At 69.8% G+C, this 56,970-nt stretch carries 52 protein-coding genes and 1 riboswitch (1 of these 53 only partly in view); of the genes, 34 read left to right on the forward strand and 18 right to left on the reverse strand.

The annotated features are described in order from the left end of the window. Nucleotides 1-42: 42 nt before the first annotated feature. Complete coding sequence (locus tag A2790_RS00935; protein ID WP_293386832.1) at nt 43-552, reverse strand: hemerythrin domain-containing protein; 510 nt, start codon at nt 550-552, stop codon at nt 43-45. A 291-nt stretch (nt 553-843) separates the two neighbouring features. On the opposite strand from A2790_RS00935, the gene A2790_RS00940 reads away from it, so the two are divergent. The 7 genes from A2790_RS00940 to A2790_RS00970 all read left to right on the forward strand — a co-directional run bounded on the left by A2790_RS00940 (nt 844) and on the right by A2790_RS00970 (nt 6,685). Beyond that, entirely contained in the window at nt 844-1,263 is a 420-nt protein-coding gene (locus tag A2790_RS00940) for an SCP2 sterol-binding domain-containing protein (RefSeq protein WP_293386833.1), read from the forward strand. Nucleotides 1,264-1,306: 43 nt separating this feature from the next. Then, the gene (locus A2790_RS00945; protein WP_293386834.1) at nt 1,307-2,257 is read left to right on the forward strand and encodes a peptidase U32 family protein; all 951 of its coding nucleotides are present in this window, start codon (nt 1,307-1,309) and stop codon (nt 2,255-2,257) included. Next, entirely contained in the window at nt 2,254-3,177 is a 924-nt protein-coding gene (locus tag A2790_RS00950) for a U32 family peptidase (RefSeq protein ID WP_293386835.1), read from the forward strand. Before A2790_RS00945 ends, A2790_RS00950 begins: the two co-directional genes overlap by 4 nt. Beyond that, entirely contained in the window at nt 3,174-4,556 is a 1,383-nt protein-coding gene (locus A2790_RS00955; protein WP_293386836.1) for an FAD-binding oxidoreductase, read from the forward strand. The genes A2790_RS00950 and A2790_RS00955 overlap by 4 nt, the downstream gene beginning before the upstream one ends. A gap of 70 nt (nt 4,557-4,626) precedes the next feature. Then, nucleotides 4,627-4,929, forward strand: a complete 303-nt coding sequence (locus A2790_RS00960) for a MoaD/ThiS family protein (RefSeq protein WP_293386837.1) — start codon at nt 4,627-4,629, stop codon at nt 4,927-4,929. Between the two features lie 2 nt (nt 4,930-4,931). Then, nucleotides 4,932-5,501, forward strand: coding sequence for a molybdenum cofactor biosynthesis protein B (gene moaB, locus A2790_RS00965; protein ID WP_293386838.1), 570 nt, complete (start codon nt 4,932-4,934; stop codon nt 5,499-5,501). After that, the gene (locus A2790_RS00970) at nt 5,498-6,685 is read left to right on the forward strand and encodes a molybdopterin molybdotransferase MoeA (protein WP_293386839.1); all 1,188 of its coding nucleotides are present in this window, start codon (nt 5,498-5,500) and stop codon (nt 6,683-6,685) included. The genes moaB and A2790_RS00970 overlap by 4 nt, the downstream gene beginning before the upstream one ends. A 27-nt stretch (nt 6,686-6,712) precedes the next feature. Here A2790_RS00970 and A2790_RS00975 read toward each other — a convergent pair whose 3' ends face one another. After that, the gene (locus tag A2790_RS00975; protein ID WP_293386840.1) at nt 6,713-7,249 is read right to left on the reverse strand and encodes a hemerythrin domain-containing protein; all 537 of its coding nucleotides are present in this window, start codon (nt 7,247-7,249) and stop codon (nt 6,713-6,715) included. A gap of 188 nt (nt 7,250-7,437) precedes the next feature. Between A2790_RS00975 and A2790_RS00980 the strand changes: the two genes are divergently transcribed. Next, complete coding sequence (locus A2790_RS00980) at nt 7,438-9,663, forward strand: adenosylcobalamin-dependent ribonucleoside-diphosphate reductase (RefSeq protein ID WP_293386841.1); 2,226 nt, start codon at nt 7,438-7,440, stop codon at nt 9,661-9,663. A gap of 66 nt (nt 9,664-9,729) precedes the next feature. After that, nucleotides 9,730-9,870, forward strand: a riboswitch (molybdenum cofactor riboswitch). Further along, nucleotides 9,861-10,838: a GTP 3',8-cyclase MoaA gene (moaA, locus tag A2790_RS00985; protein WP_293386842.1), complete on the forward strand. Its 978-nt coding sequence runs from the start codon at nt 9,861-9,863 to the stop codon at nt 10,836-10,838. Its footprint overlaps the riboswitch before it by 10 nt. Nucleotides 10,839-10,841: 3 nt before the next feature. Here moaA and A2790_RS00990 read toward each other — a convergent pair whose 3' ends face one another. Beyond that, a complete protein-coding gene (locus A2790_RS00990; RefSeq protein WP_293386843.1) occupies nt 10,842-11,609 on the reverse strand; it encodes a cyclic nucleotide-binding domain-containing protein in 768 nt (255 codons plus the stop codon). Between the two features lie 352 nt (nt 11,610-11,961). On the opposite strand from A2790_RS00990, the gene A2790_RS00995 reads away from it, so the two are divergent. From A2790_RS00995 to A2790_RS01050, 12 genes are all read left to right on the forward strand, one after another. Then, on the forward strand, nt 11,962-13,263 hold the full coding sequence (locus A2790_RS00995; RefSeq protein ID WP_293386844.1) for a nitrate/nitrite transporter: 1,302 nt from the start codon (nt 11,962-11,964) through the stop codon (nt 13,261-13,263). A 23-nt stretch (nt 13,264-13,286) separates the two neighbouring features. Next, nucleotides 13,287-14,702, forward strand: a complete 1,416-nt coding sequence (locus A2790_RS01000; RefSeq protein WP_293386845.1) for an MFS transporter — start codon at nt 13,287-13,289, stop codon at nt 14,700-14,702. Then, complete coding sequence (locus tag A2790_RS01005) at nt 14,699-18,430, forward strand: nitrate reductase subunit alpha (protein WP_293386846.1); 3,732 nt, start codon at nt 14,699-14,701, stop codon at nt 18,428-18,430. Before A2790_RS01000 ends, A2790_RS01005 begins: the two co-directional genes overlap by 4 nt. Beyond that, entirely contained in the window at nt 18,427-19,953 is a 1,527-nt protein-coding gene (narH, locus tag A2790_RS01010; RefSeq protein WP_293386847.1) for a nitrate reductase subunit beta, read from the forward strand. The genes A2790_RS01005 and narH overlap by 4 nt, the downstream gene beginning before the upstream one ends. After that, complete coding sequence (gene narJ, locus A2790_RS01015) at nt 19,953-20,660, forward strand: nitrate reductase molybdenum cofactor assembly chaperone (protein ID WP_293386848.1); 708 nt, start codon at nt 19,953-19,955, stop codon at nt 20,658-20,660. Before narH ends, narJ begins: the two co-directional genes overlap by 1 nt. Nucleotides 20,661-20,671: 11 nt before the next feature. Continuing rightward, a complete protein-coding gene (gene narI / locus A2790_RS01020; RefSeq protein ID WP_293386849.1) occupies nt 20,672-21,448 on the forward strand; it encodes a respiratory nitrate reductase subunit gamma in 777 nt (258 codons plus the stop codon). A gap of 1 nt (nt 21,449) precedes the next feature. Then, a complete protein-coding gene (locus A2790_RS01025) occupies nt 21,450-22,559 on the forward strand; it encodes a peptidylprolyl isomerase (protein ID WP_293386850.1) in 1,110 nt (369 codons plus the stop codon). Then, the gene (locus A2790_RS01030; RefSeq protein WP_293386851.1) at nt 22,559-23,761 is read left to right on the forward strand and encodes a hypothetical protein; all 1,203 of its coding nucleotides are present in this window, start codon (nt 22,559-22,561) and stop codon (nt 23,759-23,761) included. The genes A2790_RS01025 and A2790_RS01030 overlap by 1 nt, the downstream gene beginning before the upstream one ends. 26 nt (nt 23,762-23,787) lie before the next feature. Further along, entirely contained in the window at nt 23,788-24,345 is a 558-nt protein-coding gene (locus A2790_RS01035; RefSeq protein ID WP_293386852.1) for a hemerythrin domain-containing protein, read from the forward strand. Next, nucleotides 24,342-25,028 (forward strand): carbonic anhydrase, encoded by a 687-nt coding sequence (locus A2790_RS01040; RefSeq protein WP_293386853.1) that lies wholly within the window; start codon nt 24,342-24,344, stop codon nt 25,026-25,028. The genes A2790_RS01035 and A2790_RS01040 overlap by 4 nt, the downstream gene beginning before the upstream one ends. Further along, entirely contained in the window at nt 25,025-25,627 is a 603-nt protein-coding gene (locus tag A2790_RS01045; protein WP_293386854.1) for an NTP transferase domain-containing protein, read from the forward strand. The genes A2790_RS01040 and A2790_RS01045 overlap by 4 nt, the downstream gene beginning before the upstream one ends. 127 nt (nt 25,628-25,754) lie before the next feature. Beyond that, entirely contained in the window at nt 25,755-27,062 is a 1,308-nt protein-coding gene (locus A2790_RS01050) for a PQQ-binding-like beta-propeller repeat protein (protein WP_293386855.1), read from the forward strand. Nucleotides 27,063-27,078: 16 nt separating this feature from the next. Here the strand turns inward: A2790_RS01050 and A2790_RS01055 are convergent, their stop codons facing one another. Then, on the reverse strand, nt 27,079-27,432 hold the full coding sequence (locus tag A2790_RS01055; RefSeq protein ID WP_293386856.1) for a helix-turn-helix domain-containing protein: 354 nt from the start codon (nt 27,430-27,432) through the stop codon (nt 27,079-27,081). A 77-nt stretch (nt 27,433-27,509) separates the two neighbouring features. Here A2790_RS01055 and A2790_RS01060 point away from each other — a divergent pair, with 77 nt between their 5' ends. From A2790_RS01060 to A2790_RS01080, 5 genes are all read left to right on the forward strand, one after another. Further along, nucleotides 27,510-28,460 carry an alpha/beta hydrolase gene (locus A2790_RS01060; protein ID WP_293386857.1) on the forward strand — a complete coding sequence of 317 codons (951 nt, stop codon included), beginning with the start codon at nt 27,510-27,512 and terminating at the stop codon, nt 28,458-28,460. A 23-nt stretch (nt 28,461-28,483) separates the two neighbouring features. Beyond that, nucleotides 28,484-28,876: a VOC family protein gene (locus A2790_RS01065; protein ID WP_293386858.1), complete on the forward strand. Its 393-nt coding sequence runs from the start codon at nt 28,484-28,486 to the stop codon at nt 28,874-28,876. 213 nt (nt 28,877-29,089) lie between these two features. After that, the gene (locus A2790_RS01070) at nt 29,090-29,509 is read left to right on the forward strand and encodes a RidA family protein (protein ID WP_293386859.1); all 420 of its coding nucleotides are present in this window, start codon (nt 29,090-29,092) and stop codon (nt 29,507-29,509) included. Beyond that, the gene (locus tag A2790_RS01075) at nt 29,506-29,832 is read left to right on the forward strand and encodes a putative quinol monooxygenase (RefSeq protein WP_293386860.1); all 327 of its coding nucleotides are present in this window, start codon (nt 29,506-29,508) and stop codon (nt 29,830-29,832) included. The genes A2790_RS01070 and A2790_RS01075 overlap by 4 nt, the downstream gene beginning before the upstream one ends. Nucleotides 29,833-29,839: 7 nt before the next feature. Beyond that, the gene (locus A2790_RS01080) at nt 29,840-30,775 is read left to right on the forward strand and encodes a LysR family transcriptional regulator (protein WP_293386861.1); all 936 of its coding nucleotides are present in this window, start codon (nt 29,840-29,842) and stop codon (nt 30,773-30,775) included. A 4-nt stretch (nt 30,776-30,779) separates the two neighbouring features. On the opposite strand, the gene A2790_RS01085 is transcribed toward A2790_RS01080, so the two are convergent. The 3 genes from A2790_RS01085 to A2790_RS01095 form a co-directional block, all read right to left on the reverse strand. Next, nucleotides 30,780-31,292 (reverse strand): class I SAM-dependent methyltransferase, encoded by a 513-nt coding sequence (locus A2790_RS01085; protein ID WP_293386862.1) that lies wholly within the window; start codon nt 31,290-31,292, stop codon nt 30,780-30,782. Nucleotides 31,293-31,358: 66 nt separating this feature from the next. Further along, nucleotides 31,359-31,601, reverse strand: coding sequence for a hypothetical protein (locus A2790_RS01090; protein WP_293386863.1), 243 nt, complete (start codon nt 31,599-31,601; stop codon nt 31,359-31,361). A gap of 5 nt (nt 31,602-31,606) precedes the next feature. After that, nucleotides 31,607-32,074: a pyridoxamine 5'-phosphate oxidase family protein gene (locus A2790_RS01095; RefSeq protein ID WP_293386864.1), complete on the reverse strand. Its 468-nt coding sequence runs from the start codon at nt 32,072-32,074 to the stop codon at nt 31,607-31,609. 190 nt (nt 32,075-32,264) lie between these two features. Here A2790_RS01095 and A2790_RS01100 point away from each other — a divergent pair, with 190 nt between their 5' ends. Next, nucleotides 32,265-33,482 (forward strand): amino acid aminotransferase, encoded by a 1,218-nt coding sequence (locus tag A2790_RS01100; protein WP_293386865.1) that lies wholly within the window; start codon nt 32,265-32,267, stop codon nt 33,480-33,482. Here the strand turns inward: A2790_RS01100 and A2790_RS01105 are convergent. From A2790_RS01105 to A2790_RS01115, 3 genes are read right to left on the reverse strand one after another with little or no spacing between them, the layout of a single operon-like run. Next, nucleotides 33,449-34,741, reverse strand: coding sequence for an amino acid permease (locus A2790_RS01105; RefSeq protein WP_293386866.1), 1,293 nt, complete (start codon nt 34,739-34,741; stop codon nt 33,449-33,451). The two genes, A2790_RS01100 and A2790_RS01105, sit on opposite strands and share 34 nt — an antisense overlap. Nucleotides 34,742-34,751: 10 nt before the next feature. Further along, nucleotides 34,752-36,251, reverse strand: a complete 1,500-nt coding sequence (locus A2790_RS01110) for a hypothetical protein (protein WP_293386867.1) — start codon at nt 36,249-36,251, stop codon at nt 34,752-34,754. Between the two features lie 8 nt (nt 36,252-36,259). Continuing rightward, the gene (locus A2790_RS01115; protein ID WP_293386868.1) at nt 36,260-38,281 is read right to left on the reverse strand and encodes an amidohydrolase family protein; all 2,022 of its coding nucleotides are present in this window, start codon (nt 38,279-38,281) and stop codon (nt 36,260-36,262) included. Nucleotides 38,282-38,496: 215 nt separating this feature from the next. Between A2790_RS01115 and A2790_RS01120 the strand changes: the two genes are divergently transcribed. Beyond that, nucleotides 38,497-39,972: a hypothetical protein gene (locus A2790_RS01120; protein WP_293386869.1), complete on the forward strand. Its 1,476-nt coding sequence runs from the start codon at nt 38,497-38,499 to the stop codon at nt 39,970-39,972. Here the strand turns inward: A2790_RS01120 and A2790_RS01125 are convergent. From A2790_RS01125 to A2790_RS01135, 3 genes are all read right to left on the reverse strand, one after another. After that, nucleotides 39,969-41,663, reverse strand: a complete 1,695-nt coding sequence (locus tag A2790_RS01125; RefSeq protein ID WP_293386870.1) for a hypothetical protein — start codon at nt 41,661-41,663, stop codon at nt 39,969-39,971. The genes A2790_RS01120 and A2790_RS01125 overlap by 4 nt on opposite strands. Then, nucleotides 41,663-42,604: an ornithine cyclodeaminase family protein gene (locus A2790_RS01130; protein WP_293386871.1), complete on the reverse strand. Its 942-nt coding sequence runs from the start codon at nt 42,602-42,604 to the stop codon at nt 41,663-41,665. The genes A2790_RS01125 and A2790_RS01130 overlap by 1 nt, the downstream gene beginning before the upstream one ends. Nucleotides 42,605-42,706: 102 nt before the next feature. Next, nucleotides 42,707-45,697: a TonB-dependent receptor gene (locus A2790_RS01135; RefSeq protein ID WP_293386872.1), complete on the reverse strand. Its 2,991-nt coding sequence runs from the start codon at nt 45,695-45,697 to the stop codon at nt 42,707-42,709. Nucleotides 45,698-45,985: 288 nt separating this feature from the next. Between A2790_RS01135 and A2790_RS01140 the strand changes: the two genes are divergently transcribed. From A2790_RS01140 to A2790_RS01150, 3 genes are all read left to right on the forward strand, one after another. Then, nucleotides 45,986-46,468, forward strand: a complete 483-nt coding sequence (locus tag A2790_RS01140; protein WP_068876012.1) for an Lrp/AsnC family transcriptional regulator — start codon at nt 45,986-45,988, stop codon at nt 46,466-46,468. A gap of 100 nt (nt 46,469-46,568) precedes the next feature. Further along, nucleotides 46,569-47,816, forward strand: coding sequence for an aminotransferase class V-fold PLP-dependent enzyme (locus tag A2790_RS01145; protein WP_293386873.1), 1,248 nt, complete (start codon nt 46,569-46,571; stop codon nt 47,814-47,816). Next, nucleotides 47,813-49,390, forward strand: coding sequence for a peptidase S10 (locus tag A2790_RS01150; RefSeq protein WP_293386874.1), 1,578 nt, complete (start codon nt 47,813-47,815; stop codon nt 49,388-49,390). Before A2790_RS01145 ends, A2790_RS01150 begins: the two co-directional genes overlap by 4 nt. Here A2790_RS01150 and A2790_RS01155 read toward each other — a convergent pair. Next, on the reverse strand, nt 49,387-50,889 hold the full coding sequence (locus tag A2790_RS01155; protein WP_293386875.1) for a peptidase S10: 1,503 nt from the start codon (nt 50,887-50,889) through the stop codon (nt 49,387-49,389). The genes A2790_RS01150 and A2790_RS01155 overlap by 4 nt on opposite strands. A gap of 252 nt (nt 50,890-51,141) precedes the next feature. Here A2790_RS01155 and A2790_RS01160 point away from each other — a divergent pair, with 252 nt between their 5' ends. Beyond that, the gene (locus A2790_RS01160) at nt 51,142-52,329 is read left to right on the forward strand and encodes a pyridoxal phosphate-dependent aminotransferase (RefSeq protein WP_293386876.1); all 1,188 of its coding nucleotides are present in this window, start codon (nt 51,142-51,144) and stop codon (nt 52,327-52,329) included. Here the strand turns inward: A2790_RS01160 and A2790_RS01165 are convergent. Continuing rightward, the gene (locus tag A2790_RS01165) at nt 52,326-53,120 is read right to left on the reverse strand and encodes an SDR family oxidoreductase (RefSeq protein ID WP_293386877.1); all 795 of its coding nucleotides are present in this window, start codon (nt 53,118-53,120) and stop codon (nt 52,326-52,328) included. The genes A2790_RS01160 and A2790_RS01165 overlap by 4 nt on opposite strands. Nucleotides 53,121-53,217: 97 nt before the next feature. Beyond that, nucleotides 53,218-54,021: a potassium channel family protein gene (locus A2790_RS01170; RefSeq protein ID WP_293386878.1), complete on the reverse strand. Its 804-nt coding sequence runs from the start codon at nt 54,019-54,021 to the stop codon at nt 53,218-53,220. 92 nt (nt 54,022-54,113) lie between these two features. Here A2790_RS01170 and A2790_RS01175 point away from each other — a divergent pair, with 92 nt between their 5' ends. Next, nucleotides 54,114-54,296, forward strand: coding sequence for a DUF3008 family protein (locus tag A2790_RS01175; RefSeq protein WP_293386879.1), 183 nt, complete (start codon nt 54,114-54,116; stop codon nt 54,294-54,296). A 12-nt stretch (nt 54,297-54,308) separates the two neighbouring features. Here the strand turns inward: A2790_RS01175 and A2790_RS01180 are convergent, their stop codons facing one another. Beyond that, nucleotides 54,309-55,382 (reverse strand): acyl-CoA dehydrogenase family protein, encoded by a 1,074-nt coding sequence (locus tag A2790_RS01180; protein WP_293386880.1) that lies wholly within the window; start codon nt 55,380-55,382, stop codon nt 54,309-54,311. Continuing rightward, nucleotides 55,383-56,549, reverse strand: coding sequence for an acyl-CoA dehydrogenase family protein (locus A2790_RS01185; protein WP_293386881.1), 1,167 nt, complete (start codon nt 56,547-56,549; stop codon nt 55,383-55,385). Nucleotides 56,550-56,686: 137 nt separating this feature from the next. On the opposite strand from A2790_RS01185, the gene A2790_RS01190 reads away from it, so the two are divergent. After that, a protein-coding gene (locus A2790_RS01190; protein WP_293386882.1) for a sorbosone dehydrogenase family protein crosses the window boundary here: on the forward strand, nt 56,687-56,970 show its beginning. The gene runs 1,075 nt beyond the window's last position; the window shows 284 of its 1,359 coding nt (coding positions 1-284); its start codon is at nt 56,687-56,689; the stop codon falls past the right edge of the window.

Below are 56,970 nucleotides of genomic sequence, written 5' to 3' on the forward strand. Positions count from 1 at the left end.
CGGCGCGCGAAGCGGCGATCCGCGCCTTGCGCCGCCCGCCCATCACGCGGCCAATCCCGGGCGGCCGGAGAAGCGCGCGAAGACGATGCTTTCCTCCAGTTCGACGTGCTCGCGGAACTCGCGCTCGTATTCGCGGCAAAGCGCATATAGCGCGCGCCAGTCGGAGCAGGCCTGCGCCGGCGCGTCGTATCCGCCTGTCAGGTCTGTGAGGCGCCGGATGTCCGCCTCTGCCGAAGCGTGCTCGCTCTGCAACTGACGGAGCGTCGGCCACGGCGCGCCGCCCAGCCGCACGCGCGGCATCATCAGATGCCCCTCCCGCGCCTGATGGGCCGCCATCTCGGCCAGCATTCGCGCGAGGTGATCCGCGAGCGCGGACGGAAAGCCTTCCGCCTCGCGCCCCTCGACCGCGCGGGCCAACGCCAGGGCGGCGCCAAGGCGCCGAAGGTGAGCCTGGTGATAGGCGAGGATCAGGCGGACGAGATCGATGTAGCCGAGGCGCGAGCGAAGGTCGGTATCCGTAGATCCGCAAAGTGTGGGCGAGGTCTTCGACATCAGCTCCGATCCGGCAGCGTGATGGTTACGTCATCGGCCATCCACCTCCGCAGAACACACCCTACGACGCCAGGGCGCGCGGGTGATTGGCCGACCTCAAGTCGCGGCTTGATCGCGCTCAAGCGCGTCGCGCGCACCACCGTCTAGGTATTCGGCGGCAGCAATGAGGATCCCATGCGACGACCAGCGGGCCGGACCGACGGCCATAGGAAAGGGGCGGCGCCACGCCCTCCCCGGCGCTCTGCGCTCGCGGGGCCCCTCGACGCTGTCCTAGGGGCCACGCTGCGCCGGGTGGCGCGGGAGAACCCGGCGGCCTTCGATCGACTGGGCGCCTATCGCGACGCGGCGTTTCTCATCATCCCCAATGGCGCGCCGGTTGCGTTCCGGCTGGAACCCGCGGGGCGGCAGGGCCGGGTGACCGTGGTCCAGCCGGACGATCGGCAGCCGGTCGCAGCATGTGTGCGCGGTCCGCTGGTCGATCTCATCGCTCTGTTTGCCGGCGTCTATGACGCGGACGCGGCCTTCTTTGCGCGGCGCATTGAGGTCGACGGCGACACCAGCGCGATCATGGCGCTGCACAATGCGCTGGAGGCGGCGGACCTCGGGGTCGGCGATCTCATCGGCGCTCCCCGCCATTTCCGCCCCCGGCTGAACGCGAGCCTTGCGGCCCTGCTTACCCTGGCACGGGCGCGGACCGCTCTCGGCGCATAGGATGGGGTCGCTCGAACTCGTGTGCCCTGCCGGCTCCCCGGCCATGCTGCGGGCGGCGGTCACCTCGGGCGCGGACGCCGTCTATTGCGGGCTGCGTGATGAAACCAACGCTCGCAACTTCCCCGGTCTCAACTTCTCGCCCGAGGAGCTCGCGGACGCCGTGGAGTGGGCGCATGGCCACGGGGCGCGGGTGCTCGTCGCGATCAACACCTTCGCCCGCGCGGGCCACGTCGAGGCGTGGCGGGCCGCCGTCGACACGGCCGTAGCGGCCGGCGCCGATGCGATCATCGCTGCCGACATCGGCGTGTTGTCCTACCTGCGCGACAGCCATCCTGGCCAGCGGGTGCATCTGAGCGTTCAGGCCGCGGCTGGCTCACCCGAGGCGATCGCGTTCTATGCGGACGCCTACGGCGTCCGCCGCGTGGTGCTGCCGCGGGTGCTTTCCGCACCGGAGATCGCCACTCTCACCTCCAGCGTGCCGGTCGAGATCGAGGCCTTCGTCTTCGGCGGCCTTTGCGTCATGGCCGAGGGGCGGTGCGCACTGTCCTCCTACGCCACTGGCCGTTCGCCCAACCTCTCCGGCGTATGCTCTCCGCCAGAAGCCGTGACCTTCGAGCGCTCGTCATCGGCCTTGACGCCGCGGTTGGCGGGCCTCGCCATCGATCGCTTCGCCCCGGGCGAACCGGCGGGATACCCCACCTTGTGCAAGGGTCGCTTCGAGACGGCAGGCGAAACAGCCTATCTGTTCGAGGAGCCGGTCAGCCTCAACGCCATGGGACTGCTCAAAGCGCTGCGCGACGCCGGCGTCAGGGCTGTGAAGGTCGAGGGGCGGCAGCGGGGCAAGGCCTACGTCTCCCGGGTCGCGTCGGCCTTCCGCGATGCCATCGATGCGCTGGACCGGGGGGAGACGCTCGACGGGTACGAACGCCGACTGTCAGACTTGGCCGAGGGGGGCCGGGAGACCGCGGGCGCCTATCGGAAGCGTTGGCGGTGACGGCCCATCGCATCGAACTGACGCTCGGACCGCTGCTGTTCCATTGGCCCGAGGCTCGCGTCCGCGACCTGTACGCTCGGATCGCCGACGAGGCGCCCATCGACCGTGTCTATCTCGGCGAGGTGGTCTGCGGAAAGCGGGGGCCACGGGTCGCGACAGCGCTTGCGGAGGCCGCCGAGCGCTTGGACGCGGCGGGCAAGGCCGTCGTCTGGTCGACCCTGGCGTTGCCGGCGACGGCTCGGGAGTTGCGCGCTTCCGGTGAGCTGGCTTGTGCACCGGAGATGGTGGAACTGAACGATGCCTCCGGCCTCGCCCAGCGCCAGCCCGGAGCCCCTTTTGTCGCGGGCCCTTTCCTCAACGTCTACAACGAGGCTGCGGCGGCGGAGCTTGCGCGGCGCGGCTGCGTCCGGTTGTGCGGGAACGTGGAACTGTCCCTGGACGCCCTGGCCGTGATCGGCGCGAACTGCCCGGCCCTCGAGCTTGAGCTCTTCGCCTATGGCCGCCTGCCTCTCGCCCTCTCCAGCCGTTGCTATCACGCCCGCCACCACGGCCGGCACAAGGACGCCTGCCAGTTCGTCTGCGAGCAGGATCCAGATGGACTGGACGTGCGCACGATCGACGGCGAGCCGTTCCTGGCGGTCAACGGGATACAGACCCTCTCCTACGGTGTGCATCTGGCCGACGCGCCCGTGAACCGACTGCGTGAGGCCCGTGTCCAGGCCTTGCGCCTGTCGCCTCAGACTGGCGACATGGTGGAGATCGCCAAGGCGTTCCGACGCTTTGCGGACGAGGCAATCGACCCCGAGGGCCTGCGGCGCGCGGTGCTCGACGCGACGCCCCCGGCGCGGTTGGTGAACGGCTATCTGACTGGAGCGCCCGGCCTGCGCGCCGTCGCCATTCCGAGGGAGAGCCAACCATGACCACGCTGCTGGCGACGCTGGAGGCTATTCTCGGGCCTGGGGGCCTGCTCACCGGCGAGGCGGCGGCGGAGCGGGCGTTCAGCCCCTGGACGCGGGCCGCAACCCCGCTGGCGATCGCGCGTCCACGATCGGCCCCCGAGGTCGCCCAGGTGCTGCGGACCGTGGCCGCCGCCGGCGGGTCCATCGTTCCCTGGGGTGGGCGGACCGGCCTGGTGGAGGGCACGGCGGCCGAGGGCGCAGTCGCCCTGTCGCTCGATCGCATGGCCGCCGTGGAAGACATCGACCCTGTCGGGCAGACGATGACCGTCCAGGCGGGCTGCGTGCTCGCCACCGCCTGCGAGGCCGCCGCGGCCCAGGGACTCTTCCTGCCGCTGGACCTGGGCTCGCGGGGCTCGGCGACCATCGGCGGGACGATCTCGACCAACGCCGGCGGCAACCGGGTGCTGCGCTACGGCATGATGCGGGACATGGTGCTGGGTCTCGAGGTCGTCCTCGCGGACGGAACGATCGTCACGGGCCTGAACCGGCTCATCAAGAACAACGCCGGCTACGACCTGAAGCAGCTCTTCATCGGCTCGGAGGGCACCCTGGGCATCGTCACGCGGGCGGTCCTGCGCCTCAGGCCGACGCCGCCCGCGCAAGGAACGGCCCTGCTCGCGGTCGATACGTTCGAGGCCCTGCCCCGACTGTTGCGGGCCCTTGAAGCGGGGCTGCCCGGCCTCTCCGCCTTCGAGGTCATGTGGCCGGAATTCTACCGGCTGGTCACCACCGAGCCCGCCAGAGGCCGCCCCATCCTCCCCGACGGTCACGGCTACTACGTCCTGGTGGAGACCCTAGGGCCGGAAGACGGCGGCGCGTTGCTGGAGGCGCGGCTGGAGGCGGCCCTGGCGGACGGACTCGTGACCGACGCGGTGATCGCCAAGTCCCAGGCCGAGCGCGACCGCATGTGGGCCCTGCGCGACGACGTTGCACAGGTGGCCCGCAACGGCCCCGTGGCCACCTTCGACGTGAGCCTGCCGATCACGGCCATGCCGGACTATGTCGCGGGCCTGCGCGCCGCGGTCGCCGGCCGTTGGCCAGGCGCGAGCGTGGTCGTGTTCGGTCACCTCGGCGACGGCAACCTGCACGTCATCGTCGGCCTTGCCGACGACGCCACGGCCCGCCCCGAGGTGGAGGCGCTGGTCTACGGTCCGCTCGCCACCTGCGACGGATCGATCTCGGCCGAGCATGGGGTCGGGCTCTCCAAGCGCGGCCACCTTGGCCTCTCCCGTTCGCCGGAGGAGTTGGACCTGATGCGCCGGCTGAAAGCCGCGCTCGATCCGGCGCAATTGCTCAATCCCGGCAAGGTCTTGCCGCCGGCGGATGGGTCCCACGGTTGATCTTGGACAAATGCCCGACGCCTCCGGCAGGCTAGATGGAGAGGCCCATGTCCATGGAAGCCTTTCCCTCATGACCACCACCGCTTGCGCCCCGCCGCGCCCCGCCGGCCTGCCGTCGGCCGCGCTGCACGTTCTGTTCTTCGGCAAGGTCGCCGACCAGTTCGGGCGGTCCCTCCATCTGGTGATACCGCCGCAGGGTTGCCCGCTCTCGGCCGTCAAGTCGGCATTAGCGGACCTGGTCGACGGCGGGGCCCAGGCGTTGTCCGCGTCCGGGGTCCGCGCCGCCGTCGCCCAGGAGCTCGTGCTAGACGACACCGCCTGGGTCCGCCCTGGCCAGGAGGTCGCCTTCTTCTCCGCCTTCTCGGGAGGCTGACCATGGACGCCGCCACGCCTCCCAAGGCCGCGCGCAGGCCGGGCGTCGACGCGACGCTGCCGTTCTACCCGCTCAACATCGCGGTGCTGACCGTCTCCGACACGCGCACGTTCGAGACCGACACCTCCGGCGGGCTGCTCGCCGACCGGCTGGTCGCCGCCGGGCATCGCCTCGCCCAACGCGCCATCGTGCCCGACGAGGTCGACGCCATCCGACTCCAGGTGCGAGCCTGGACCGAAGCCCAGGACATCGACGTGATCCTGGCCACCGGCGGCACCGGCTTCGCCCCGAGGGATGTGACGCCGGAGGCGGTGCGCCCCCTGCTTCGCCGCGAGATGGACGGGTTCGCGGCGGTCTTCCACCGCGCCAGCTACGGTACGGTGGGCGTCTCCACCCTCCAGTCCCGCGCCATCGCCGGCCAGATCGACGAGACGTTCATCTTCTGCGTGCCCGGCTCCACCGGCGCCTGCCGCGACGCTTGGGACCTGGTGCTGGCGGAGGAGCTGGACAGCCGTTTCAGGCCCTGCTCGCTCGTGGGTCAGGTGCCGAGGTATCGCGGTATCTGCCCGTGATCGGGTTCGACGAGGCCTGCGGCTGCGTCGCCACCGCCGCGCGTCCCCTGGGCGTCGAGACCGTGTCCCTCGACGAGGCCTGGAACCGCGTGCTGGCCGAGGCCGTGGTGGCCGACCGCGCCGCGCCGGAGGCCGCCGTGTCGGCCATGGACGGATATGCCGTGCGCGACGCCGATCTTCGCGACGGGCTGGCGCGGCTGAAGGTCGTGGGCGAGGCGTTCGCCGGCCAGCTGGCGTATGATCGGCCGCTCGAACCTGGCGACTGCGTGCGCATCTTCACCGGCGCCCGAATCCCGCCCGGGGCCGACCGCGTGGTGATCCAGGAGCACGTTCGCGCCGAGGCCGGCGAGGCCTGGTTCGAAGGCCCTCTCGCCGCCGCGCGCCACATCCGGGCCGCGGGCTCCGACTTCAGACAGGGCGACGAGCTGCTGCCCGCGGGCGTCTTGCTGACGCCCCAGGCCCTGGTCACGGCAGCGGCCGCCGGCCGCGCGAGCCTCGAGGTCTATCGGAAGCCGCGGGTCTTCATCCTGAGCACCGGGGACGAACTGGTGGAGCCCGGCGCGGCCGCAGCGCCCGGGGCGATCTTCGAGAGCGTCTCCTTCGGCGTCGCGGCCCTCGCCCGCGCTTGGGGCGCGGAGGTTGTCGGCCGGGTGCGCGTGGGCGATGACCTCGACGCGCTACGGCAAGCCGCGGCGGCGGCGCTCGAGACCGCGGACGTGGTCGTCGCCACAGGTGGCGCGTCGGTCGGCGCGCGGGACTTCTCCTACGCCATGTTCGAGCCGTTCGGCGTGGAGCCGCTGTTCCGGAAAGTGGCCATCAAGCCCGGGAAGCCGGTGTGGCTGGGCCGCGTCGGCAGCCGCTTCGCCGTCGGGCTGCCCGGGAATCCGGCCGCCGCCATGGTGACGGCGCGGCTGTTCCTCGCCCCGCTCCTGGCTGGCCTGGGCGGCCGGCGGCCCGAGACGGCGCTGGAATGGGAGTCTCATCGCGCAGCCGTGGCGGCGGCCGCTGGCTGCGACCGCGACGGCTTTCTGCGTGCGAGCGGCGGCGGGCATGGCGCAAGGGCTCTGGGCGCCCAGGATTCAAGCGGCCAGGCCGAACTCGGAATGGCCGACCTGCTCATTCGGCGGCGCCCGCAGGCTCCCGCCCTCGCGGCGGGCGATCCCGTCGAGGCGCTGCGGTTCTGAAGACGGGCCAGGCGTCGCCGCCCGGCGTCAGTCCAGATAGGGCGCGAAGAGGACCTCGTTTTCGAGACGCATGTGCTCGCGGAGGTCGCAGTCCAGCTTGCGGCACGCGGTGGCGAGGGCGCGCCAGGTCCCGCAGGCGTCCGGCCTCACCTCATAGCCGCGCATCAGCTCGTGGAGGCGGCGCAGCTGGTCTTCGACATCCACATGCTCCTCCATCATCCGGCGCACGGGAAACCGGATCATCGGGCTGCCGCCACCGAGGATCATGGGAAACAGCACCTCTTCCTCCCGATGCTGATGGCTCTCCAGATCGTCGGCCATCATCGCCAGGTGATCCGCCAGCCCGTGCGGGCAGTCCGGTGCGTCCGCATGGACCGCCTCGACCTTCCTGGCCAGCCGGATGGCGACGGGAAATTCGGCCCGGTGCACCGCGTGATACCGGGTGAGGATCAGCTCGATCAGGCCCGCGACATCCGGATCGGGCCGCGCGCCCGGGGAGGGCTTCATGAGCGCGCAGGAGAGCGGGGCGCGGCTAACCTCGGCGGATCCGGTTTCGTTCAGCAAGGCGGGACTCCTTTGCCGCGAGACTAGGACGATAGGCCGCTCCGCGCCTTGAACCCCGCGGAGGGCTGGCTTGATGTTCGACAGGCCCGCGCCTGACGGTTTTCGCACCCTGCGACAGCGCCGCGCCGCGCCGGACGCCGCAGGGAATCGCCGAGCCTGCGTCTCCCCTATTCCTCTGGAGGCCGCCCATGGCGTTCGACAATCCGCTGGCTGGCGAGATCTGGGCCAGCAAGTACAGGTTCAGCCCGTCGTCGGGCGCCGGCGACGATACGGTGGAAGCCACCTGGGATCGCGTGGCCACGGCCCTGGCAGGCGCCGAGGCGCCCGAGCTGCAGGCCGCCACCCGGCTGCGCTTCCTCGACGCCCTGGCCGAGCACCGCTTCCTGCCGGCGGGCCGAATCCTGGCGGGGGCCGGCACGGCGCGAAACGTCACCCTGTTCAACTGCTTCGTCATGGGACGGGTGCCGGACGACCTTGGCGGGATCTTCGCCCATGTGCGCGAGGCCGCCGTCACGCTGCAGCAGGGCGGCGGCGTGGGCATGGACTTCTCCACCATCCGCCCCGCCGGCGCCGCCGTGCTGGGCGTCGGCGCCGATGCGTCCGGCCCGCTCAGCTTCATGGATGTCTGGGACGCCATGTGCCGCACCATCCTTTCGGCCGGCCAGCGGCGCGGCGCGATGATGGGCTGCCTGCGCATCGACCACCCGGACATCGAAGCCTTCATCGACGCCAAGCGGGACCCGGCGCGGTTCAGGAACTTCAACCTCTCAGTCCTCGTGCCGGACGCCTTCATGGCCGCGCTCGCCGCCGGCGCGGACTGGCCGCTGGAGTTCGACGGCCGCGTCGCTCGCACCGTTCCGGCCACCGACCTGTGGCGTCGGCTGATGCAGGCCACCTACGACGCCGCGGAGCCCGGCGTGATCTTCATCGACCGGGTCAACGCCCGCAACAATCTCGCCTATTGCGAGACCATCACCGCCAGCAATCCGTGCGGCGAGCAGATGCTGCCGCCCTACGGGGCCTGCCTGCTCGGCTCGATCAATCTGGCGCGGCTGGTGTCCGCGCCGTTCCAGCCGGACGCAACCCTCGACGAGGACGAACTGGTCCGGCTGACCCACACCGCGGTTCGGATGCTCGACAACGTCATCGACCTCTCGCGCTATCCGCTCGAGGCTCAGGAGGTCGAGGCCAAGGCCAAGCGGCGGATCGGGCTGGGCGTGACGGGCCTCGCGGACGCCCTGGTGTTTTGCGGCGCGCCCTATGGTTCGGAGCGGGCGGTGGCGCTGACCCAGCGCTGGCTGGGCGCCCTGCAACGAGAGGCCTATCGCGCCTCTGCCGACCTCGCAGCCGAGAAGGGCGCGTTCCCGCTGTATGACCCGGCCATCCTGGACCGCCCGAACCTGCTGGCCCTGGATGAGGAGACCCGCGAGCGCATCGCCAAGCACGGCCTGCGGAACGGCTGCCTGACCTCCATCGCCCCGACTGGGACGACCTCCCTGTTGGCCGGCAATGTGTCCTCAGGAATCGAGCCGGTCTTCGCGTACGCCTACACGCGAAAGGTCCGCCAGCCGGACGGATCGACGCGCGAGGAGGCTGTGGAGGACTATGCGCTCGCGGTCTGGAAACGCCTGCGGGGAGACGAGCCACCCCCGGCCGACATCTTCGTGAGCGCCCAGACGCTCAGTCCTGCCGACCACGTCCACATGCAGGCCGCTGCCCAGGCCCACGTCGACAGCTCGATCTCCAAGACGATCAACTGTCCGGAAGATATCGCGTTCGATGACTTCCAGGACGTCTACCGCGACGCCTACGAGCGCGGCTGCAAGGGCCTGACCACCTACCGGCCGAACGCGGTGACCGGCTCGGTCCTGTCCGTACAACCCGCCCCGCCCCCGGCCGAGCCGGCGCCGGCCGAACTCAGACTCGCGCCTCGGCCCGAGAGCCTAGCGGGCGCCACCTACAAGATCGCCTGGCCGGACAGCGCGCATGCGACCTACGTGACCATCAACGACCTGGTCGACGCGGCGGGCCAGCGCCCCTTCGAGATCTTCGTCAATTCCAAGAACATGGAGCATTACGCCTGGACGCTGGGGCTCACGCGAATGATCTCCGCCGTCTTCCGGCGCGGCGGCGACGTGAGCTTCGTGGCCGAGGAACTCAAGGCCGTCTTCGATCCGCGCGGGGGAGCTTGGCTCGGCGGGCGCTATGTGCCGTCCCTGCTCGCGGCGATCGGCGGTGTCCTCGAACGGCATCTGGGCGGCCACGCGCCAGCGGCGACCACTTTCGCGCCGGAGGCCGCCCGGCCGGAGGCGGTCCGCCCTCCGGCAGCCTGTCCGAAGTGCGGCGGCTTCGAACTGCAACGCAAGGAAGGCTGCGACACCTGCCTGTCCTGCGGCCATTCCAAGTGCGGCTGAGGGGGCTTGATACGCGTCAAGGCGGGGCGCGGGCTGCCGTCCTAGAGTGATCGAACGCCAAGCTGTTTGGCGACATTGCTCCGAGCGTCTCGTCCTAAAGCGCCGTCAGGCGCCAGGGCCGACCGCCGCGCCGGCGCCCGCCGGCAAGGGTTGCGGGGGAAACCCCGCCGCCTCCCGCGCTTGGAAAGGAGCCCGCGTTGGGACGTCTCGTCGACGGCTTCGGCCGCCGATTCCGCTATCTGCGGCTTTCGGTCACCGAGGTCTGCAACTTCCGCTGCACCTACTGTCTCCCCGACGGCTACAAGAAGACGGGATCGCACGCCTTCATCTCGCCGTCCGAGGCCGAGAAGGTGGTCCGCGCATTCGCCGAGCTGGGCGTCGGAAAGGTCCGGCTGACCGGCGGCGAGCCCAGCGTGAGGCGCGACCTGCCGGAGATCATCGGCCGCGTCTCGACCACCCCTGGGATCGACAAGGTCTGCATCACAACGAACGGCTGGAACCTGGAGCGCCAGATCGACGGCTGGCGCGACGCCGGCCTGACGAACCTCAACGTCAGCATCGACTCGCTCGATCGCGAGGCCTTCCACCGCATCACCGGGCACGACCGCCTCGGCTCCGTCGTCGCGGGCCTCGACCGCGCGCTGGAGCTGGGCGTGCCCGCTGTGAAAGTGAACGGCGTGCTGCTGCGCGAGACCGCCCAGGCGGGGTTCGACCACTTCGCGGCCTTCGTGCGCGACCGGCCCGTGGCGGTGCGGTTCATCGAACTCATGCGCACGGGCGACAACGCCGAGTTCTTCGCGACGAACCATGTGTCCGGCACGGTGCTGACAGATTGGCTCGCGGCCCGCGGATGGGCCCGTCGCGAGCGCGGACTGGACGATGGTCCGGCGGTGGAGTTCTCCCATCCCGACTACGCTGGACGGATCGGCCTGATCGCACCCTACGCGCCCGGCTTCTGCGACAGCTGCAACCGCTTGCGCGTGACGGCTCGCGGCCAACTGCGGCTCTGCCTGTTCGGCGAACTGGGCGTAGACCTCAGGGACCTGCTGCAGGCGGACGAGCCGGAACGGCTGCGGGCCCGGATCGAAGCCGCCCTCGCCGGAAAGCCCGCCGGGCACCGGCTGCATGAGGCCAACAGCGGCGACACGCGCCAATTGGCCCAGTTCGGCGGATAGGGGCTAAGCGACCTTGGTCGGTCGCGGCCAGCGCTCGCGCTGCGCCTTGCCGGTCAGCACCTCGGTCACGGGCTGGTGGTTGTCGATCAGGGGATCCGGCTTGGCCAAGCGTTCCAGCACCACGGGCCGCGCGATCGTGACCCGCGGCCCGTTCACCTCGACGCCATAGTCCGCAAGGGTCGCAAAGGCCCGCGACAGGTTCTCGGGCGTCATGCCGAGCAGCGAGGCGACGACCCGCTTCTCGTGCGGCAGGGTGAACGTGGGGTCGCCGCCCTGGCGCAGCCGTTGGGTGATCAGGTAGTTCGCCAGGCGCTCGATCCCCCCGCGCAGCTTCTGGTTCTTCAGCGTGCGCACCAGCCCGCGGTAGCAGCCCGCCAGCTCCTGGGCGACGGCGGTCGCGAACGTGGCGTCCGCCTGCATGGCCCGGCGGATGGCCTCCCCCGACAGCATGAGGATGTCCGAGCGTTCGAGGGTGCGGGCGCTCATCAGTCCATCGGCTTCCAGCACCACGGCGGCCAGGATGAAGGTGGAGACCGGCTTCAGGATGGAGAGCGTGGTCTCCTTGTCGTTCCAGGTGCCTTCCAGCTCCACGATCCCGTCGAGCAGCACATAGAGAAAGTCGACCTGGTCGCCCTCGAGCAAAAGGGTCGTGCCGGCTGGGAAGCGTTGCAGGAACGCCCCGGCCGTGACCGCGTCGAAGGTCTGGGGCGAACAGTCTGAGAAGAGCGGCAACGCCCTGACCCGTTGCAGGTCTCCATCCCTCATCGGCATCTCGTGCGCCTCCGCAGCCCGGGACCCTTGGTGCCTGCCCTGGCGGTACTGCGCGTTGATCTTCGTCAATTCGCGCTGAAGATCGCGGGAGATCGGCTTGACCGACATCAAGCGATCAACTGACCGATGTTTAGCTGACAATAGACGCGCGGCAATTCGCCCCCGCTTCTCCTTAGCGGGAGGCGACAATTCACGCTCTCTCCCCCGCCCGATTGATGTTCGTCAAAGTTGTCGGGGCGCAAGTACAGCAAAACCATGCCGAACGTAGGGACAAGGTCCCTTCAAAGGCCTGAGGGGCGTCATGACGGCCAAGTCCACATCCGCTGCGCCAGGCGCGAATGCCGCCCTTGGCATGAGCACCTTCGCCTTCACGGCGTGCTTCGCGGTCTGGACGATCTTCTCGATCATCGGCGTCCGCATCAAACAGGACCTGGGCCTGAGCGAAGCCGAGTTCGGCCTGCTGGCCGGCACGCCGATCCTGACCGGCTCGCTCATCCGGGTCCCGCTCGGAATCTGGACCGACCAGATCGGCGGGCGCCTGGTGAGCCTTCTGGTGATGCTGTCGGCGGCGCTCGCCACCTTCCTGCTGTCCTACGCCGAGACCTATCCGCAGTTCCTGGTCGCGGCCCTGGGCGTCGGCCTCGCGGGCGGCTGCTTCTCGGTCGGCGTCGCCTATGTCTCCAAGTTCTTCTCGAAGCAGGCGCAGGGCACCGCCCTGGGCATCTTTGGCGCGGGCAACGTCGGCGCCGCGGTCACCAAGTTCGCTGCGCCGTTCGTCATGCTGGCTTTGGGCTGGCAGGCGGTGGCCCAGATCTGGGCGGGAGCCCTGGCGCTGATCGCGGTCGTCGCCTTCCTCGTGACGAAGGACGACCCTGAACTGTTGGAGCGGCGCCGGACCGGCGCCAAGGCGACACCCGCGCTCATGCAGCTCTCGCCGCTGAAGAAGCTGCAGGTCTGGCGCTTCGCGCTGTACTACTTCTTCGTCTTCGGCGCCTTCGTGGCGCTGGCCCTGTGGCTGCCCCACTACCTGGTCGCAGTCTACCACCTCGACATCGTCGCGGCCGGCATGCTGGCCGCCGCCTACTCGATCCCCGGGTCGCTGTTCCGGGTGGTCGGCGGCTGGCTGTCGGACCGGATCGGAGCCCGCAAGGTGATGTACATCACCTTCGGCGTCAGCGTGGTCTGCACCTTCCTGCTGGCCTACCCCGCCACCACCTATGTGGTCGACGGCATCGAGGGCCCGATCACCTTCCGGCTCGCCACCGGCCTCGTTCCCTTCGTGGCCATCCTGTTCTGCCTCGGCTTTGCGATGAGCCTCGGCAAGGCGGCCGTCTACAAGCACATCCCCGTCTACTACCCCGAGCATATCGGGTCCGTGGGCGGCCTGGTCGGCATGATCGGCGGCCTCGGCGGCTTCATCCTGCCCATCGCCTTCGGCGCCCTGAACGACCTCACCCACGTCTGGACCAGCTGCTTCATGCTGCTGTTCGCCCTGGTGACCACGGCCCTCGCCTGGATGCACTTCGCCATCCGCCGGATGGAGCGCGAACGGACGCCGTCCCTGCGCGACCTGCCGGAGCTGCCCGAAATGGCCGGCCTGCAACCCAACCCCGCGCCTCTGCGCGCCTCGGCCGCCGCGCAGGCTGCCGAATGACCCCTCAACGGAGATCACCCGCCATGGCCAGATCTGGTCACGTGCTCGGCGACTGGCGCCCGGAGGATCCGGCATTCTGGGCGGAGGCCGGCAAATCCATCGCGAGCCGCAACCTGTGGATTTCGGTGCCCAACCTGCTGCTGGCCTTCTCGGTCTGGATGGTCTGGTCCATGGTGGTGGCCAAGCTGAAGCTGATCGGCTTTGCGTTCACCACCGAGCAGCTCTTCTGGCTGACCGCCCTGCCGGCGCTGTCCGGCGCGACCCTGCGGATCTTTTACAGCTTCCTGGTCCCCATCGTCGGCGGCCGGCTGTGGACGACGATCTCCACCCTGTCGCTGCTGGTCCCGGCGATCGGCATCGGAATCGCCGTCCAGCGGCCGGAGACGCCCTACTGGGTGTTCGTGGCCCTCTCGCTGGCCTGCGGCCTGGGCGGCGGCAACTTCGCCTCCTCCATGTCGAATATCTCGTTCTTCTTCCCCAAGGCCGAGAAGGGCAACGCCCTGGCGGTCAACGCCGGCTTCGGGAACCTTGGCGTCAGCGTCATGCAATTCCTGGTGCCCGTGGTGATCACCCTGGGCGCCTTCGCCCCGGTGGTCGGCGCGCCGCAGACCGTCGTTGACAAGGGCGTCGAGAGCCAGGTCTGGCTGCAGAACGCCGGCTTCGTTTGGATCCCGTTCATCATCGCGGCCGCGGCCGCGGCCTGGTTCGGCATGAACGATATCGCCTCCGCCCGCGCCTCGTTCGCCGAGCAATCGGTCGTCTTCAAGCGCAAGCATAACTGGGTCATCTGCTGGCTGTACCTCGGCACCTTCGGCTCGTTCATCGGGTTCTCGGCGGCCTTCCCGCTGCTGATGAAGACCCTGTTCCCCAGCGCGCCCGCCATGCAGCTTGTGTTCCTCGGCCCGCTCGTCGGCGCCGCCTCCCGCGCGTTGACCGGCTGGATCTCCGACCGTTTCGGCGGTGAGAAGGTCACCCACTGGGTGTTCCTGGCCCTGGCGGCCGGCGTCATGGGCGTCCTGCAGAGCGTCGGCGCTTTCGGGGCCGCGCCCTCCTTCGCCCTCTTCTTCGCCAGCTTCATGTGGCTGTTCTTCTGGACCGGCGTCGGCAACGCTTCGACCTTCCAGATGATCCCCGCGATCGTCCGGGCCGACATGCCGAGGCTCATGCCGCGGGCCGAGCCCCCGGCGCGGCTCAAGGCGGCGGAGATGGAGGCGGCGGCTATCGTCGGCTTCAGCTCGGCGATCGGGGCCTTCGGCGGCTTCTTCATCCCGCTGGCCTTCGGCAACTCGATGAAGGCGACGGGCGGGCCGGGTACGGCGCTGTTCGTCTTCCTCGGCTTTTACCTCAGCTGCGTCGCGGTGAACTGGGCCTTCTACGGCCGCAAGACCTCGCTGCTGCACGCGCCCCCCAAAACCCCCGGCATGGAATTCGCGGCATGAGCAACACCCTCGACCGCCTGGCCTTCTTCACCCGCAAGACCGAGCTCTTCTCTGACGGCCACGGCGTCATGAACGATGAGGACCGTGGGTGGGAAGAGGCCTACCGCTCGCGCTGGCGCCACGACAAGATCGTCCGCTCAACCCACGGCGTGAACTGCACCGGCTCGTGCTCCTGGAAGATCTACGTCAAGGGCGGGATCGTCACCTGGGAGACCCAGCAGACCGACTACCCGCGCACGCGGCCCGAGCTGCCGAACCACGAGCCGCGCGGCTGCGCCAGGGGCGCCAGCTACAGCTGGTATCTCTACTCGGCCAACCGCGTGAAGTACCCGCTGGTCCGGGGCCGGCTGCTGAAGCTGTGGCGCGAGGCGCGCGCCACGCAGGCCCCGGTGGCCGCCTGGGCCTCGATCCAGGCGGACGCCGCCAAGCGCAAGTCCTACACCTCCATGCGCGGCTCCGGCGGCTTCGTCCGCGCGACCTGGGACGAGGTCACCGAGATCGTGGCCGCGGCCAACGCTCACACGGTGAAGGCCTGGGGCCCGGACCGCGTGTTCGGCTTCTCGCCGATCCCGGCGATGTCGATGGTCTCTTACGCGGCGGGCGCGCGCTACCTGCAGCTGCTCGGCGGGGTCTGCGGCTCGTTCTACGACTGGTACTGCGACCTGCCCCCCTCCTCTCCCCAGACCTGGGGCGAGCAGACGGACGTTGCGGAGAGCGCCGACTGGTACAACTCGGGCTTCCTGATGCTGTGGGGCTCGAACGTCCCGCAGACCCGGACCCCGGACGCGCACTTCTACACCGAGGCCCGCTACCGCGGCGCCAAGTCGGTGGTGATCTGTCCGGACTACTCCGAGGCTTCCAAGTTCTCGGACCTGTGGCTGCCGGTGAAGCAGGGCACGGACGCAGCCCTGGCGATGGCATTCGGCCATGTGATTCTGAAGGAATTCCACGTCGACCGGCAGGTCCCCTACTTCCGGGAGTATCTGCGCAAGTACTCGGACCTGCCGATGCTGGTCCGCCTGGTCCCGCAGGAGGGCGGCTACGTCTCGGAACGGCTGCTGCGCGCGGCCGACTTCGCAGGCGCACTCGGCGAGACGAACAACCCCGACTGGAAGACGGTCGCGATCGACGAGAGCACGGGCGAGATCGTCGTCCCCAACGGCTCGATCGGCTTCCGCTGGGGCGAGGACGGCAAATGGAACCTTGAGGAGAAGGACGCCGCGGGCCGCGAGACCACGCTGCGCCTCGGCCTGAAGGGCCTCCACGACGAGGTCGCCGGCGTTCGGTTTCCCTACTTCGCCAACAGCGCCTCCAACGGTTTCGCCTCGACGGACCACCCCGACGTGCTGGTGCGCAACGTGCCGGTGAAGCGGCTGCAGCTGGCCGACGGCGAGGCGCTGGTCGCCAGCGTCTATGACCTCTTCCTCGCCAACTACGGGGTCGACCAGGGCTTCGGCGGCGATCACATGCCCGACAGCTACGAGAGCCTGGAGCCCTATTCCCCGGGCTGGGCGGAGGCGATCACGACGGTCCCGGCCGAGCAGATCATCGCTGTCGCCCGAGGCTTCGCCACCAACGCCGAAAAGACCGGCGGCAAGTCGATGGTGATCATCGGCGCGGCGATGAACCACTGGTTCCACATGGACATGAACTACCGCGGCGTCATCAACATGCTGGTGATGTGCGGCTGCGTGGGCCAGTCCGGCGGGGGCTGGAGCCACTACGTCGGCCAGGAGAAGCTGCGTCCGCAGACCGGCTGGGCGCCCCTGGCCTTCGCCACGGACTGGATCCGCCCGCCCCGGCAGCAGAACTCCACGTCGTTCTTCTACGCCCACACCGATCAGTACCGCTACGAGACGGTCAGCGCCGCCGAGATCCTGTCGCCCACGGCGCCGGAAGGCCCCTGGGACGCCTCCTTGATCGACTACAACGCCCGCGCCGAACGCATGGGCTGGCTGCCGTCGGCCCCGGCGCTGAAGACCAACCCGCTCGAGGTCGCCCGGGCGGCGGCGCGCGAGGGGATCGACCCGAAGGCCTATGCTGTCCGGGAGCTGAAAGCCCGCAACCTCGAACTGTCGTGCCACGACCCGGACGATCCGGCGAACTGGCCGCGCAACATGTTCGTCTGGCGCTCGAACCTCCTGGGCTCCTCCGGCAAGGGCCACGAATACTTCCTGAAGCACCTCCTGGGCGCCGCCCACGGCGTACAGGGCAAGGACCTCGGCGAGATGGGCCGGCAGAAGCCCCGCGACATCGCCTGGCACGACGAGGCGCCGGAGGGGAAGCTGGACCTGTTGGTCACGCTGGACTTCCGGATGTCGACCACCGCCGTCTACTCCGACATCGTCCTGCCGACGGCCACCTGGTACGAGAAGAACGACCTCAACACCTCCGACATGCATCCCTTCATCCACCCGCTTTCGGCGGCCGTGGACCCAGCCTGGGAGTCGAAGTCGGACTGGGAGATCTTCAAAGCCATCGCCCGCAAGTTCTCCGACGTGTCGCCCGAGGTTCTGGGCGTCGAGAAGGACGTGGTCCTCACGCCGATCCAGCATGACAGCGCCGGCGAAATGGCCCAGCCGTTCGACGTCAAGGACTGGTACCTGGGCGAGTGCGACCCGATCCCCGGCAAGACCATGCCGCAGATCACGGTGGTCGAGCGCGACTATCCCAACCTCTACAAGCGCTTCACCTCGCTCGGCCCGCTGATGACCAAGGCCGGCAACGGCGGCAAGGGTCTGGCCTGGAATACCGAGCACGAGGTGGCGCTGCTGGGCGAGCTCAACGGCCACGTCTTGGAGGAAGGCGCGACCGAAGGGTTGCCGCGGATCGAGACCGACATCGACGCCTGCGAGACCATCCTGATGCTCGCGCCTGAGACCAATGGCGAGGTGGCGGTGAAGGCCTGGGAGGCGCTGGAGAAGCAGACCGGCCGCGAGCATGCGCACCTGGCGCTGCCGAAGGAAGACGAGAAGATCCGCTTCCGCGACCTGCTGGCCCAGCCGCGCAAGATCATCTCCTCGCCGATCTGGTCGGGGCTGGAGAGCGAGAAGGTCTGCTACAACGCCGGCTACACCAACGTCCACGAGCTGATCCCCTGGCGGACCCTGACGGGCCGGCAGCAGCTCTATCAGGACCACCTCTGGATGCGGGCCTTCGGCGAGGCGCTCTGCGTCTACAAGCCGCCGGTAGACCTGAAGACCACCTGGGTGAAGGGCAAGACGCCCAACGGCCAGACCGAAGTGGTCCTCAACTTCATCACGCCGCACCAGAAGTGGGGCATCCACTCCACCTATTCCGACAACCTGCTGATGCTGACGCTCAACCGCGGCGGCCCGGTCGTGTGGATGTCGGAGGTGGACGCCAAGGCGGCGGGGATCGAGGACAACGACTGGACCGAGGTCTTCAACGCCAACGGCGCCCTGACGGCGCGGGCGGTCGTCTCCCAGCGCATCCGTGAAGGCACGACCTTCATGTACCACGCGCAGGAGAAGATCGTGAACACGCCGGGGTCCCAGATCACCGGTCTGCGCGGCGGGATCCACAACTCCTGCACCCGCACCGTGCCTAAGCCCACGCACATGATCGGCGGCTACGCCCAGCTGTCCTACGGCTTCAACTACTACGGCACCGTGGGTTCGAACCGGGACGAATTCGTCGTCGTCCGCAAGATGACCAAGGTGGACTGGCTGGAAGAGACCGCCACCTCGAAGGATTTCGCACAATGAAAGTCCGCGCCCAGATCGGCATGGTGCTGAACCTCGACAAGTGCATCGGGTGTCACACCTGCTCCGTCACGTGCAAGAACGTGTGGACCAACCGCCAGGGGGTCGAATACGCCTGGTTCAACAATGTCGAGACCAAGCCCGGCGTCGGCTACCCCAAGGACTGGGAGAACCAGAAGCGCTGGAACGGCGGCTGGGTCCGCAAGCCCAACGGCAAGATCGAGCCGAAGATGGGCGCCAAGTGGCGGATCCTGGCCAAGATCTTCGCCAACCCCGACCTGCCGGAGATCGACGACTACTACGAGCCCTTCGACTTCGACTACGGCCACCTGCAGTCGGCGCCCGAGATGAAGGCGTTCCCTACCGCCCGCCCCCGCTCGAAGATCAGCGGCGAGCGGATGGAGAAGATCGAATGGGGGCCGAACTGGGAGGAAATCCTGGGCGGCGAGTTCGCCAAGCGTAAGGCCGACTACAACTTCGAAGGCATCGAGACCGACATCTACGGTCAGTTCGAGAACACCTTCATGATGTACCTGCCCAGGCTGTGCGAGCACTGCCTGAACCCGGCGTGCGTCGCGGCCTGTCCCTCGGGCGCGATCTACAAGCGCGAGGAAGACGGCATCGTCCTCATCGACCAGGACAAGTGCCGCGGCTGGCGGATGTGCGTCTCGGCCTGCCCGTACAAGAAGATCTACTACAACTGGGAGAGCGGTAAGTCGGAGAAGTGCACGTTCTGCTTCCCGCGCATCGAGGTGGGCCAGCCCACGGTCTGCTCGGAAACCTGCGTCGGGCGGATCCGCTACCTCGGCGTCCTGCTCTACGACGCCGACCGCATCGAAGCCGCCGCCGCCGAGCCCGATGAGAAGGACCTCTATCAGGCCCAGCTCGACGTCTTCCTGGACCCCTTCGATCCGGCCGTGATCGACCAGGCCCGCCGCGATGGCGTGCCCGAGGCATGGCTGGAAGCGGCCCGCCGCAGCCCGGTCTACAAGATGGCCATCGACTGGAAGGTGGCCTTCCCCCTGCACCCGGAATACCGGACGCTCCCCATGGTCTGGTACGTCCCGCCGCTGTCGCCGATCCAGTCGGCGGCCTCGGCCGGCGCCCTGGCCATGGACGGCGAGATGCCGGACGTGAAGTCCTTGCGCATCCCGGTAAAGTACCTCGCCAACCTGCTCACCGCCGGCAACGAGCCGCCGGTGGTCCAGGCGCTGGAGCGGATGCTGGCCATGCGCAGCTACATGCGGGCCAAGACCGTCGACGGCCGCATCGACCACGCCATCGCCGAACGGGTCGGCCTGACCGCGGCCCACATCGACGAGATGTACCGCTACATGGCCATCGCCAACTACGAGGATCGCTTCGTGATCCCGACCACCCACCGCGAGACGGTGGAGGACGCCTACGACCTGCGGGCCTCCTGCGGCTTCACCTTCGGCAACGGCTGCTCCGGCGGCCGGACGGAACTGGGCCTGTTCGGCCCCGCCAAGCGCTCGCGCGCCAAGACCCCCATGGAGGTCAAGTGATGTCCCTCAGCTATCGGGCGCTCGCCCTGCTGCTCAGCTATCCAACCGAGGCCACGCGAGCGCTGCTTCCGGACGCGGCGGCGGTTCTGGTCGCGGACGCCCGCATTCCCCCGGCGATCCGCCGCGCGCTCGGCAAGCTTGCCGAGGACATCGCCACCGCCGACATCTACGAGACGCAGGAGCGCTATGTCTGGCTCTTCGACCGCACGCGCTCGCTGTCGCTGAACCTCTACGAACACGTCCACGGCGAAAGCCGCGACCGTGGCCAGGCGATGGTGGCGCTTCTCGAGCTCTACCGGTCGAAGGGACTGGAGCTGTCGGCCAACGAGTTGCCCGATCACCTGCCCGTCTTCCTCGAATTCCTCTCCACCCTGCCCGATGAGGAGGCCGCCTCGCTCCTCGGCGAAGGCGCCCACGTGCTCCACGCCATCGGCGAGCGGCTGCACAAGCGCCAGAGCCCCTATCGGGCGGTGTTCGGCGCCCTCACGGCCCTCGCGGCCGACTCCGGCGATGCGGAGGCCCTGGCCTCGCTGATGGCCGAGCCGGACGACAATCCCGACGATCTCGAGGCCATGGACCGCCTGTGGGCCGAGACCGCCGTCACCTTCGGCCCCTCCGACGTCGGCTGTCCCAAGGCCGACGCCCTGGTGAAGGCCATGAACGCCAACCCGCGTCCGGCGCCCACCCGCGCCGGCGCCGCGGCCTGAGGATCGCCCACATGGACCTCAATCAGATCGTCTTCGGCGTCTATCCGTACGTCGCCCTCGCCGTCCTGGCCCTGGGCTCGGTGATCCGCTTCGACCGGGAGCCCTACACCTGGCGGACGGGCTCCTCGCAGCTGCTTCGCCGCAAGCAGCTCGTCATGGGCTCGATCCTGTTCCACCTGGGCGTACTGATGATCTTCGCTGGCCACTTCGTCGGCCTGCTCACGCCGATCGTGGTCTGGGACACCCTGGGCGTCAGCCATGGCGCCAAGCAGATGTTGGCCATCGTTGCGGGCGGTGTAGCCGGCGCGTTCGCCCTTGCCGGGGGCGCCCTGTTGCTGCACCGCCGGCTGCTCGACCCGCGCATCCGCAACAATTCGAGCTTCGGCGACACCGCGATCCTGGTGATCCTGATGGTCCAGCTGATCCTGGGCCTTTCGACGATCCCGCTGTCGCTGCAGCACCGCGACGGCCACGAGATGGTCAAGTTCATGAACTGGGCGCAGGGGGTCTTCACCTTCCGCCCCGGCGTGGCCGAGCATGTCGCCGACGTGCACTGGGTGTTCAAGGCCCACCTGGCGCTGGGCATGACCATCCTGCTGGTGTTCCCGTTCACCCGCCTGGTCCACATGCTCTCGGCCCCGGTCTGGTATCTCAATCGCCGAGGCTGGCAGCTGGTCCGCACCCGGCGCGTCCTGCCCCGCCGGGCCGAGGCCCTGGCGCCCACCTACGCCCAGCAGCAGGTCGCCCGCCTGGCCGCCGACACCGTTCCGCTGAAGGCGGCCGAATAGCATGCGCACGCTCGTCGTCGACGGGGTCGAGATCCCCGAAGCCCTGCTTGCGCAGGAAGTCCAGAACCACCCCGGCGCCTCGGCCGCCGACGCGCGGGCCGCCGCGGGTCACGCCCTCGCGATCCGGGCGCTCCTGCTGCACCGCGCCCGCGAACTCGGCCTCGATCCCACTCCGGAGTTCGACGCCCAGGGCCGCGAGGAGACCCTGGAGGAGGCGTTGATCCGCGAACTGCTCGACGCGGAGGTCGACGTCGCCGGGCCCAGCGACGCGGAGTGCCGGCGGGTTTACGACGCCGCGCCGCACCGCTTCCGCACGCCCGCGCTGAGCGAGGCGTCCCACATCCTGGTCGAGCCCCGCGGCGAAGACCACGCCGCAATCCATGCAGCGCACGACGCCGCAGCGGCCCTCATCCACGCGATGACCGACGGCCAGGCCGCCTTCGCCGATCTCGCCCGCCAGCACTCCGATTGTCCGTCGGGCGCCACCGGCGGGTCGCTGGGTCAGCTCGGCCCGGGCGACCTGGTTCCGGAGGTCGAGCGCGTTCTGGCGGGTCTTTCCGCCGGACAGGTCGCGGCCACGCCCGTCCGGTCGCGCTTCGGCTGGCACGTCCTGCGCCTCGACCGCCGGATCGACGGGCGGCAGTTGCCCTTCGAGTTGGTCGTTGAGCGCATCCGCCTCCACCTCGAAAGCCGGGCCTGGACCGCGGCCGCCACCCGCTATGTGGCGGACCTGACGGCCGAGGCCCGTCGCCAGGGGGTCGCCCTCACCTTGACCCCCGATGGCGGCGTGCGCGAGGGCTCCGCCACCCTGGGGGATTTCCTCGGCGACGGCGGCGTTGCGGAGCGGCTGGTTCCCTGGCTGGCCGCGGTCGATCCCGACCTGGGCCAGCGGCTGGCGACAGCGGCCGACGCGGAGGGCGAGACGGCCCAGGGCTACGCCCGTGCGGCGATGGCGGAGTTCGTGGCCGACGCCAACGACGAGCGGTGGACCAACCTGATCTCCGCCGCCCGTGACGCCGAGGATCCGGCCCTGGCCTGCCTCGCCGCCGTCCTGCGTTCGAAGCTGGTCCCGGCGAAACAGGCCTTCACCCTTATCCGCAGGGCCAGCTAGTGCGTCGTAGATCCTGCGCCCTGGCCCTCGGGGCCTTCGCCGCCACCCTGCTGGTCCCGGGCCTGGCGGCCGCCGGCCCGTCGACCGGCAAGGTCATCCTGGAGATGCGCCTGCGATCCGAGACGGTGGACCAGGACGGGTTCGGGAAGGACGCCCACGCCCTGACGCTGCGCACGCGGCTGGGCTACGAGACGCCCGCCTGGAACGGCTTCAAGGCCCTGGTCGAGGGCGAGAACGTCGCCGTCCTGGACGACAGCTACAACAGCACGGTCAACGGCAAGGTTCGCTATCCAGTCGTCACCGATCCGAAGGAGACGGAGCTCAATCGGGCGCAGGTCTCATGGAGCGGCGCGCAGGGCGATGTCGTCGTGGGCCGCCAGCGGATCATCCTGGGCGCCGCGCGCTTCGTGGGGAACGTCGGCTTCCGCCAGAACGAGCAGACCTTCGACGCCGCGAAGGCCGCCTTCCGACCGACTAAGGACGTGACCCTCACCTACGCCTACGTCGACCGCGTGCACCGGATCTTCGGCGACCACAGCGCCCAGGGCGAATGGGACGGCGACAGTCACCTGATGCAGGCCGAAGCGAAGACGGGCGCGGGCCAGGCCAGCGCCTATGGCTATCTGCTCGACTTCGGCAACGCGCCCGCCCAGTCGTCGGCCACTTGGGGCGCGAGGCTTGCGGGCTCGCGGCCACTGCACGCCGGGCTGGCCCTGACCTATGAGATCGAGGCGGCCCGCCAGACGGACTACGCCAATAGCCCCACCGACTTCGAACTCGGCTACCTCGCCCTGGGCGCGGGCCTCAAGAGCAAGACCCGCTGGGCCAGCCTCGGCTACGAGCGCCTCGATGGGGACGGCCGGCGCGGCTTTCAGACGCCGCTGGCGACGCTGCATGCGTTTCAGGGATGGGCCGATGTCTTCCTGACGACCCCGCCTGCCGGGGTGCGCGACCTGAACCTCCGCGCCGGCGCCACCGTGCCCGTCGGGCGCAACGCAACGCCGCTGAAGCTCCAGGTGGCCGCCCACGACTTCACGGACGACGACGGCTCGCGGCGCTATGGCCGTGAGCTGGACCTTCTGGTCGGGGCGCCCCTGACCAAGGCCCTGAGCGCCGAAGTGAAAGCCGCCCTCTTCGACGGCGCCCGTCCCGGCTTCGCCGACCGCACCAAGGTCTGGATGACGCTGGAGTACCGCTACTGACGCTTCCGGGCCAAGGAGGCCCGCCCATGACAACGCTGCTGATCCACGATGAGATCGAAGACATCCCCCGGGAGCTCATGGCCGAGCCGCTCGACTGGTTCTTCGCCGAGCATTTCCGCCACCGGCAATTCTGCCGCCTCATGAACGAGGTGGCGGTGGCTCACGTCTTCGACGGCGAGCGGATCACCCGGCTCGTGGAGTTCCTGCGCAACGACCTGCCGCTGCACATCATCGACGAGGAACAGGACCTGTTCCCGCTCCTGCGCCGGCGGGTGCTGCCGGAAGACGAGGTCGAGCAGGCGCTGGGCATGCTGTCGGCCGAACACAAGGCCGACGCGCTGGCGGCGCAGCAGGTCCGCGACTGCCTCGAGGATTGTCTGGCCAAGCAGGCGGCGCCGGGCATGGATCCCGCATCACGCAAGGTGCTGCAGGGCTTCGCGACCCAGGAACTGCGTCACCTGGCGCTGGAGAACGCCGTCATTCTGCCGATCGCGCGGCTACGGCTGTCACCGCAGGATCTGGAAAGCATGAGCCGGCGGCTCGCGGCGCGCCGCGGCATCGTGCTGGAGTCGACGCACCGGTGATCGAGAGCCTGTTCGACAACAACATCCGCTGGGCCGCGACGCGCGCGCGGGTGGACCCCGAGTACTTCCGGCGCCTCGCCAGCCAGCAGTCGCCCGAGTATCTGTGGGTCGGGTGTTCGGACAGCCGCGTTCCGGCCAACGAGATCGTGGGGCTGGACCCGGGCGAGCTCTTCGTCCACCGCAACGTGGCCAACCTGGCCCCGCCGCAGGACGCCAATTTCCTGTCGGTCCTGCAGTTCGCCCTGGAGGTGCTGAAGGTGCGTCACGTCATCGTCTGCGGCCACTATGGATGCGGCGGCGTGCGCGCCGCCCTGTCCGGAGAGCGCCACGGGCTGATCGACCATTGGCTGCACCCGGTGCGGGCGATGTGCTGCCGGCACGCCGAGGCCCTGGAGACCATCGTCGATTTCGACGCGCGCGTGAACGACGTCTGCGAGCGCAACGTCCTCGCCCAGGTCGCGAACCTGGCCGGCAACCCCTTCGTGCAGGACGCCTGGCGACGCGGCCAGCCGCTGGCGATCCACGGCTGGATCTACGCCATCGAGGACGGCCTGCTGCGGGACCTGGAGACCACCGTGGACGGCCCGCGCTCCGCCCAGCGCCTGCTCTACGGCCCGCTGGCGAAGGACCCCGCGCCCGTCGTGAGCCCGCGCCGGCGGCGCGCTCCCGGACGCACGCGGTGAAGGCTCCGGTAGCCGTGGTTGTCCTGGCGGGCGGCGAGGGACGTCGCATGGGGGGCGGCAAGCCGCTGCGGCCATTCGGCCAGACCACCCTCGTGGGCCACGCCATCGCCCGCGCCCGACGCTGGTCGCCCATCGTGGCCGTCGCGGTGCGGACCAGGGATCAGCTCCCCCGCGAGCTCGACGCGCCGGCTATCCTGGACGATCCCGCGATCCCCGGCCCGGCGGCCGGTCTCGCCTCGGCCTTTGCTTTTGCCGCCAGCGTGAACGCCCCGCGCGTCCTGACCCTGGCCTGCGATGCGCCGCGGCTGCCGGACGATCTTCTGGAGCGCCTGGAGGCGGCGCTGGGGGGGGCTGGCGCGGCGGTGGCCAGCAGCCTCGGGCGGTTGCATCCGACCTGCGCCCTCTGGCGAACCGACTGCGCCGGCCGCCTGCCCGCCTACCTGGCGACCGGCGCGTCGCTGCGAGGCTTTGCCGCCGACTGCGGCATGACGTCGGTGGATTGGGATGCAGGTCCCGAAGGCGACCCCTTCGCCAATGCCAACACGCCCGAGGATCTCGCCGCCCTCCAGCCCGACGCCGATCCGGATTTCGACACGTAAGCCTCCTCACGGCCTCTGTAACCGCCAGGCGCCGGTCCGTGACGAAGGGTAACAAGCCGGCTCCCGACCTTGACCGGAGCCGCCGCGCCTGAGGATTTTGGCCACCCCTGAACCAGGAGAGGCGGACGTGGCGAACGGTCGATGGAGTTCGTGGGCCGAGCGCGGCGCGGCGGGGTTGCTCGCCGCCGCGGCCCTCTTCGGCGGGGCCGGACCAGCCGCCGGTGCGCCGCCCTATGGCGCGGGCTGGGCCGCCGCGCACGCGGACGCTGCGAATTCGGACTACGCGCCGGTCGATGGCGCCAGGGACCTGACCCTGGCCTGGAGCCGCAAGCTCGGCGGCATGATCAATCTCGGGGCGACCACGGATGCCGCCGGCCGGGTCTATGTGACCAACTCGGGCGAGGGCTGCCACCTCCACGTGCTGGCGGCGCGGACCGGCGAAACCCTCTGGTGCTCGGACAAGCTCGACCGGCTGGCGGTGAGTTCGTCGCCGCTGCTGGACGATCAGGGGCGGGTGTTCATCGCCGATGGCCGGGCCATGCACGCCTTCTCGGCCGACGGCGCCCACCTGTGGGAGACGCCGATCCAGGGCATTCCCCTTTCCGCCCAGTTCACGCCCGGCGGGCGCCTGATCTTCATTACCCACGTCGGCTACGTCCATGTCCTGGACCGCGGAACCGGGAAGGCGGCGATGCCGACGCTGGCGCTGATCCCCGGCGCGACCTTCGACCCCAGTCAGGGCGCGCGGGCCTGCATGCGCGGGCTGCCCGAATGCCCAAGCGCGAACACCCCGGCGATCGACCTGCGCCGGGGGCGGATCTACTTCACCTTCTGGGCGCCGGGCGCCCCGGTCTCCGGGATCCGCGCCATGCAGATCGTCGAGGAGGGCGACGTCCGCCTGCGCCCGCTCTGGACCAACGACACCCTGCCGGGCGGCAGCGCCTCAAGTCCCGACCTGTCGCCTGATGGGGACAGGCTGTACCTGACCGACAACGAGGGCTCGCTCCACGCCCTCGACGCCGCCACGGGCAAGCCGATCTGGAGCTACCCCATCGGCCACGAGTCTGGCGGCAGCCCCTCGTCCTCACCGGACGGGGTCGTCATGCCCTCCGGCGGGGGCCGCGGCGTGCTGATGGCGATCAAGGATGAGGGGGCGAAGGCGCGGCTGCTCTGGCGCAACGAGGCGCAGGTGAACCGCGGCGTGCCGACCCAGGCGAAGGGCGGCTTGGCCTATGCCGTGATCGACGCCGGCGAGCGCGCGAACGACCTCCTCGTCGTGGACACCCACACCGGACGCGAGCTCGATCGCGAGCGCCTGCCTGGCCAGCCGTTGTTCACCGTCGGCACCACTATGGGACCCGACGGCATGGTCTATGTGCCGACCATTCGGGGCGAGCTTCACGCCTACCGGCCCGCGGCGGGCCGCGCGCCTTGAGCGGCCGCAGCGTCGATCACGCAGCCGTCGGCGTCAGCGGGCGGGACCAGACTTCCAGCGCATTCAGGATCGGCATCAGGTCCCGCCCGGCCGGCGTCAGGGCATAGGCCGCCGTCCGCTCGGGCCCTTGGCGCATCACCAGTCCGCGGCGCTCCAAGGCGGCCAGACGCTCGCCGAGGACCTTCGCCGTGACGGTCGGCAGGCAGGTGGCCAGGCCGCCGAACCGCTTGGGACCCTGGGCCAGGTGATAGAGGACCAGGGCGTTCCACCTGTGCCCCAGGAAGGCGAGCCAAGCCTCGACCGAGCACTCGCTGGCGCGTTCGAAGAACGCCCGGTCGTAGAGCTCTTCCGCCGCCACGGCTTCGGTCACGTTCCTACCCGTTTGGAAACGAACGCCGCGCTCGCCTATCGCTCGCGCCCCAGCGCTTGTTTCCGGAGCCGACACTAGTGAATCGCCGCCATCTTCTGAAGGCCGCCCTGGCCGCATCCGCCGCCACGCCCGGTGTCGCCGGGGCATCAGCGGAGATGAATCTCCGCGCCTTCGCTCGCGCCCGGCGCTTCGTCGAGACCGCCGCGGGACGTATCGCCTATGTCGAGCAGGGCAAGGGCCCCGCTGCCATCTTCCTCCACGGGTGGCCGCTGAACGGCTTTCATTGGCGCGGCGCGATGCATCGGCTGGCCGGCGTCCGGCGCTGCATCGCGCCCGACTTCCTGGGCCTCGGCCATAGCGCGGCCGCCCCCGGCGCCGACCTCTCGCCCGGCGCGCAGGCCGAGATGATCGCCCAGGTCATGGACGCCCTGGGCGTCGCGCAGGCGGACGTGGTCGCCAACGACAGTGGGACCGGCGTGGCGCAGCTGCTCGCCGTGCGCCATCCGGGACGGGTGCGCAGCCTCCTGCTCACTAATGGCGACGTGCATACCAACAGCCCACCGGAGGCCCTGCGCCCGGCGCTCGACGCCGCCGCAACGGGTGAGCTCGCCGTCATGATCGAAGGCCACCTGAGCGAGCCGGGGTTCGCCGCCTCGCCCGAGGGTCTTGGCGGCATCTGCTACACCGACCCCGCGAACCTGACCGCGGACGCCATGCAGGCCTACTTCCCGCCCCTCCTCGCCTCGCCCGAGCGCCGGCGGCAGTTCCAGGCCTACGGCGTCGCGTTCGAGCCCAATCCCCTGCCCGCCATCGAGGCCCGGTTGCGCGCCCTGACCCTTCCTGCGCGGATGCTCTGGGGCACGGGGGATATTCACTTCGCGGCGGAATGGGCTGTATGGCTGGATCGCGCCCTGCCGGGGTCGCGGGGCGTGCGGCTGGTCGAAGGCGCTAAACTGTTCTTCACCGAGGAGCGCCCGGACCTCGTCGCGGAGGAGGCGCTGAAGCTCTGGGCGGCGGCGCCGGCCTAGGCGCCGGGAGTTCGGAGACGCCAATGCTGTCGCACGTGCATATCGGAATCCGCGACTTCGACCGGGCGCTGGCGTTCTACGCCGCCGTGCTGGCGGCGCTGGGCTGGCGTCCGGCGTTCGTCGGCCCGGAGCGCCCCTGGGCGGGGTGGAAGCCGGCGGGGCAGGATCGCCCCCTGTTCCTCATCGGCGCGCCGTACGACGGCGAGCCCGCCGCACCAGGGAATGGACAGATGGTCGCCCTGCTGGCGCCGTCCCGCCAGGCCGTCGACGACTTCCACGCCACCGCCCTGGCCCATGGCGCGACCGATGACGGAGCGCCGGGCCTGCGGCCCGAATACCACCCCAACTACTACGGCGCTTACGTTCGCGACCCAGACGGCAACAAGCTTTGCGTCTGCTGCCACACGCCGGACTAGATCGCGCCTCGGCAATCGCCGCGCGAATGCGCATCATGCAATCCTCGAATTTGTCTCGGGCGCCGCGCAGCCCGAACATCGGGCGTGTTTGCAGCAAGGGCGCTCGCGATGACCTCATCTCCGATTGACCGCGGCCAGATCAGCCGTCGAGCGGCGATGGTCGGCGCTGCGGGGGCCATGGCTGCGCTTCCCCTCGCAGCAGAGAGCCAGCCTATGTCCGCGGACGTTCAACTCGCGCGCCCCGCCTCCATGCACCCCACCCGCGGCTATTCGCAGTTCGCGCGCATCAAGACCGGGGACGTCGTCTATTTCGCCGGGCAGGTTCCGCTGGATCCTGCGGGCGCCCTCGTCGGACCCGGCGACTTCAAAGCCCAGCTGGAGCGGGTCTTCGCCAACCTCGACCTGGCGGCGCGGGCGGCCGGCGGCTCCTGCCGCGACATCGTCAAGCTCAACTACTTTTGCGTCGGGTCCGTCGATCCGGCCCTGCTGCGGCACGTCTCGGAGGTTCGCGACCGCTACGTCGACATCGAACGGCCTCCGGCAAGCACGTTCGTGTTCGTCAGCCGGCTGGTGAGGCCGGAATGGCTGGTGGAGGTCGAGGCCGTCGGCGTGTTCGCGGAGACCTCCGCTTGATCGTCGTCCTGGCCGAGCTGGACTTCGCGCCTGCGGACGCGCAGCAGGCGGCCGCGGCTTTGACGCAGCTGGCGCAGGACACCCGGCGGGAGCCGGGATGCCTGGAGTACGCCATCGCCCTGGACCTCGACGAACCGGGGCGGCTGCGCCTCTCCGAACTATGGTCCGACCGCGCGGCCCTGGACGCCCATTTCAAGACCGCGCACATGGCCGACTTCCGGGCCCGCGTGGCGCCCTTGCGCAGGCTGCGGACGTCGGCGCGCGTGGTCGAGGCTACGAAGATTTCCGACCTCTTTGCGCCCGCTCCGAACGGCGGGGATTAGCGCCGGGATGAACCTGGCGGCGGTGGACCTCAATCTGCTCGTGGCCCTCGACGCCCTGCTGGCGGAGGGCAGCGTCAGTCGCGCCGCGGTCCGTATGCGCCTGTCGCAGCCGGCGATGAGCCATATCCTGCGACGGCTGCGGCTGTTGATCGGCGACCCGCTTCTCGTTCGCGCGGGCGGAACCATGGAGCTGACGCCGCGGGCCCTGGCCCTGAAGCAGCCGTTGGCCGAGGCCCTGGAACAGGTTCGCGGCCTGCTCGAGCCGTCTGCTTTCGACCCGCAAACGAGTGACCGCCGCTTCGAGATGATGGTCCCCGACCATGTGTTCGACATCCTGCTTCCGCCCCTCGCGAGCCGGCTTGCGGCTGCCGCGCCCAGCGTTGCGCTGGATGTGAGGCCGTGGCGGGGCCGCGCGTTCATGGCCAGCCCTGCCGCCCAGGGCCTCGATCTGATCGTGGCCTGCGTCGGCGACGACTTTGCGGGCTTCCACCGCGAGCGGCTGTTCAGCGACACCGACGTCCTGGCCGTCCGCCTAGGCCATCCAGGCCGCAATGCGCTGGATGAGCTCCCTGGTTTCCTGCAAGCGCGTCATGTGGGTGTCGCCGGGCACGGACAGACGGAAGACCCCGTCGACACCTGGCTGCGCGACGAGGGCGTTCGCCGAACGATCGCCGTAACGGCGCCAACCTACCTGCAGGCCCTGCACATGGTGTCGCGCAGCGATGTCGTGGCCGTTGTCCCGGGGCGCTTGGCCCAGGCCCTCTCCGGCCCGCTGCGGCTCGAGATCCTGCCGACGCCGCTCGACCCAGGCACGTTCGACGAGTTCGTTTTTCACCCCTCTCGCGCGCATTCCGACCCGGCGTCCAAATGGCTGCGGCAGCAGGTCCGCGCGGTGGGTCGTCAGCTCGCCGAGACGCCGCCGCGCCTCGAAAGCGCGGCCTGAGGCGTCAGTCCGCCGACCTACGCACGCGGACCGCCGTCATCCCGGCGCCCGCCTCGCGTTCGACCGCGAACGACATTCCGGCAAAGCTCGACACGCCCGCCTTGAGGGCCGCCGCGATCTCCTCGCCTCGCCTCGCCGAGGGCGGATCGAACGCCGCAAGGAAGAAGCCGCCCGGGGCGAGGCAGGCGAGCGTTGGCGGGAACGCGGTGTCCGGTCGGAGCCAGTAGGCGTTCACATTGATCGCCAGGATCCGGTCGAAGCGGCCGAGCGCGGGGGACAGTTCCTCGAGCGGCCCCTGGGACAGGTGCAGCTTTGCGGCAGACGGGAGCGCCGCGCGCCACCTCTCCGCCCGCCGCACGGCGACCTCGGATCGGTCCACGCCGCACACCTCCAGCGCAGGATGCCGCTCCAGCAGCGCCCGCAGCGCCCGCCCTGGGCCGAAGCCGATTTCGAGCACCCGCCTGGCGGAGCCCAATTCGAGGCGGGCGAGCGCCCAGGCGTTGCGATCCTCTGCCACGGCGCCTGCTTAACCCGTGCGGCGCCGTCTGGCACGCCGACGCATGTTGCAATGGGGCTTGGCCTCTTAGGTCGAAGCGGTGGGCGGTCCGTGGAGCGCCCGCCACAGCGACCAGCCGCCCAGCAGCACCAGAACCTGGGCGAACGCCGAGGCGAGGAGGCTGCCGGCGAGGCCCAGCTTCATCGCCCAGGCGGTGCAGGCGTCGGAGGCGCCGTAGACGGCCACCATGAGCCCCGCGACCCCGGCCAACCCGGCGAGCAGGCAGACCAGTCCGAACAGCGCCAGCCCGGGCCGGGGATGTTTCGCCATCGCCCTTACGCCTCCGCCGTCGCGCCGAGGCGCGTGCGCGTCACGTGGCCGAAGCCCTGCCGATAGTCGAGCACCGCAACGTTCGTGGGCGTCACCTCGAACAGGGCCAGCTCATCACCGCCATCGGTGGAGACGTACTGGGCGATCTCGCTGAACTTCTGCAGAAACAGCAGGCCGGCGCGATCGGCCTCGGCGCCGGGCGGCAGGCGGCGGGCGCGTCCCTGCAGCGTCAGGCCGCGGATCTCGCCCCAGTCGCGGTACGGCAGGGTGATGGTGATCGCTACCCGGTCGTCGCGTGCGAGGTTCTGCGCCTTCTGCGAGGCCGGCGAACAGCCGAAATAGATGCGCAGGCCCTCGCTGGCGTAGCTGACGGTGCTCGCATGCGGCGCCCCGTCGGGCAGCAGGCTGGCGAGCGTCATGTCCTGGCCGAGCGCCAGGATGTCTTGAATGTCGGCTTCAGGGTGCGTGGCCATCGGCGCCTCCTTCGATGGCCATGAAAGCCGAAGGCGACCGCGCGCGCCTTGCGCTGGGTCAAGGCCAGGCACGAGGGGCGAGGAACGTTCTTCCCCGGAACGCCGCGCTTTTGGATTCCGAATCCGCGACCCAGCGCGTGGGCGCGCAAATCGGGAATCTTATGCGGACCGCAGCGGGTAGATTGGGCGCATGAGCAGCACCCACACCGCGCCCGCCCGCGCCGCCGCCGCCGGCGTTCTCTTCGACGGCCTCCTGCCCCAGCCGCCCGATGCCGTGCTGGCGGTCAGCAAGATGTTCCGCGAGGACCCCCGCCCTGCGAAGATCGACGTCGGTGTCGGCGTCTATCGCGACGCGAACGGCCACACCCCGGTGTTCGCGGCCATGAAGGCCGCCGAGGCCCGCCTGCTGGAGACCCAGGAGACCAAGGCCTACCTGGGGCCGGAGGGCGACTTCGGCTATCTGGAGCGCCTGTCGCCGATCATCTTCGGCCGAGGCGCGGCGGCGGACTTGTTCGGCGTCCAGACGCCCGGGGGCACGGGTGCCCTCCGGCTGGCCGCCGAGCTGGCGCACGCCGGGCGGCCCGGCGCTCGCGTGTGGCTGGGCGCGCCGTCTTGGCCGATCCACGCACCGATCTTCGCCGAGGCGGGCCTGGAAGTGATCTCCTTCCGCCACTTCGACCCGCAGACCCAGGCGCTGACGTTTGACGAGACCCTGGCGGCGCTCAAGGGCGCCCAGGCCGGCGATGTGGTCCTGCTGCACGGCTGCTGCCACAACCCCAGCGGCGCCGACCCCGACCTCGACCAGTGGCGCGCCCTGACCGAGGTGATCCTGGAACGCGGCCTGACGCCCCTGATCGACCTGGCCTACCAAGGCCTGGGCGTCGGGCTGGACGAGGACGCCGCCGGCCTTCGCCTGGTCCTCGAGGCCGTGGACAACGCCATGGTGGCCTACTCCTGCGACAAGAACTTCGGCCTCTATCGCGAGCGGACGGGCGCGCTCTTCGTCCGGGCCCGGGCCCACGCCGAGGTCGTGCGCACCAACATCCTGAAGATCGCCCGCTGCGCCTGGTCGATGCCGCCGGACCATGGCGCGGCCGCGGTGCGGGTGATCCTGGAGGACGAGGCCCTGACGGCGCTGTGGCGCGGCGAGCTGGAAGGTCAGCGGGCCCGCCTGCAGGCGGTGCGCGAGATGCTGGCCGACGCCGACCCGCGCTTTGAGCCGATCCGCAGCCAGCGCGGCATGTTCTCGATGCTGGCGCTCTCGGCGGCCCAGGTGGAGGCCCTGCGGCGCGACCACGCCGTCTATATGACGGGCAACGGCCGCATCAACATCGCCGGCCTGCGCGCCGAGACGATCGGCCCATTCGCCGCGGCCTACGACGCCGTCTTGCGCGACACGAAGGCGTAGTAAGCCAGGCCCAGGGCCAGCCAGCCGGCCAGCAGGGCATAGGGCTTCCAGTCCGTCCCGAAGCCCAGGCTGGCGATGACCACCGCGGCTGCCATGCCCAGCCCGGCCAGCACGCGCACCGTGCCGCGGCCAAGGCGCAAGCGCGCCTGGGCGTGGACCTCCGGATGCCGCGCCGCGACGTTGTAGGCGGCGAGGCACGAGCCCAGGTACTTCATCATCGTCGGGATGTTCACCGCCAGCAGCAGGAACAACAGGCTCGACGGCAGGAACAGGCCCAGGCAGCACGCGATGAAGGCCACGACCGTGGCCACGTGCGGCGTGCCGAAGCGCGGATGGATGCGGCCCAGCGGCGCCGGCAGCACGCCCGCTCGTCCCATGGCGTAGAGGAAGCGGGCGAAGACCAGGAACACGGCGTTCATCGACTTCAGCAGGGCCAGGACCGCGGCGGTGACGATCAGCGGCATCGCCCAGCCCCCCAGCGCGGCCTCGGCCGCCGTGAGCAGCGGCGCGTCGCTGGCGGCCAGGGCGTCGGCGCCCACCAGGCTGAGGGCCGTGAACGCAATGGCCAGGTACACCACCACCGTCAGCGCCAACGCCAACGCCAGGCCCAGCGGCACCACACGCTTGGGATCGGCCACCTCCTCGCCCACCTCCGTCGTGGTTTCGATGCCGAGGAACAGCTGGATCATCAGCGGCAGGGCCGCCAGGATCGGAACCCAGCCCACCGACAGGGACTGCTGGACCAGTTGCGGTTTCAGCGACGGCGCCCCGGCGATCACGAACACGGCGAACACCGCCAGCAGCAGCAGCATCATCACCGTCTGCGCCCGCGCCGCGATGGCGACGCCCAGGTAGTTGAGCGCGAAGACGGCGAGGAACAGGCCGAACATCACCGGCTTGGCCGGAACCGCGATCACCCGTCCCAGGTAGCTGACCAGCACCGTGCCCAGCACGATCATCACCACCGCGTTGGACAGGATCCGCAGCCACACGATCCCGAACGCGATGAGCGGATGGGTGAACTGCCGCTGCCACTCGAACGACGCGGCGGTGCGGGGCACGGCCGAGGCCATGTAGGCGTACACGAGGCCGAACAGCACCATGGGCAGCGCGGCGAGCACGCAGGCCACTAGGATCCCCTCATGGCCCACCTGGGCGGCCGGCCCGAGGACCGAGAAGATCGAGGCGCCGATGGCGGTGCCGGCGCCCAGCATGACCAGGTCGATCAGGCGGACTCCGTGGCGGAGCTGGTCGGTCATTCGGGCTCCGTCACCACGTGCGGCAGGTCGCGTCCGGCACGGACGGAACACGCACCCAGGCGTACCCCTCCACCGGCTTGTCCGCGACGGTATAGGTCTTCGGCGTCCGCCGGAAACAGGGGCCGAAGGCGTTGCTCTCGGGGATGAACATCTCGCCACCCAGGATCACGCTCTCCCATTCCGTCACCGCCTTCGGCCCGAGCTCCCGGGCGAGCATCACCTTCCAGACCGCGTGGTCGAAGCGGACGCCCTGCTGGCGACTCACGAACATCGGCTTCAGCATGTCGTCCAGCTTGCGCTTGCCGCCCGACTTCGCGCGGATCCGCGCGTCCAGGCTGGCGAAATAGAGGCTGGAGCGATTGTAGGGGACGTGCCGGATGCTCTCGTCGCCGAACCCGGCGTGGGCGATCCGGTCCGCCGACCAGTCGCGGGCCGGGCTCCCCCAGTAGCCGGCGGCCATCTCGTTGATCTCTTCGCCGTAGGCCTCGATGGAGGTGAACCCGCCGCGCATGGGCAGCAGCGCGGTGTAGAAGGTGGTCAGCCCCTCGGAGAACCAGCTCGATACGCCCTGCGGCGCCTCGATGCCCCCGGTCCATTGGTGGGTCATCTCATGCACCAGGGTCCGGCGCGGTCCTTCCGCCTTCGGATCCAAGGGCCCGGAGCTGCGTGACAGCATGAACGACTGGGTGAGCGCCGTGGCGCCGCCAAACGGCGGGGTGTCCAGGAAGCGCATGAAAACGCGGTAGCGCGGCGACGGCAGGTAGCCGAACGACCGGTCCAGGTGAGCGTAGACCTCGGCGGCCCAAGCCATCTCCCGCTCGACGTCGAACGGCGCCTTGCCCAGCCAGGCGCCGCTGTAGCCGTCAGCGTCGCCGGCCGTCGGGTAGCGGTTCAGCGGGCCGGCCATGTACCAGCCTTGCATCAGGCGCGACGGCGGCCCCTGGACGGTGAATTGGCCTTCGCCGAAGGAGGTGATCCCCGCGGCGCCGGCCGCGAAGCCGGAGAGGTCCCAGCGGACCGTCGAAGTCCCGCCCTTCACATGCTCTGGGATCACCAGAAAACCCGAGCCGGCGCCGGACACGCCCCCGCCGGCAGGACGGATGCCGAAGGGCGGGCCGCCCGGCGAGCCCGCAGGCTGGACCTGGGACGCATAGGTGACCGTCACCGGATAGCTCACCGGCCGATCCGCCTTCCAGTGCCGGAAGTAGGGAAAGCCGCCCGGCGCGGGCGGATCGTCTTTCGCGGTCAGCGGCACGAGGCCCTGGCTGTCGCGGACCTGGAGGTTCGTCACCCGGTCGGCCACCCCGCGCAGGGCGGCGTACACGACCGGCGCGGCCAGCGAGAACGGCCCTGCGTCGGCCGGCATGTCGGTGAGGGTCGAGCGGACCTCGATGGCGGCCACTTCGCCGGCGGCGTCGCGCACCGGCTTCAGGGTCGCGTCGAAGGTCTGGGCGGCCGCGGGCGCGGCCAAGGCCAGCAGGGCGCCGGCGGCGAAGGCGAGCTTGCGCATCCCCATCCTTAGCGGGCCGGCGTCACGGGCGGCGGCGGCGCAAAGGGCCGGATCGCCAGGTGCTCATAGATCTCGGCCGGGTAGTAGGCGACCCCGCCGACCATGGTCATGCGCACATTGCGGATCTTGGAGATGTCGGCGACGGGATCGCCGTCCACCAGGATGAAGTCCGCCAGCTTCCCGCGCTCGATGGAGCCCAGCTGGCTGTCGCGGCCGAAGTATGTCTCGGCGTCCAGCGTGGACAAGCGCAAGGCCTTGCCGGCCGGGATGCCGGCCATGACGTACACTTCCAGTTCGCGCTGGCTGGAGAACCCCGTCCCGTCGTCGGTGCCGGGCAGAAGCTGGATCCCGCGGTCGTCCAGCATCTTCAGCGTCTCCAGCACCTTGCGGAAACCGGCCTGGTAGTCGGCGTCGTCCTGGGGCGTCGTGATGGTCACGAAGTTGCGCTTGCGATAGCGCTGGTAGCCGATCGGCACATGGTCGAGATAGGGTGCATCGCCCGCCTGTACCTGCCCCGAGCGCGAGAGCATCAGCCGCTCCAGGATCATGGCCGTGGTGTCCAGCGCGACCCCCTTCTCCTTCATGAGCGCGACGGTGGCCTGCACGCGCGGCGAGTTGAGGTCCAGGTCCTTGCCCCGCGCCATGCCCGTAAGCCGCAACGGCGTGCGGGTGTCTTCCTTGGGGTCGAGGATCCAGCCCAGCATCAGTTGATTGATGTGAGCGATATCGTCGTAGCCGTCGCGCATCACCCGGTCGGGGGACGAGAAGGCCGGCACGTGGCCCGTAACGCCCAGCCCCAGCCGGTTCGCCTCGGCGGCGACGGGCGCGACCCAGTCCGGGTTGAAGCTGTTGTAGAGCTTGACCTGCCAATAGCCGCGATCGGCGTACCAGCGGACCTTGGTCAGCGCCTCGTCCAGGCTGTCGACCACGAAGCCCAGGCGGGCCGAATAGGGGCTGCGGCCCTCCAGGAAGCCATTGCGGACGACGCGCGGCCCGGCGAGGCGTCCGGTGCGAAGGCCCTCCAGTATGGCCAGCAGGTCTTCGTTGTCGTTGCCCTGGTCGCGGGTGGCGGTGACGCCGGCCGCCAGGTTGAAGAGGTTGGACGACAGGCTGGTGTGCGAGTGCATATCGTGCAGGCCGGGCAGCAGCGTGCCGCCCTGCCCGTCGATCACGGTTTCGCCGGCAGGCGCCGGACCCGCCGCATCGTTCGCGCCCACCGTGGCGATGCGGTCGCCATAGACCACCACCGTCGACAGGCCGCTGACCGTCATGGAGACAGGGTCGAAGATGCGCACGTTGCGGATGCGGACCGGCCCATCGAACCTGTGCGCCAGCTTCGCCTGCGCCGCTTCGGCGCGGGCCAGGGCGATCTCCCGGTGCATCTTTTCCAGGACTGGGACCTGGGCCTCGTAGCCTTCGCGGATCAAGCCGCCGGAGGCGAACAGTTCCCCCTTGCGGTCGACTAGGACGTAGGTCGGATTGAGATCGATCCCCGTCAGCTCGTAGACGGTCAGCGGGACCGCGGCCTTGCCTTCGCCTAGGGTGATCTTGCGCACCTCGGTCAGGCGCAGCCGACCGGACGGCGCCACCGGCAGGGACCTGTCCGGCGCCTTCAGCAGCGCCTTGACGTAGACGCTCAGCATCCATGGGCTCACGTCGTTGCCGATATAGAGCAAGGGCTTGGCCGCGGGGATCTGTCCCCTGTCCGCCTGGCTCACCCACTCGGCCTGACCCGCTAGCCAGGAGTAGCGCTCCTGCACCGGGCTTCCGAACAGGGACTCGCCCTCGATGGTCCAGGTCACGGGGATGCCCGCGGCGTCCGCCTCGATCTTCTCGCGGGCCTTGGGGCCGCGGCCGTTGTTGCTCACCGCATAGTCGACGGAGGTGCTGCGCCCCTGGACCTCGGCGACCAGGTGGCCGACCTTCTCGCCATTGGCCATGACCACGTACCGGAAGGTCTCGGCCAGGGCCGATCCCGACAGACACAGGGACAGGAGGACGCCGACGGCGGCGGCGGTTCTTGGCGGCATGAAGCACCCCTGGACGATGGGATCATCGTACCTCCGAGGCCGGGATTTTCTATTCGAAGTGCGGGCCGACCGCCGGCGCCGCGACAACTTCAATGCAGACGCTCGCGCACGGTCACATAGCCTATGCCGCCGGTTTTCGCAGGTGGCGGCAGAACGAAAGGAAAATCCGGCGTACCCACGATAGCCTTCGATCCTGGCCGGGTCAGGAGAGACGGATGACCGAGATCACCAAGCGCGCCCTGCTGGGCGCCGGCGCCCTCCTGCCCCTGGCCGCCGGCCTCGCCCACGCAGCGGAAAGCGTCCCGTTCGTCACCCGCCACTCCGGTGTCTTTAACGGCCTGAAAGTCGACTATGTCGCGACGGTCGGCGAGACCGTGCTGAACGGCGCCGACGGCCAGCCGACCGTCCGGTTCGTCTGCACGTCCTACATGAAGGCCGGTGGCGATCCGGCCAGGCGCCCCGTGCTGTTCGCCTTCAACGGCGGCCCCTCCAGCTCCTCCGCCACCCTGCACATGGTGGCGCTGGGCCCGAAGCGGATCGCCGTCGCCCAGGACCCCAAGGCGCCCCCCTTGCCCGCGTCCATGTCCGACAACCCGCTCACCGTGCTGGACGTCGCCGACCTCGTCTTCATCGACCCGGCCGAGACGGGCTTCTCGCGCATCCTGCCCGGCGGCAAGCGTGACTATTTCTATTCCATCGGCGGCGACAGCCAGTCGGTGTCGGACTTCATCGTCGCCTGGATCCGCGCCAACGGCCGCGAGGCCTCGCCCAAGTACGTTCTGGGCGAAAGCTACGGCACCCAGCGGGCCGCCTTCATGGCGGGCCAGCTCGCGCCGGTCATGCCGCTGGCCGGGCTGTTCCTGTTCGGCCAGGCCGTGAACATGATCGAGACCAGCCAGCGGGCGAAGAACGCGCTGGCCTACGCCACCAACCTGCCCGCCCTCTGTGCGATCGCCGCCTATCACGGCAAGGCGCCGGCCTGGAAAGGCCAGTCGATGGAGGCGGTGGTCGACCGGTCCTACGCCTGGGGGATGGGCGAGTACCTTCAGGCCCTGCTGCAGGGCTACGACCTGCCGGAGGCCAAACGTCGGCGTGTGGCTGAGCGGCTACAGGCCATGACCGGCATCGGCGCGGACTACTATCTGGCCAACGACCTCGCCATCACCAAGATCGCCTTCCTGCGCGAGCTGCTGAAGGCCGAGGGCCAGGTGCTGGGCATGTACGATGCCCGCTACGTGGGGCCGGCCGCCAAGCCCGGCGAGCGGGGCGCCGATCCGTTCATGGCCACGATCGAGCCGATCACGCCGATGATGCGCGAGCACCTGTCGCGGAACCTGGGTGTCACTTGGCCGGTCGGCGACTACCGGCCCTACGCCCCCGACACCCACACCTGGACCTGGGGCGGCACCCTGGGGCCGGGCGGTCCGTTCCTGGACTACGACTATCCCAGCCGCATCGACCCGGCCTTCAAGGCCAATCCCGATTTCCGGTTGATGATCGGCACCGGCATCTATGACCTCACCACCACCGTGGGCCCGGCGCGCTACCTCGTCACCCGCAGCAACTGGCCGCGCGACCGGGTCTTCCAGCGCCAGTATGTCGGCGGGCACATGGCCTACACCCACGTCCCGTCGCACAAGGCCTTCACCGACGACATCCGCGCCTGGGTGACCGGCGGGCGTCCCGCTTAGTTGACGCAGCGATCGTCGGGCACGCCCGGCGCGCGAGCCCACTGCCAGGCGTCCACGACCTCGCCGCGCGGCAGGTAGGTGATCGGGAAGGTCTTTCCCTCGCGGGTCACGTTCAGGGTCAAGAGGCGGGACTGGTCGCCCTGCACACTGTCCATGGCCACCGAATAGGTGACGACGTCCCCGTCCTTCAGGCCCGCCTTCGCCGCCTCGGAGTCCGGCTTCAGGCCGCGGATGGTCTTCACGTCGCCGACGAGGGACTTGGGCTCGAATCCCAGATCGAAGCGGCGGAAGCGGCCCGTCGTGCGGATGAAGCAGGGGCCGAAGGCCTCGCTGCCGGGCAGCATCAGCTTGCCGGCCAGCATGTCGGCGTGGATGCGCCGGCCCTCGTCGCCCAGGTCCTTGGCCAGGAGGTCCAGCCAGCCGGCCTCGGGCACGGTCTCGCCCGCCGCGCGCCGCCGCACCATCTCGCGGATCAGGTCGTCCAGCGAGCGCTTGCCGCCGCTGGCCTTCCGGATCTTCTCGTCCAGCACCGCGAAGTACATGGCGCCCCGGTCGTAGGGCAGCGTGCGGATGCGTGTGTCTTCCCAGAAGCGGGCGGCGATCTCAGCGTCCGGCGTGTCGTTCAGGGCGTTGGTGTAATAGCGCCGCGCAGTGTCGTTGATGTCTTCCAGGTACTGGTCCGGGGTGAGCATGCCGGCCCGCAGGGGCAGCAGCGCCTGGTAGTGCACAGCGATGCCTTCGCCGTACCACTGGCCGCCGAGGCCGGAGGCGGTCCAGGTGTGGATCATCTCGTGCGCCAGGGTGCCCTTCAGGCCCTCCGGGTCCTTGGCCGTCTCGCCCCAGGTCAGGAGGAACGAGTTGCTGAGGGCCGCGCCGCCGCCGGCGTTGATCGGGTTGTAACGCAGGACCACCCGGTAGGGCGGCTCGGACGGGTCCTGGAAGAAGCCGCTCATCCAACCGTGCAGGCGCTCGGCCCAGCCCATCAGGGGCCGCGGGTCGAAGGGCGGGTCGCCGAGCCACGCGGCGGAAAAGCCGGTCGGCTTCACCTGTTCGGGCACGCGCCGCATCTCGCCCGCCATGAACAGCGTGCGGTGCAGCCGTTCCACCGGGCCGGCGGCCAGGCGCACGTCGCCCTCCCCCAGACTGGACATGGCCGAGGCCTTGGGGCCCAGCGCCTTCAGGTCCCAGCGCAGCGAGATGCGACACGGCTTCCCGCCCTCGGGCAGCAGGATGAAGGTGTTGCCTACGCCCGAGACCCCGCCGCCCTCGGTCCGCAGGCTGTAGGGTGGGCCTGAGCCGCGAGCCGGCGGCGTGTTGTCCACAGGCGCGCGGTAGCGGACGGTCAGGTCGCCCTTCACGGCGCGCTTCGCCATCCAGTGGCGGGCATAAGCGATGGCCACGGGGTCGTCCTTGGCCGTCAGCGGGACCTCGCCCAGGGCATCGGTCACCCTAAGCCCGGTCAGGGTGTTGGCGACGGTGTCGGTGTTGGCGATCACGACTGGCAGGGTGAGCAGCGGCGCGCCGGCGGCAGCGTCCGCCTGGGGTATGGTCAGGGTCACGTCGACGAAGCCCTTGCCAGTCGCGCGGTCCATCGGCCCGGGCGCCAGGAGCACCCCAAACTCCGGCGCGGTCTCCGCGGCGGCGGCCGTGGCGACAGCGGCGGCGGCCAGGGCGAACAGGAGGCGCGGCATCACTTGCTCTCGTACAGGGCCTTGGCGGCGGCGAGGTCCTGGACCACGTGGCCCAGCGATTTGTAGACGGTGATCTGCTCGCGCGACTGGCGGCCTTCCAGGTCGCCCGCCAGCACCTGGCCGATCTCGCCCACCACGTGGCTGTCGTCGATCAGGCCGGCGGCCTTCGCGTAGAGGAACTCCGCACCCTGGGCGAGGACGCCCTCGCGGCTGTCGGCGATGAAGCGCGAGCGGACGACCAGGTCGTGATCCGCCTCCGTCGGCCCCGGGCCGCTGGAGCCCACCAGATTCACGTGCGTCCCCGGGGCGACCCAAGCGCCTTCCAGGATCGGCTCCCGCGCGCCAGAGACTGCGGTGACGATATCCACGCCCGCCACGGCCTGGCGCACGCTGGGGGCGGCGAACACGGGCACGCCCAGTTCGGACTCCGTCGCCTTGGCGAACGCCTTGGCCTTGGCAGGATCGCGGCCCCAGACGGTGATCGCTTCTAGCTTGCGGACCTTGGAGATCGCCCGCGCGTGGGTTCCGGCCTGCTCCCCATAGCCCAGGATCGCCATGCGCGCCGCGTCCGGCCGAGCCAGTGCGTCAGTGGCGACGGCGCTGGCTGCTGCTGTGCGGATCGCGGTGATCTCGCCCGCATGTGCGATGCAGACCGGGGCGCCGGTCTCGCCGTCGAACAGTACGACCACGCCCTGGTGCGACTGGATCCCCTTGGCGAAATTGCCGTGGAAGACGCTGATCAGCTTGGCGCCGAACATGGCGTGCTCGCCCAGCGCCCCCGGCATGATCCCGAACATCCGCCCCTCGCTGAGCGGCAGGATCGAACGCAGGTGCTGGCGCGTCTCCCCGCGGGAGAAGGCGATCATCGCCTGGCGGACCAGCGGGATGCAGAGCTCGTAGGTGAGCCGCTCGCGGACCTCGTCCCGATCGATGAAACGCATCAGTCGGTCTCCCCGCGGCCGAACCTTAGATGACTGGAGCGCGGCGGCGATGTGGGGACCACCGCCGCGCTCACGCGACCCGTTACGCTGGCTCGCGGTGGACTAGAAGCGGGCGCGCAGGCCCACGTAGTACTGGCGCCCGAGGATGTCTCCGTAGTTCCGAGTCGGGAACGACGGCTCCTCGTCGGTGATATTCGTGACCCCGCCGCGGATGGTGTAGTTCCCGATGTCGTAGGACGCCGACACGTTCTGCCGCAGGTTTTCCTTCACCGTCGGGGTCGGAACGTTTTCGATCGTCGAGGTGTAGGTGAGCTTCACCGGCGACATGTAGTTGATCGAATAGTTCACCCGCAGCGGGCCGCCCCGCCAGCGGGCGTCGAAGCGGGCCGAGAGGTCCGGCGACGGACCGAAGTCGGTGGTCGCCGCGGTGTTGTCCACCCGGGTGAGGTCGACCCCGGTCACCGAGATTTCGAACTTCTCGATCCGCGTGGCCTCGAGGTTCAGCTCCAGCTCACCCAGGTCCCGATCGCCGAAGTAGCGCCCGACTGGGAAGGTGTAGTTGATGTTGTAGACCTCGCCGCGGAACCTCATCCGCCCCGCGTTGAAGGTCGTCGACCGCGCGGTAGCGATGTTGCCCTGGGCGTCGCGGGTGAAGGTGCCGCAGATGTCGGCCGGCTGCTCCGCCAGATCATAGCAGGTGGCCATGAAGCTCGCCGGCGTGAAGGGCGACAGCCCGTTCTTCAGGTCCACCTCGACCCGGTCCGCCACGATGGTCAGACCCGGCACGAAGGTGGGCTGGAACACGAAGCCGTAGGTCCAGGTCTTCGAGATCTCGTTCTTGAGCTCGGCGTTGCCCCCCGAGGTGACGAGCGCGCGCGAGAAGTTCTCCGACTGGTCCTGGAAGGTCGCCAGGGGGCCGTACCCCGGATTGGCGGCGAACAGCGCCTGGCAATTGGCGAGACGCGTGGCCGGCGCAGGGCCCGACGCGATCCGGTCGGCGTCGCATGGGTCGTTGCCGGAGTTGGCGAGCACCGTCCGGGACGGCGCGAACAGCTGGTCGAGAGTCGGCGCGCGGAAGTTGCGGCTGCGCGAGGCGCGCAGGGTGAACCCTTCCACGACCTCCCATCGCCCGCCGACGCCCCAGACGTCTTCCTTGCCCGCGATCGAGTTATCGACATAGCGGTAGGCGCCGTTGAGCTCGACCGTGCGGGCGAAGGGCAGCGAGAAGTCTCCGCCCAGCACCGGCACCAGCAGCTCGCCGGACAGCTCGTCCGTGTTGTACTTGCCGCGCGTCGCCGCGGTCGGCACCTGCGAGCCGACGAGGCCGCGCTGGTTGGCGGCCAGCGGCACGAATTTGGCCTTTTCTTCGCGGTGCTCGTAGGCCGCGCTGAATTTCACCTTGCCGGCCGGCAGGGCGAAGAGGTCGCCGCCGAACGTCGCCAGCAGGTCGTCCTGGGTGTTCAGATAGTCCTGGCCGACCTCAGTCGTGGCGTAGAGGCGGGCGTCCTGGCTCACGTTGCCCACGCCGAACGGATTGATCGGCGCGCACGCGGGATCGTCGTTGGCTGTCGTGCCGTCGGCGTTGATGGCGCACACGATCTGGCCGGCGCTGTTCCGCACCGCGTTGATCGCGTTGTTGAAGCGCTGGGTATAGACTTGATACCCGCGTGTCTCGCCGTCGGTCTCGGCGTGGCTGAACGACAGGCTCCAGTAGAAATTGCGATCGCCGACGTCGAAGTCGCCGTCCAGGGCCACCAGGGCCCGAACCGTATCGGTCTGATAGGCCTGCTCGCGCGTCGGCAGCAGGTCGGTCCACCACTTCGACAGCGTGAGCGGCGCGCCGGCCGGACCGAGGATCGCGGTGACCGCCGGCGAGAGGTAGGGATTGGTCCGGGAGACCGAGATCGCCCCCGCGCCGCTGGCGGCGTTGTTCAGCACGGTGTTGCTGGCCTGGTTGCCATAGGGGTCGCGGCCTTCGACGCGGGCATACAGGAGCTCGCCAGACAGCTTGATCCGGTCGGTGATGTCGTAGTGCCCGACGACCGTGCCGCTCCAGCGCTCGACGCCGGTCACGAGGGCGGCCAGTTCCTGGTACGGGTTGCCGTCGCCGCCGCTGGTGAAAGGCGGCACGTTGTTGTTGAGCAGATTGCCGACGCTGTACGGGATCAGCGACGTACCCGTGGCGTCGAACTGTTGCGGCACGCCATTGACCTTGTAGATCGAGCTGGCGAACGGCGGGCCCGGCGAGAACAGCACGCCGTTGGCGTTGAAGCTGACGAAGCGGGTGTTCAGGTTCTCGGTGACCGCAGGAATGCCGTCGGAGTTGGTGCGGTTCAGCGGGTTCGAGATCGTCACCCGGCCCAGGTTCGAACGCGGGCGGTCGTAGTCGAACAGCGGCCGGGTCTTCGACCACTCAAGATTGACGGCGACATTGGCGCGGTCATCGAGGAAGTTGCGGCCCGCCGTGGCCCGCAGGCTCTGGGTCGGATAGTCGTCGCGCGAGGAGATGCCGTACTGGGCGTCGAGCTCCAGGCCCGTGAAATCGTCCCGAAGGATGTAGTTCACGACGCCGGCGATAGCGTCCGAGCCATAGACCGCCGCACCGCCCGCCTGCACCACGTCGATCCGGGAGATCAGGCCGGTGGGGATGACGTTGGTGTCGACGGCCCGGTCCCCGATCACACCCGGGTTCGCGACCGAAAGGCCCGAGGAGGAGGTCACGAACCGGCGGCCGTTCACCAGGGTCAAGGTACGACCGGCGCCGAGGCCGAACAGGTTCGGAAACTGCTGGGCATTGCCCGCGGCCGATCCGCTGCCGGAGGCCTGGGCGAACTGGGGCATGTTGGCGGTCAGCTCGTTGAGCGCCTGGCCGGCCTGGATGAAGCCGCGGTCCGTGATCGCCTGCGCCGTCAGCACCGACACCGGCGCTTCGGTGGTCGTCTCGGCGCGCTTGATGCGCGAACCGGTGACGACGATTTCGCCGATCTCGCTGGCGCCCTCGGCCTGCGCGAAGGCCGGTGCGGCCCCCATCAGCACAAGCCCGCCGAGCACGGTCGAGGCCAACATACGTCCGCGGATGGTATTGCCGTTCATCTCTGATCCCCCAGGTCCGAAGCCTGAGCCGGCGCCGCGTTTCCCGCGTATCCCCGACCGAACTCCTGCCTTTCGGAAACGGTAGGTTCGCAGCGCCGGTTTTTCTTTTCGTTCTTAGAACCTTTGTCCGTTCGACACACATTGATAATGCAGCCGCCCCGCCGGCGACGAATGGCCAATGCAGCCGTCCGAAAATCGGGCGCCGCCGTTTCCGCGACCCACCCGTTCCTTGACAGCGGCGCTTTACGCATCCGCTATGCGCACATGGCCCGCCGCAAGGATGAAGTTATGCCCGCCGCGCTCGACGCGATCGACATCAAGATCCTGGATCTGATGCAGCGCGACGCTTCGCTTTCCACCGGCGAACTGGCCGAGCGGGTGGGGCTGTCCCAGTCGCCCTGCTGGCGACGGATCCAGCGCCTGCGCGAGGAGGGCTACATCAAGGCCGTCGTCGCGATCGTCGACCACGAGTTGGTTGGCTTCAAGATGCAGATCTTCGCCCAGGTGAAGATGACCACGCTGACCGAAGAGGAGCGGGCCAACTTCTACAAGGCGATCAACAGCATCCCCGAGATCCTGGAATGCTGGACGGTCTTCGGCGAGATGGACGCCATGATGAAGATCCTGGCCCCGGACGTGACCTGGTACCAGGACTTCATCTTCTCGGTTCTGCTGAAGCTTCCAGGCGTCGTCGACGTCCGCTCCATCGTCACCCTGTCGGCCCAGAAGAGCACCATGGCGGTGCCGCTGACCGCCCGGAAATTCCGCTGATCGCTTGGATAAATCATCCAAGCGCCGCCGATCGCGCCGGCAAGTACGAAAGAACAATTCGGCGGCCGGGCGCTAGCATCCTCGGGAGGCAGGACGTCCGATGAAGTTCACCCGAAGAGCGCTGGTGGCCGCCGTGGCGGCTGCCCCCGGCCTGGCCCAGGCGGCGCCTGCGCCCGCGGGCGGCGCGGGCGCCCTGCCCGCCCGATCGGCCTTCGCCCGGATGCCGTTCGTCTATCTGGACAGCGGCTCGACCCACCCGATGCCGCTGGGCGCCAAGGCGGCGCTGGAGGAGTACCTCCGCTACAAGACCCGCGACGGCGACTGGCCCGGCTACAGCATGGACGCCAAGGAGAAGGCGGTCGTGGAGGGCTTCGGGGCCCTGGTCGGCGCGGCGCCGGATGAGCTGACCGTCATCCAGTCCACCACCATGGGCGAGAACCTAGTCCTGCGGGCCCTGGGCCTGCCCGAAGGCGGCGGCCGGATCGTCACCGACGCCCTGCACTTCTTCGGCTCGTTCTACACCTACGGCGAACTGGGCAAGGCCGGCATGGACGTGGTCACCCTGCCCATGACGCCCGAGGGCCGCATCGACATGGACGCCATGGCCGCGGCGATCAACGACCGGACGCGGCTGGTCTCCATCAGCCACGTCTCCACCACCAACGGCTTCGAGCACGACCTGAAGGCCGTCTGCGACCTGGCCCACGCGCACGGGGCCTACGTCTATGCCGACATCGTGCACGGGGCCGGATCGACCCCGCTGGACCTGCGCGCCGCCGGCGTCGATTTCGCGGCCTGCTCCTCCTACAAGTGGCTGATGGGGGACTTCGGCCTGGCCTTCCTCTATGTGCGCCGCGAGGTGCAGGAGAAGGTGCGGAGGCCCTGGTGGGGCTACCACCAGGTGGGCGGGCGCTTCGTCACGCACGTCTTCCCCTTCGACCCGCCGGGCGAAACCGTCGCCGACTACGGCTATGCGCCGGGCGCCAACGGCAAGTTCGCCATGGGCACGACGTCCTGGACCGGCGTGGTCCAGCTCGAGCACAGCCTGGGCTTCATCCGAACGCTGGGCGTCGCCAACATCCAGGCTTGGCGCCAACCCATGATCGACGCGATCCAGGACGAACTGCGCCGCCGTGGCTACCAGCCGATGACCCCACAGGACAGCCGCACCCCCCTGGTCGCCTTCGCCCTCAAGGACGCCCGGGCCAAGCTGGGCGAGCTGCTGGCGAAGAACGACCTGCGCCTGACGGTCAGCGCCAACCGCTTCCGTGTGTCCCTCTCGGTGTTCAACGACATGAACGACGTCGATCGGCTGCTGGCCGTCCTGCCCAAGGCGCCGCCGGCATGAGGCTCGTCGCCCTCCTGGCCATCGCCGCCGTCGTAGCCTCGTCCGCGCAGGCGCAAGCGCCGGCGGCGACCACGCCCCCGCCGAACGCCGGCCCGTTCGCCATCCCCATGTCCCGGCCGACGCCGCCCGGCCCGGTCGAGCCCCTGCCCGCCCCCAAGCGCTTCGTCACCAAGCGCGCGATCACCGTGAAAGGCGTCCGCGTCCCCTACACGGCCATCGCCGGTGAGACCTACCTCTACAACCGCGCCGCCGAGCCCATCGGCTCGATCTTCTCGTTCACCTACCTCAAGGAGGGGCCCACCGACCCGAACCGGCCGGTGATGTTCGTCTTCAACGGCGGGCCCGGCTCGTCGTCGCTTTGGCTGCACATGGGCGTCGTCGGCCCCCGTCGGGTGGTGCTCGACCGCGAAGTGAACCCCACCAACACCCCCCCGTTCGGCGTCGCGGACAACCCGCACAGCCTGCTGGATGTGGTCGACCTCGTGTTCATCGACCCGGTGGGCACGGGCTGGTCCCGGGTCGTCGGCAAGGGAACGACCGCCGACTTCTGGGGCGTCGACGAGGATGCCGACACGGTCAGCCAGTTCATCGAGCTGTGGCTGACCGAGCATCGGCGCTGGAACGCGCCCAAGTTCGTCATGGGCGAAAGCTATGGCTCGGTGCGCGCCGCCGTCCTGCCCCGGGCCCTGATGGGCGGGCCGCTGTACATGGGCGTGATGCGCGGCATCACCCTGAACGGCGTCGTCCTGCTGGGGACGACGCTGGACGCGCGCAACGCCACGGGCGCGGCTGGGGGCGCGGAGATGCGCCAGGCGCTGGCCCTTCCCGCGTTGGCCGACACGGCCTGGGTCCACGGCAAGATCGACCGTCAGGGCCGCGACATCGAGGCCTTCCACCAGGAGGTCGTGGCCTTCGCTCGGGACGACTATGCGGAGGCCCTCAGAAAGGCCGCGGCCGGCACGCTGCCCGACGACGAGCGCGCGGCGATCCTGGCGCGCCTTTCGGCCTACACCGGCCTGCCGGCGTCCGCCTTCGGATCCGGCCTGACGATCTCCGACGCCGCGTTCGGCCGTCAGATCCTGGCGGACCGGGGCCTGCAGGTGGGCGCCTACGACAGCCGTTACACCCTGCCTCTCGCCGGCAGCGGCGGCGATCCCGTGGGCGACGACCCCGCCATGGGCCGCTACGTGCCGGGGTTCGTTTCGGCCTTCCATCAGATGGTCGTGGGCGACCTCAAGGTGGAGATGGACCGGCCCTACGGCGCCATCGTCTGGAAGGATCTGCTGCCGTCCTGGAACTGGAACCGCACCGGCGTGCCGCCGGGCCAGAGCTTCGCCACCGACCTGGCGGTGGCCATGCGTCGGAACGAGAAGCTGCGGGTGCTGGTGGCCTCCGGCTACTACGACCTGACCACCCACGCGGCGCCGGCCGAATACGCCGTCGAACAGGCCAAGATGCCGGCGGACCGGATGATGCTCCGCCGCTACGCCTCGGGTCACATGCTCTATCTGGGCGACACCGCGGCCGCGTTCGCCGACGACGTGCGCACCCTGATCCGCGACGCCACCCGCTAAGGGGTCACGAACGCCCGCACGGCGGCGCTGAACCGGGCCAGGTTCGCCTCCCCGTCGTAGACCCCGTGCGGGCCCGCGAAATAGGCCGCGGTAAGCTGGCCCGCCGGCACGCCGGCCTGGTCCAGGGTGTAGCGGCCGGCATAGGCCGGCGTGGTGAGGTCGTAGTAGCCGGCGGCCCAGAAGAGCCGCAGGCTGGGATTCTCCCGCATCGCCTGGCCCAGCCCCTCGATGGCGGCCCCGCGCTCGTGCGTCCAGGCGGCGTTCACCGAGAAGTTGACCCCGTAGTAGGTGTCCGTGCTCGGGTACTTCAGCACTTCCGTCAGGTAGCGGCCCACCACGGGGCTGGGGACCGGACCGATGGCCGCGGGATTGGGCGGCGGAGCGGCCGGCGCGCCCGGCGCCCTCTTGGGGACGACGCCCAGGGCCGGATCGTCGATGGCCCCGTCCTGGCCCGGCTCCAGCGGCGCGGTGACCGTCACGTCCAGCAGGCCGGTGCGCAGGCCCTGGTCCTTGAGGACGTTGAACATCCAGTCGTTCTTGGACAGCCGCAGGTTCTTCTCTTCGATCAGGCCGGCAGGCAGGCCCACGAGGGCCGACATGCGCTCCGCGATGCGGCGCCGCTCGGCGGCCGGCAGACCGCCGCCCTGGATCAGGGCGCTGACGTAGTCCGTGCGCGCGAACTGCACGGCCTCGGCGAAGACCTCGTCCACCGTGCGGCCGGCGCGATCGATCTTTCGGTGATGCCAGGCGCCCGCCGCCATTGTGGGAAGGCTCGCCACGTACGGCATTTCGCGGCCCGGCGTGTCGCCCACCATGGCCACCAGAAGCACCCCATCGAACGGCAGGTCCTTGGCAAGTCTGACGATCGTCGCCGCGCGGGTCGTTCCATAGCTCTCGCCCGCCAGATAGCGGGGCGAGGCCTCGCGGCCATTGGCCTTCAGCCAGGCGCGGATCACGGCCGCCACCGCCTGAGCGTCGCCCGAGGTGCTGTAGAACGCCTTGGGGTCCGCGCCTGGGAACGGCCGTGAAAACCCGGTGCCGACGGGGTCGATGAACACCAGGTCGACGGCATCGAGCGGGCTGGCGGAATTTTCGACCCAGCCGCCGCCGTTCCGGTCGCCAGGCGCGCCGGGCGTCCGCCTGTACGGGCCCAGCGCGCTCATGTGCAGGGGCGAGGACGAGGCCCCGGGGCCGCCGTTGAACAGGAACATGACGGGTCGCTTCGCGCGCGCCTTCACGCCATCCCGGACGTAGGCGATCGTCGTCGCCGCGGCAGACGGCTTGCCGGCAGCGTCGTCCAGGAACGTTTCCGTGACGGTCGCCGTGTAGCGCAGCGCCTGTCCGTTGAAGACGCCCCGGTGTTTCGTCACCGCGACCCGCGGCGCGCGGAGTTCGGCAGCTGTGGCCGCCGTCGGCGTCCGGGCCAAGGCTGGCCCCCCCGTCAGTGTCACCAAGACCAGGACGGCCAGGCCGCCGTTACGCCATCTTGTCATCTGCATCCCCGGGTCTGGCGGCAGACTAACCGTGGGTGCGCGGATTTTCTTTTCGTTGTGCAAGCCCGCCGGAGAGCGTCGGGCCGCTCGCGAGAGCGCCCGGAACGGCTCATGCATGAGTTATGCGCACGCACCGAACCGCGCGAATAGCCCAAGCGCCATGGGCCCTGCGCAGGGGCGAAATAGCAAAGAAAGTCCGGCGTGGGCGCCTAAGCTAGGAGCACTCGCCGAAGTAGGGCGGCGGCTAGGGATCCTTCTTTGACTTCTGTCCACTTGCCAGGCGCGGACGGCGCACAGCCGACAGATGCGCCCGACGATCTGTTCGCCGCGCCGTCCTACGCCGACTGGGGCCGCGCCGCGGTGCGCGTCCGCGAGTCCGGCGCCGATGTGGCCATGCTGTGGGACAGCACGATCGCCGAGCCGACCGAGGCCCTGGTCGATGTGGTGCGCGCGGCGTTCTCGCCCGCTGTGACGTCACGCTATGTGAGCGTGTTCGCCGACGGCAACCGCTTCGCCGTCGAGGCGCTCGCGCGCCGCTATGGCCTGTCGGCGGACCGGATCATGACGACCACCGGCGCCACCTCGGCGCTGGGCCTGGCGCTAAAGGCGCTGGCGGCGCCCGGGGACCGCGTGCTGGTCGAGCAGCCGGGGTTCGACGTCCTGGCCCACCAGGCCCGCGCCGCGGGGCTGTTGGTGGGCGAGGTCGCCCGTCCGGCGCCCGACTATCGCATCGACCTGGAGGACCTCGCCGCCAGGCTCACGCCCCGCACGCGGGCCGTGGTGATCACCAATCTGCACAATCCCACCGGCGCGCGCCTGGAGCCAGCCGAGCTCGCCGCCATCGCCGCCGTGGTCGCCAGGGCCGGCGCGGTGCTGGTGGTGGACGAGGTCTATGCCGACTTCGCCGCGGACACCGGGGCGCCGCCGGCTGGAACACTGGCGCCCAACATCCTCACGGTCTCCAGCCTGACCAAGGTCTTCGGCCTCTTCTCGCTCAAGTTCGGCTGGTTGGCGGGCGATGCCGCCCTGGTCGCCCGCATCCGCGCAAGCGCTCCCGACGGCGACATCGGCGTCTCCAAGCTCTCGCACGCCGTCGCCGCCCTGGTGCTGGAGAGCCCGCGCCCGTTCGAAGCCCATTGGCAGGGCACCCTCGCGGCCACGCGGCCGGTGATGGAGCGCCACGCGGCCGCCCTGGTCGGCGGCGGGCTGGTGTCCGGAGACCTGCCCGCGCACGGCTGCATGTACTTTCCGAGGGTCGTTGGGACCGACGACACGCGGGCCCTGGCGCGCCGGCTGTTCGGCGAGTTCGGCGTGCTCGTGGCGCCCGGGGAATACTTCGGCGCTCCCGGCCATATCCGGATCGGTTTCGGCGGCGACCCGGAGGCGCTCGATAAGGGGCTGCAGCGCCTGAGGGCCGGCCTCGACGCGCTGCGCCCGACGGCCTAGCTCATGCCGCCGCCGATGTCGCGGTCCCGCGCGTCGCCGAGCTGGGAGCCGCCATCGCAGTCCAGGATCGTCCCGCTCACATAGGCCGCCGACGAGCTCACCAGGAAGACCGCGCTCTCGGCCACCTCGCCGACTTCGCCGAACCGGCGCAGCGGAATCCGCGCGGTGATCGCCCGGTCGCTCTCCGGCGTCGGGCTGAGCCGCGCCATGCCCTCGGTGCCCGCGATGGGGCCGGGCGAGATGCCGTTCACCCGCACGCCGGCCGGCCCCCACTCCATGGCCAGCACGCGGATCAACTGGTTGATGCCCGCCTTCGCCGCGCAAACATGGGCCTGCATCATCGCGGGGTTCACGGCCTGCCCGGCCGTGATGGCGATCAGGGACGCGCCCGGCCGGTTCAGGAGGTCGTAGCAGGCGCGGAAGACGTTGAAGGTGCCGTTCAGGTCGATGTCGACCACGGTCTTGAAGCCGTTGGCCGACATCCCGAGGGCGGGGGCCACGAAGTTGCCGGCGGCGCCCGACACCACGATGTCCAGCGGCCCGAGTTGGCCGGCCGCCTCTTCCAGCGCCCCGCGGATCTGGCCGTAGTCGCGCACGTCGCACGACAGGCCGATCGCCCCGCGACCGATCTCCGCGGCCGCATTGGCGGCCTTCTCGGCGTTGCGGCCGGCCACCGCGACCTTGGCCCCGAGCTCGGCGTAGCGCTTGGCGATCCCCAGATTGATGCCGCTGGTGCCGCCCGCCACGAAGGCCGTCTTGCCGGCCAGCAGATTGTCCTTGAAGGCGCTCATGGTTTCCTCGTCCCAACGGTGTCTGTGCAGCCCCCATCGGGGCCGCCTGTCTCGGCGTCAGTCAACGTCGATCCCCCGGCGGCGGGACTATTTCGTCCTAGTCTTCGTTCGGAATGGCCAGCAGCGCCCCGCAGGCCTTGCAGTGCACCGCGTCGGGCTCGTGCCGCATCAGCCCGCAGGTCTCGCAGGCGAAGCGCACCTTGTAGGGGCGCATCAGCGTCTGGGCGAACCGGACGAACAGGGTGATGCCGCTGATCATGATCACGATGGTAAGCAGCTTGCCCCACGTCCCGGGCAGGGTGATGTCGCCGAACCCGGTGGTGGTGAGCGTCGTGACGGTGAAGTACAGCGCGTCCACATAGCCATCCAGGCCGGGGTGCGTGCGCGCGAAGCCGGCGTACACGAACCCGGTGGTCACGAACACGAAGGTCACAAGGGTGGCCAGCGACTTGGTGACGTCCTCCACCCGCGTGTCGTCGTAGCGGCGTCCGATCGTGGTCCAGAACAGCTCGCTATGGGCCAGCGACCAGAGCCGCAGCACCCGCAGGAAGGCCAGGTTGAACAGCCACAGGGGGAACAAGAGCGTGAGAAGCACGAACAGGTCCACCCAGACGCTGAAGCGCCGGAAGAAGGTCCGGAGGCTGGCGTCCGCGAGCGCCCGGGCGCCGATCTCCACCGCGACGAGCAGCGCTACGGCGTAGTCGACCACCAGGTAGGCGGGATAGTCGCGCAAGAAGGGCGAGGCGATGAAGAAGGCGATCAACAGCACGTCGATCGCAATGATCCAGAGGCGGAAGCGGACCGCTCCCGGCGACTTGCCGTGGTAGAGTTCGCGCAGGCGCACCCGCAGCCTGGGCAACGCCCGACGTCTTCCCGGATCCTCCACCGTCGAACCTGCCACCCGCGCTCCTGCCTTGGCCGTGAACCCTTGAAGCGCCGGCGGGTTCAACAGACCGCCGCGCACCCTCGCGCAGGCCTGGAAGGAGTACAACCATGCCCGCCAAGTCCGCCGCCCAGCAAAAGGCCGCCGGCGCCGCGCTTTCGGCCAAGCGGGGTGACACGCCCAAGAGCAAGCTTCAGGGCGCGTCGAAGTCGATGACGTCGATGTCCGAGAAGGAGCTTGAGAAGATGGCCCACACCAAGCGCAAGGGTAAGCCCGAGCACGTCAAACACTGACGCCGGCGCAGCTCAGGCCGCCAACCCCTGAAGCCGTGCGGCGATCTCCCGCACCTTTTCAGGGCCGCCCAGCAGCTGGCGGTTCTGCCCGATGCGCTTGAACCAGTAGTGCAGGCCCAGCAGGTCGGTCATGCCGATGCCGCCGTGCACTTCGGTCGCGGTGCGGGCGATGAAGCGGCCGATTTCCGACAGATGCGCCTTGGCGTGGGCGGCCATCAGCGGCGCCTCGTCCGGCGCGTGGTCGAAGGCGTAGGCCGCGTACCAGACCAGCGCCCGCGCCGGCTCCAGTTCCGCCGCCATCTCGGCGCAGAGGTGTTTCACGGCCTGGAAGCTGCCGATCGTGCGGCCGAACTGCCTGCGCTCCTTGGCATAGGCCACGGCCTTCGCGAGCATGGCCTCGGCGGCGCCCAGGGTGTCGGCGGCCAGGACGATCCAGGCCGCGTCGCGGAGGCGGTCGAGCGCCTGGTTCGAAGCGAGCGCTTCTGCGGGCGTGTCCGCGAAATTGAGCTCGGTAAGCCGCCGCGTGGCGTCGATGCCGGGCATGGGTTCGGCCGCCTCGGCGCTGTGGGCCAGGTGTAGGCCGCCTGCCCTGTCGGCCACCACCAGCAGGTCGACGCCGGCGGCGTCCAGGGCAAACAGCGCCTTGCCATTGAGCCGCCCGGCCGAGGCCGTCACGCCCGCGCCGTCGCGCGCCCCCGCCACCGGCTCCGAGATCGCGACTCCGGCGGTCGCCTTGCCGGCCGCCAGTTGCGGCAGCCATCGGGCCTGTTGCGCAGAGCTCCCGCCCAGCTTCAGCGCCAGCGGCGCCAGCACCGCAGAGCCCAGGAAGGGAGTCGGCGCCACGACCCGGCCCAGCGCCTCGGCGGCCAGCGCCGCCTCCAGCATCCCGAGCCCCAGCCCGCCGTGCTCCTCGGCGATCGTCAGCCCCGGCAGTCCCAGTTCGGCCAGTCCCGCCCAGATGTCCGGCGCGGCCGCCTCGCCCTCGTCTGCGAACCGGCGCACCCGCTCCAGGGGCGAAAGATCGCCGAGCGCCCGGTTCAGGCTGTCCTGCAGCATCGTCTGGTCTTCGGAGAGCGCGAACCGCATTCAGGCCTCCACGGTCTTGGGTTCGCGCGGCATGCCCAGCCCGCGCTCCGAGATGATGTTCTTCTGGATCTGGGCGGTGCCGCCGCCGATGATCAGGCCCAGGTCGAACATGTAGTTCCACTGCCATCGGCCCTTGGCCCGCAGGTGCGGCCCGTCCTGGTAAAGGATGCCCAGCTCGCCCAGGGCGTCGATGGCGAGCGCCGCCACCTGATGGTTCAGCTCGCAGCCCTGCAGCTTCACGACGAGGCGCGCCAGGCCGGCTGTGTCGTCCGTCATGGTCCGCAGGCCGTTGAACTTCATCGACAGCACGCGCGCCTGCAGCTGCATCAGCCGGTCGCGGAAGATGGGGTTGTCGATGATCCGCTGGCCGTCGACCGTCTCGGTGGTCATGAGCTCGATCAGCGACTTCAGCCGCGCCTCGGTGGCGTTGGGGTCGCCCAGCATCCCCCGCTCGTGCTTCAGCGTGGTGTTGGCCACCTGCCAGCCCCGCCCCCGCCCGCCGACCACATTGGCCTGCGGCACGCGCACGTCGGTGAAGAACACCTCGTTGAACTCGGCCTGACCCGTCATGGTCTTCAGAGGCCGCACCTCGATCCCTGGCGTATCCATCGCGAAGAGTACGTAGGAGATGCCCTCGTGTTTCGGCTTGTCGGGCTCCGTGCGCACCAGGCAGAACATCATCTGCGCCTGAGCCGCCGTACTTGTCCAAATTTTCGAACCACTTATCAGGAAATCGTCACCGTCCTCGACCGCCTTAGTCTGCAGGTTGGCGAGATCAGACCCCGCGCCCGGCTCGGAGTAGCCCTGGCACCAGATGATCTCGCCGCTCAGCGTCGGCGGGATCCAGCGCCGCTTCTGTTCCTCCGTCCCCATCTCGAGCAAGGTCGGGACAAGCATCGAGATCCCCTGCCCGCTCATCCCGCGGGGCGCGCCGGCCGCGATGAATTCCTCGGCGATGATCCGCGCCTTCAGACCGTCCGGCTCGGCGCCGAAGCCGCCGTACGCGCGGGGGATGGTCCGCGCCGCATAGCCGTTGTCGATCAACAGCCGCTGCCAGCCCTTCGGGTCCTTCGGGGCGCCACCCTCGTGCTCGGCCTTGTGGGCGTCCAGGAAGGCGCGCACCTCGTCGCGGAAGGCCGCCAGTTCCGGCGTCAGCGTCAGGTCCATGGCCCGTCCCGTTGGTTTCCTCAGGGCGCACTGCATCGGGTTTCGATGGCCGGCGCAACGGCGCCCCGGCGTCAACCCCGCGCCGCAACGCTGGCGCCCCGCGGCCGTTTCAGGTCAAGTCACCCGCGGAGGAGCCCATGCCCACACGCCGTCTTGTCCGCGCCCTGCCGCTGCTCGCCTTCCTGGCCGCCGCCGGCTGCTCCAGCGGGTCCAGCGATCCCTTCGTGGGTTTCGGCCCCAACCCCCCGCTGAAGGCGCCGAACAAGAGCCTGATCCCCACCATCGGCGTGCCCGACGTCGTGGGCTGGTCCGCCGGCGCTGCGCCCAAGGCGCCGCCGGGGTTCACCGTAACCCGTTTCGCCGAAGGCCTGGACCATCCGCGCTGGCTGCTGGTGCTGCCGAACGGCGATGTCCTCGCGGC

Source organism: Phenylobacterium sp. RIFCSPHIGHO2_01_FULL_69_31, from assembly GCF_001824475.1.
In the GTDB taxonomy this organism is placed as follows: domain Bacteria; phylum Pseudomonadota; class Alphaproteobacteria; order Caulobacterales; family Caulobacteraceae; genus Phenylobacterium.

Bases quoted from the DNA above. Each gene is read 5' to 3' on its own strand.
- A2790_RS01080 (WP_293386861.1), top strand. From the start codon at position 29,840: ATGAACCTGGCGGCGGTGGACCTCAATCTGCTCGTGGCCCTCGACGCC.
- A2790_RS01180 (WP_293386880.1), bottom strand. From the start codon at position 55,382: ATGCGGTTCGCGCTCTCCGAAGACCAGACGATGCTGCAGGACAGCCTG.
- A2790_RS00960 (WP_293386837.1), top strand. From the start codon at position 4,627: ATGACCACCACCGCTTGCGCCCCGCCGCGCCCCGCCGGCCTGCCGTCG.
- A2790_RS01130 (WP_293386871.1), bottom strand. From the start codon at position 42,604: ATGCGTTTCATCGATCGGGACGAGGTCCGCGAGCGGCTCACCTACGAG.
- A2790_RS01100 (WP_293386865.1), top strand. From the start codon at position 32,265: ATGAGCAGCACCCACACCGCGCCCGCCCGCGCCGCCGCCGCCGGCGTT.
- A2790_RS01025 (WP_293386850.1), top strand. From the start codon at position 21,450: ATGCGCACGCTCGTCGTCGACGGGGTCGAGATCCCCGAAGCCCTGCTT.
- A2790_RS00935 (WP_293386832.1), bottom strand. From the start codon at position 552: ATGTCGAAGACCTCGCCCACACTTTGCGGATCTACGGATACCGACCTT.
- A2790_RS01155 (WP_293386875.1), bottom strand. From the start codon at position 50,889: ATGCAGATGACAAGATGGCGTAACGGCGGCCTGGCCGTCCTGGTCTTG.
- A2790_RS01035 (WP_293386852.1), top strand. From the start codon at position 23,788: ATGACAACGCTGCTGATCCACGATGAGATCGAAGACATCCCCCGGGAG.
- A2790_RS01125 (WP_293386870.1), bottom strand. From the start codon at position 41,663: ATGCCGCGCCTCCTGTTCGCCCTGGCCGCCGCCGCTGTCGCCACGGCC.
- A2790_RS01115 (WP_293386868.1), bottom strand. From the start codon at position 38,281: ATGCCGCCAAGAACCGCCGCCGCCGTCGGCGTCCTCCTGTCCCTGTGT.
- A2790_RS00980 (WP_293386841.1), top strand. From the start codon at position 7,438: ATGGCGTTCGACAATCCGCTGGCTGGCGAGATCTGGGCCAGCAAGTAC.
- A2790_RS00995 (WP_293386844.1), top strand. From the start codon at position 11,962: ATGAGCACCTTCGCCTTCACGGCGTGCTTCGCGGTCTGGACGATCTTC.
- A2790_RS01165 (WP_293386877.1), bottom strand. From the start codon at position 53,120: ATGAGCGCCTTCAAGGACAATCTGCTGGCCGGCAAGACGGCCTTCGTG.
- A2790_RS01185 (WP_293386881.1), bottom strand. From the start codon at position 56,549: ATGGACCTGACGCTGACGCCGGAACTGGCGGCCTTCCGCGACGAGGTG.
- A2790_RS01150 (WP_293386874.1), top strand. From the start codon at position 47,813: ATGAGGCTCGTCGCCCTCCTGGCCATCGCCGCCGTCGTAGCCTCGTCC.
- A2790_RS01090 (WP_293386863.1), bottom strand. From the start codon at position 31,601: ATGGCGAAACATCCCCGGCCCGGGCTGGCGCTGTTCGGACTGGTCTGC.
- narI (WP_293386849.1), top strand. From the start codon at position 20,672: ATGGACCTCAATCAGATCGTCTTCGGCGTCTATCCGTACGTCGCCCTC.
- A2790_RS01110 (WP_293386867.1), bottom strand. From the start codon at position 36,251: ATGCGCAAGCTCGCCTTCGCCGCCGGCGCCCTGCTGGCCTTGGCCGCG.
- A2790_RS01000 (WP_293386845.1), top strand. From the start codon at position 13,287: ATGGCCAGATCTGGTCACGTGCTCGGCGACTGGCGCCCGGAGGATCCG.
- A2790_RS01120 (WP_293386869.1), top strand. From the start codon at position 38,497: ATGACCGAGATCACCAAGCGCGCCCTGCTGGGCGCCGGCGCCCTCCTG.
- A2790_RS01145 (WP_293386873.1), top strand. From the start codon at position 46,569: ATGAAGTTCACCCGAAGAGCGCTGGTGGCCGCCGTGGCGGCTGCCCCC.
- A2790_RS00945 (WP_293386834.1), top strand. From the start codon at position 1,307: ATGCTGCGGGCGGCGGTCACCTCGGGCGCGGACGCCGTCTATTGCGGG.
- A2790_RS01070 (WP_293386859.1), top strand. From the start codon at position 29,090: ATGTCCGCGGACGTTCAACTCGCGCGCCCCGCCTCCATGCACCCCACC.
- A2790_RS01065 (WP_293386858.1), top strand. From the start codon at position 28,484: ATGCTGTCGCACGTGCATATCGGAATCCGCGACTTCGACCGGGCGCTG.
- A2790_RS01135 (WP_293386872.1), bottom strand. From the start codon at position 45,697: ATGAACGGCAATACCATCCGCGGACGTATGTTGGCCTCGACCGTGCTC.
- A2790_RS01005 (WP_293386846.1), top strand. From the start codon at position 14,699: ATGAGCAACACCCTCGACCGCCTGGCCTTCTTCACCCGCAAGACCGAG.
- A2790_RS01140 (WP_068876012.1), top strand. From the start codon at position 45,986: ATGCCCGCCGCGCTCGACGCGATCGACATCAAGATCCTGGATCTGATG.
- A2790_RS01095 (WP_293386864.1), bottom strand. From the start codon at position 32,074: ATGGCCACGCACCCTGAAGCCGACATTCAAGACATCCTGGCGCTCGGC.
- narH (WP_293386847.1), top strand. From the start codon at position 18,427: ATGAAAGTCCGCGCCCAGATCGGCATGGTGCTGAACCTCGACAAGTGC.
- A2790_RS00955 (WP_293386836.1), top strand. From the start codon at position 3,174: ATGACCACGCTGCTGGCGACGCTGGAGGCTATTCTCGGGCCTGGGGGC.
- A2790_RS01105 (WP_293386866.1), bottom strand. From the start codon at position 34,741: ATGACCGACCAGCTCCGCCACGGAGTCCGCCTGATCGACCTGGTCATG.
- A2790_RS00990 (WP_293386843.1), bottom strand. From the start codon at position 11,609: ATGCCGATGAGGGATGGAGACCTGCAACGGGTCAGGGCGTTGCCGCTC.
- narJ (WP_293386848.1), top strand. From the start codon at position 19,953: ATGTCCCTCAGCTATCGGGCGCTCGCCCTGCTGCTCAGCTATCCAACC.
- moaB (WP_293386838.1), top strand. From the start codon at position 4,932: ATGGACGCCGCCACGCCTCCCAAGGCCGCGCGCAGGCCGGGCGTCGAC.
- A2790_RS01175 (WP_293386879.1), top strand. From the start codon at position 54,114: ATGCCCGCCAAGTCCGCCGCCCAGCAAAAGGCCGCCGGCGCCGCGCTT.